Source organism: Brucella sp. RRSP16 (assembly GCF_052246815.1).
Classification (GTDB): domain Bacteria; phylum Pseudomonadota; class Alphaproteobacteria; order Rhizobiales; family Rhizobiaceae; genus Brucella; species Brucella intermedia.
On record NZ_JBQQAM010000014.1, the window covers coordinates 55,911 to 100,347 of the forward strand.

Genomic DNA, 44,437 nt, shown 5'->3' on the forward strand with positions numbered 1-44,437 from the left:
GCTGGAACGCGCTTTTCTGGGGGACAACCGAGGGGAAGCACCATGATGCGCGGACACAATCGTCCACCCTTTCCGCCGACGATACCCGGGACCAACATGAGGTCTTGGGACGTTCCGACCGCGATCATTTACCGGCCGGCTCGTTCCGCGATGACGTCGGCGCCGCGGCCCAACTACTGGATACTGGAATTCGAGCCGTCTCGGCCCCTGCAGGTCGAGCCGCTGATGGGATATACCTCCAGCAACGATCCCTATCGTTCGATCCGGCTGAAGTTTCCCGACCGCGAAAGCGCCGTGGAATTCGCGGAGCGGCAGGACTGGCGCTATTTCGTGCGTGAGGACGTGGCTCACCGGCATGCGCCTGACCGCTGGCGGGGAGAGGAGCGGCATCGCCTCTACAAGGGAGCCGACGCCCCGAACGCCTTTCGCATACCGTCCCGCCAGGATCGGGGTCGCACGGACCACCGACTCTGGCGCGCAGTCGATCAGGAAGGCTCGGTGGACCTGTTGTCGCAAGAACAGGCGGAATTCGATCCAGTTATCGAAGCCAGTCTTGAATCCTTCCCGGCCTCCGATCCCCCAGCCTGGACGGGCGTGACGATCGCCGGGAAAAAATAATGAACGCAATGGCCAGCGCGAGCGAGGATCTGCCGCTTGTTTCCCTACCTTGACAGCGTCGCGCGCCGCTACCCGCCCGTCATCGTATGGGCGGTCATCGGCATGAACGTCCTCGCGTTCCTCTATCAGATCAGCCTGCCTCCGCGCGTGCTGGACCGGTTCCTGTTCGAGTTCGCGCTGATGCCCTCGCGCTTCTTCGGGCAACTGAGCCTCGTCGCCCCGTCCGACTGGACCCCGTTCCTGACCAACATCTTCCTGCACGGGGGCTGGCTGCACCTCATCTTGAACATGTGGACGCTCTGGATCTTCGGCCCCGCCGTCGAAGATCGGCTCGGACCGGGTAGATTCACACTTTTCTATCTGTTCTGTGGTGTGGCGGCCGGACTGGCTCACGCGCTGGCGAACCCCGACTCAGTCGTTCCCGCGCTTGGCGCATCGGGGGCGATCGCGGGCGTGATCGGTTGCTACGCACGCATGTTTCCGGCGGCTCGGCTGGTGGTGATCGTGCCGATTCTGTTCATTCCCCTCTTCTTCGAAGTGCGCGCGGTCATTTTCGCGGTGATCTGGTTCTTCATGCAGGTCGTTCCCGGTTTCCTGTCGCTCGGCAGCGATCCGGCCACGGGCGGGGTTGCCTGGTGGGCGCATATCGGCGGGTTTCTCGCCGGTTGGCTTGTAACGCCACTCCTGCGAAGGCGCGCCGACGTCTATCGCCACTATTATCGCGACGAGGGCATCTATGGCTTTTTGCCGGATGGCCGACGGGAAGGAGGACAAGGTCCATGGACATAATGCAGCTGTTCTGGCTGTTCTTAATCATTTCGGCGCTGCAGCCGGTTCTGCAGCGCAGATATCTTGAGGCGATGCGCGTACGCAAGATCGCCAGTATCGAGAAGACGCGTGCCAGTCGCGTCATCCTGCTGATCCATCGGCAGGAGACGATGAACCTGCTGGGATTCCCCTTGATGCGCTACATCGACGTCAATGATTCGGAGGAAGTCCTGCGCGCGATCCAGATGACCGACGATGAAGTGCCACTCGACATCGTGCTGCATACACCGGGCGGCCTTGTGCTGGCAGCAACCCAGATCGCTCGGGCCATTCAGGGCCACAAGGGCAAGGTCACCGTGTTCGTGCCGCATTACGCGATGTCGGGCGGTACGTTGATTGCGCTTGCCGCCGACGAGATCGTGATGTGCGAGCATTCCGTGCTGGGACCCGTCGATCCGCAACTTGGCCAGTTGCCTGCTGCCTCGCTCCTCAAGGTCGTCGCCGAAAAGCCCATCGCCGAGATCGACGACCAGACCCTGATCATGGCCGATGTCGGTCGCAAGGCCATTGCGCAGATCGAGGCATTCGCGAAACGTCTGCTGTCCGACAAAATGGACGAGAACCGCGCGGCGGCGCTGGCGGCAAAGCTTGCGACAGGCACCTGGACCCACGACTATCCCATCTCTGCCGATGAGGCCCGCGACATGGGCCTGCCCGTTGGAAAGGACATGCCCAAGGAAATACTGGAGCTGATGACGCTCTATCCGCAGCCGGTTCGGCGCCAGGGCGGTAGCGTGGAATACCTGCCCGAGCCGCGGCAGCGAGAGGCCCGCCGCGCCATATCCACGCGCTGAACGCTTGCATCATTCGGCCGCAGAGCCCGGCTCGTCAACGAAAGGATACAGGATGCCCACGGTCGCTTGCCTGCAGTGCAATTCCACCAACAGGGTGCCGCAAGAGCGCCTGAGCAACAACCCCAATTGCGGACGCTGCAGCGCGCCTCTCTTTCAAGGCATGCCCGTCACGTTCACCGCGGCTAATTTTGACCGCCATGCGAATGCCGAACTGCCAATGCTGGTCGATTTCTGGGCCGAGTGGTGCGGGCCATGCAAGATGATGGCGCCCAATTCGAGGCGGCGGCGCGCTCGCTCGAACCCCATGTCCGCCTGAGCAAGCTCGACACCGAGGCCGAACAGCAGATTGCCGGCCGCTACGGGATCCATGGCATTCCCACCATGATCCTGTTCAGGAGCGGCAAGGAAATCGCGAGGACGAGCGCTGCAATGCCTGCCGCGCAGATAGCGCAGTGGGCGCGCTCGCACGTCTAGAGGTTACAGGTGTTGGCCTTCCCTGCGCCATGCCATCAGGAGAAGAACATGCATGGCGTGACCGGATTTGTCGAGAGTGCGGCCTTGTTGGTTGTTGCCGCGTTCGTGCTCGTGACGATATGTTCACGGATCGGCGTGCCCAGCATTGTCGGTTACATTCTTGCCGGTATAGTCATTGGACCCGTCGGCTTCGGCCTGATTGCCGAAAACGCTGCCCTTAGCAGCATTGGCGAGATCGGAGTGGTGCTGCTGCTGTTCGCGCTTGGCCTGGAATTCTCGTTCGAGAAGCTCGTAAAGCTCAGGAAGCATGTCTTCGGTCTTGGAGCCGTGCAGGTTGCAGTCACGACAATAACGGTTTCGTTGATAGCGAGTCTGATCTTCGATCTCGCGGCCGTCCCCGCAATCCTCATCGGCGGGGCCGTTGCAATGTCATCCACGGCCATGTGCCTCAAGGTGCTCGCAAGCGCGAACGCTCTGGGATCGGCCCATGGACGCCTGGCCATTGCGGTGCTTCTGTTTCAAGACTTGGCAGCTGTCGCATTCCTGCTTCTGCACGATTCGATGAGTGGAGCCGCCGAAGGGTTAGGCGTGATAACGGTCGTCGCCAGTGCAACGGCATTGGTTGCAGCCCTGTTCATTGCCCGTGGCCCGTTGCAGTTGCTGGCCCGTTGGGTAGCGTCGCGTGGCGATCCGGAACTTGCCCAGCTTCTCGCGCTCACCATTGTACTAGGGGCTGCGATTGTCGCGGCCACCTCCGGTCTTTCTCCAGCGCTCGCTGCATTCGCGGCCGGGATGATCATCGGCGAGGGTGACGCGCGCCATGCTGTCGAGAACGAGATCCGGCCTTTCCGCGATTTGTTTGTGGGGATTTTCTTTGTCGGCATCGGAACGCAATTGCCACTCTGGATCATCCCGTATGCGTGGCCAGTCGTGCTGAGCTGGCTCGCGATCATTTTCGCGGGCAAGACGCTGATCGTTTTGGTCGTGGCCCGAATATTCGGCGAGTCGCTTCAGACCTCATGGCGGACTGGGATCATCCTGGCCCACGGAGGAGAATTCAGCCTGATGCTGCTGTCGGTTTCCTCGACATCGGGCATTGTTGCAGAGGAATTCGCTGGTCCTTTACTCCTCGCGATTGGCATGAGCATGCTGGCCGGGAGTGTTATGGTCAGATGGGCGGGGCTAAAGGTTTAGTGGGGTCAACATCAATATAACTGCACGTGTTCAACCCCGCAGCAACGCCCAAGGACTTACGCGGTCTGGTCGGTGGCAAAATCCGCGAAGAACTGATTGTGGCAAACTGGCCTGATCTGTCTTTCCGAGACGAATGATAACCAGTCTATCTGGCTTCGGCGCATCGGAGGCTTTTTGTGCTGGACGATCAGATCATCGAGGTATGACTTGATTTTATCGAGTATTTCTTCGGACACATGCGGTCTGACGCGTTTCTCGCAGAATTCAGAGATCATATTGCGAAATTGAAGAGGTGAAGAAGTCTGTTTTTTCATTGCAGCCCAAATTGCTAAATTGACCGGCTTCTTGCCGGGCGTGGGCTGCTAATGCGAATTGATTAATCAATTCTGAAGCTTACAGAAACTAATGGCATGCTGGAGGTTCATATCCCTTTACATCAGGATTTTTGTCAATTCTTCATTGGATTGGCGTCGGTTTTCTCCTTCATAGGCGGATCCAAGGTCTGAGCTCATAGCAATTACCGGCCCGCTTCTCGGGCCTATACAACCTCACATCCGGTCACCGCTCTTAGCGGTTGCACCACTATCGCGCATTCGACGGGCTCGGGAGCACGGGACCAAACTCAAGATCGGCATTTAAAGGCCAAAAGGATACTCGGTCCGTTCACTTGATCCGTCAGGACTGATCAACCTTCAAATTCCCCAGCGGTTGCAGATCTGCTACGCAGATGTCCATTGATAATATCATGGATGATGCATGATATTTGACTCGACGTTCTCAACCTGATACAGCCTTTCGTGGTGGAGAGCTAAGGGAGAGTGAAATGAGTGGCAGGAACGCACTGATTGTTGGCGTCACCGGCATCATTGGTCGAAACTTGGCCGAGGAATTGCTAAGCGATGGCTGGGTGGTTTATGGGCTGGCGCGACGACCGGAATCTGCGCCGGCAGGCGTGATCTCACTGAAAGCAGATCTCAATCATTCGGAAGAAGTCCGCGCCACCCTTGCTAAAGTCCCGATTACTCACTTGTTTCAAGCAACATGGACGCCAGCCGCCACGGAACAAGAAGCTTCAGACGTAAACGCGCGTCATCTAGATGCGGTTCTGGATGCTATTCGCGCCGGCGCTGGACGGCTCCAGCATGTCGTGCTTGTGACTGGTGTTAAGCATTATCTTGGGCCATTCAAGGATTTTGGGCGTTATCTCCCGGAGACGCCTTTTCGGGAAGATGCCCCACGTTTGCCGCTCGAAAATTTCTACTACTCTCAGGAAGATCGATTGTTTTCGGCTGCCGAGCGCGATGGCTTTACGTGGAGCGTGCACCGCCCCAATGCGATTGTCGGGTTTGCAGTCGGTGCGCTCATGAATACGGGTGTGACACTTGCCTGTTACGCCACGATCTGCAGGGAAACAGGAAGGCCATTCGCTTTCACTGGCGCCGAAGAGCAATGGAACATGCTGACCGAAGTCAGTGACGCGCGTCTGATCGCCAAGCAACTTGCGTGGGCGGCGGTTACGCCTGCGGCGCAAAACATGGCCTTTAATACGGGCAATGGTGATGTGTTTCGCTGGCGTCGGATGTGGCGCGTAGTTGCCGATTATTTTGGTCTTCAGGTTGCGCCCTACGAGGGCGTTCAGCAATCCTTGCAAGAATTGATGGCTGATGCAGGACCAATCTGGCGCGATGTCGCCCTACGCAACGGCCTTGTTGAGCCAGATATCAATCGACTGGCGACCTGGTGGCACAGCGATGCCGATTTCGGGCGAAAGGTTGAATGTATTTCCGACATGACCCGCAGCCGCAAGGCAGGTTTTCTGGAATATCAGTCATCCGATGAGACTTTTATTGATCTCTTTCGTCGGCTCCAGGTTGAGCGGATTGTTCCAACCTACTGATGCAGTGAGTATCCAAAGGTAAATAGGAATTATGATCGTCTTCGGTTCTCCATCGAGATATTATCAAGGGCCCGGTTGTCTTGACCGTATCGGTAGTATCGTTCGCGAAATAGGTGAACGCATTATCGTGCTAGCAGATGCGTTTGTGTTGCCAATGTTAGAAAATCGCTTGCTCAAGAGTCTTGAGCAAGCTGAGCTTCAGGTACAAGTTCTGCCATTTTCAGGCGATGTTACATATGCCGCAATCGCAGAGTTGGTCTCGGCGGTTAACAAAGGTCAATTTGGCGGACGAGTGGATGCGGTCGTCGCAGTAGGTGGAGGCAAAGCCATTGATACAGGCAAAGCGCTCAGTGATCGGCTGAGCTGTGCGATTGTCACTGCGCCAACGGCTGCAGCTAATGATGCGCCGACATCAAAAAACTACGTTATTTATGACGAGAACCAGGTGCTTGTTGAAGTCGCACATCTTGCTGCGAACCCGCGCGCGGTGATTGCAGACACCGAGATTATTGCGAGCGCGCCGCGCACTCTTCTCGTTGCCGGGATTGGTGATGCGATCACAAAAGCCTTTGAAGCGAAGCAATGTTACGAGGTTCAAGGCAAGACGATGTTCGGTGAGCGTCCTTCGCTTTCCGCATTGAGACTGGCGGAAGCGGCCTATGAAACGGTGCGCGAATACGCAGTGGACGGACTGGCGATAGCGGGAACCCCGCAGCCTGGTTCGGCGTTCGAAAAGTTGGTGGAAGCACTGTTCGTTATGGGAGGGCTCGGGTTTGAGAGCGGAGGTCTTTCAATCGCTCATGCGATGACGCGCGGCTTATCGCGTGTTCAAGAAGCGGCGAAAGCAATGCATGGACAACAGGTCGCCTATGGACTGCTTGTCCAACTCACACTTGAGGGGCGTTCTGATGATTTTCTGACCGATCTGCGCGCTTTCTATAAAGATGTCGGATTGGCAAAGTCACTATCAGCTTTGGGCGTCGCCGACGTCCGGGACTCTGATTTGCAAGCCATCGCCGGGCCAACGCTTGCTGCACCGCACGCCACGAACTTCATTCGCACTTTAACCGAAGCGGATCTCATTGACGCTATGCGTGAAGTCGAGATCGCCGGTCGGTGCTCTTAGCAATCAAAACCAGGAGTACTATAATAATGGCTTCAATGGCTGGCGCATCGACAGCGCACAAGTCCAACAGCTTCGAACCGTCGGATGAGACAGTTGCAATGCTCAAGGAGCGTGCACAATTTATCCGTCTGGAAACAATTCGATTGATTGATATCGCAAAAACGGGACACTACACGTCGGTATTTTCCGCTGCGGAGATATTCGCCGCGCTTTATTACGATGTGATGCGTATTCGACGTGGAGAACCGGATTGGGCGTCACGTGACCGCTTTACGATTGGTAAGGGCCACGCTGCGGTTGGTCTGTTTCCGATCTATGCGGATCTCGACTTTTTCCCTAAGGACTGGCTCGACAACTATACCCGTCTAGGGAGCCCGCTCGGTGATCATCCTGATATGCGTAAAGTTCCTGGCGTGGACTTTTCATCCGGTTCAATCGGCCATGCGCTTTCCAATGGCCTTGGTATGGTCTTGGCGCAACGCTGGACCGGCGAAGACTATAAAGTCTTCTGCATGATGGGCGATGGAGAAATGCAGGAAGGCCAGGTTTGGGAGGCTGCTATGAGTGCAGCCCAGCACAAGGCTCGTAATCTGATCGCCATCATCGACCGGAACGGCTATCAGCTCGACGGCAAGGTCGATGACGTCATGAACATCGAACCGCTGGACGAGAAATGGCGCGCTTTCGGTTGGGAGGTGCATGTCGTTGACGGGCATGACGTGGCGGCAACGACCGAGCTACTACGGCGCGTGCGTGCCGACGATCAACGTCAGGTTCCTTGCTGCATCATAGCCAAGACCATGAAGGGCAAGGGCGTCTCCTATATGGAAACAGAGCCGGGCTGGCATCTCGGTTATCTCGATCCGTCGGACGCCGAAGCCGCCATTGCTGAAATCAAGTCGCGGGAGATCTGACTATGAGCCACCCCCTTTCCCCCAATTCCTGGCAATATCGCGGTTTGAATGCAGCAAATCCGGGTCTTGATCATCTTTCGAACGGTCTTATTGATCTCGTGAAGGCAGGACACAATGTTGTTGCCGGTTCTGCTGATCTGCAATATTCCAACGGCCTCAATCGTTTTGCATCGGCCTACCCGGATCGATACATTTCCTTCGGCATTTCTGAACAGAATATGGTGAGTGCGGCAGCTGGCATTGCGACCTGCGGTGTTACGCCGTTCGTTGCGACTTTCGCCTCCTTCATCGCATTGCTCGCCTGCGAGCAGATCCGCATGGACGTTGCTTATTCTGCGCAGCCGGTGCGAATGATTGGCCATCACACGGGCATATCGCTGGGCTTCTACGGGACGTCGCATCACGCGACAGAAGATATAGCGACGACACGTTCGATTGCCGATCTTTCCGTCGTCTCACCTGCGGACGGCGCTCAGCTCGAGGCAGCCATTCGCGCGTCGGCCAATCATGATCGACCGATCTATTGTCGTATCGGTCGGGGTCGAGATCCAGTTGTTTACGACAAGGATACGACCTTCGTTTTCGGTAAGGCGCATGAACACATCCAAGGTGAAGAGCTAACGATTATTGCCTGCGGTATGGCCGTTCACGGTGCGCTTGAAGCGGCCCGTGCGATGAATGCCAACGGTCGCTCTGTTGGGGTGATCGATATGGCTTCAATCAAGCCTCTTGATCGCGAAGCTATACTTTCTGCTGCTTCGCGCACGAAGAAAATTATGACGGTTGAAGAGCACAATGTTCTGGGCGGGCTTGGCGCGGCTGTAGCCGAGGTTTTGGCTGACGAAGGCGCTGGCGTCAAACTCAAGCGGCATGGGATCTACGACGAGTACAGTCTCATTGCGCCACCGACTCATCTTTATGCGCACTACAAATTAGATGGTGCCGGCATTCGTTCAGTTGCTGAAGAGTTTTTGAATTCTTGAGATTGAGCGCGAATGTGCGGAAAGGAAACGACATGAAAACGGCTATTATTACGGGCGGTGGCACGGGTATCGGCCTTGCTACGGCAACGCAACTGGTGGCGCATGGCTATCGTGTCATCGCTGGTGGGATGGACCGAGAAGATGTGCTGCCGGAAGGCGTGGAGTTTGTAAAAACTGACGTTACAAGCATTGAAGAACTCGACAGCTTGATGCAACGCACGGATCGTATCGATGCCCTTGTCAATTGCGCCGGTGTACTCCGCCACGACAAGGAATGGGAGATCGACGATTTTCGCTTCGTCATGGATATCAACCTGACAGCCAGTCTTGCAGCGGCCAAAGCGGCGCTTTCTGGATTGGAGGCTGCAGGCGGTTCCATTGTGAACATCGCCTCTATGTGGAGTTTCTTTGGTTCGGCGGGCTCTCCCGCTTATTCCGCGTCGAAAGGTGCGATTGTTTCGCTGACGCGCTCCATGGCTGTCGCTTGGGGCAAGAAAGGCATTCGAGTGAATGCCGTGGCGCCGGGGTGGGTCAATACGCGTATGTCGTCGAAGGCCAAAAACGACCCGGAACGCGGCCCGCGTATCGCCGCGCGTATTCCGCTGGAACGTTGGGCCGAACCTGATGAAATCGGTAAAGTGATCCGTTTCCTCGTGTCATCGGACGCATCTTACGTGCACGGCGTCGTTCTACCCGTCGATGGTGGCTACTCGATCGCCTGATTGAGATGAACATATATCATGCATCATGCCTTGAAAGACGCGTCGGTCTATGGCAATGCTGCAAGTTGGAGCGAGTGCTTAGGGGAGGCAAATGACAAACGGGATCGCAATCATCCGTGAAAGCCGCGTCTGTGAAGTGATGCGGCGAGCGCTATTGGCGATCGTCTCGACGCCCGCTTATCCCGCGCTTGTGTTGTTGTTGGCTTGCGCGGCGGTGCTGCAGCCGCGTTTGCTGTCGATCCCCTTTATGTTGATCGTCTTACGACAAGCTGCTCCGCTGGCTCTAGCGGCAATCGGTCAGAGCTTGCCCATGATCGGTCGATCGATCGATCTTTCAGTTGGGGGTGTTATGGCGCTCTCCAATGTCGTGATCGCATTGCCGATGATATCGAAGGGCGCGCCAGCATGGTCGCTGGCGTTGCCGCTGGCAATTGGCGCCATTGTCGGCTTGGCGAATGGAATTCTGATTGTCGGCATGCGGGCTTCCGCCGTTGTAGTGACTCTTGGAATGTCGATAATTCTCATCGGGACAAGTTATATCGTTAGTGGTGGCGCACCTGGCGGTCAGGTAAACCCGATCATTCGATATGTGGCTACGGGGCGCATTGGCATTTTTCCCTTGGCGGGGCTCCTACTGATTGTGGTGGCTGTTATAGTCGCCATCATACTGCGGCGTTCCGTATTTGGGCATACACTTCGCGCCATCGGTAGTAGTCATTCCGCTGCCAGGCTTGGCGGGTTGTCAGTGGCGCCGGGACTTTATCTTGCTCATGTATTGAGTGGGCTCCTGGCGGGAATCTCGGCTATCATACTGACGGGATATATCGGCACGGGTACGCTCAATCTTGGCTCAGACATTGTTCTGGCTTCCGTTGCGGCGGTCGTACTTGGCGGTACGAGTTTCGGCGGTGGCCAAGGTGGCGTGATCGGCATTCTTGTTGGCGCTTTGACGCTGACATTTCTCGCCAACTTGCTCACCGGTATTGGCATGCCGCAGCCGGTCCAACTCATTATTCAAGGTGTAATCATCGCAAGTGCTGCGGCTATCGCCGTGCGCCGCAAAGGCTGAAATATCCGGACAACCGGAGTAAAGGGCGCAATATGCGCACAGTGGGAGGAAGAAAATGAATCGTCACATATTGGGAATTCTCTCGGCCGCCAGCCTCATGGCGTCTACTGCTATCGCCGGAGCGCAGTCTGGCATTGAGTTAAGTCCCGCTCTTCAGGCGGCGGAAGGCGCGCAAACGCAGACTCTGCAACCGTCCAAGAAGGAGAGTTTTGTCATCGGCCTTAGCAACATCTCCGTCGTCAATACCTGGCGCGTGCAGATGATTGAAGAAGCAAAGTATGAAGCCAAGCAACATTCCGAAATCAAGGAAATGGTGGTTACTGATGCTGGGGGTGATACTAACAAGCAGGTTGCCGATATCGAGGATCTTCTAGCGCGCGGGGTCGATGCGCTTCTCGTCGCGCCGGGTTCTGAAGTGGCCTTAAACGGTGTTCTCGATAAAGCCTATGCTTCAGGAATTCCCGTGGTGATTTTTTCGTCCGATGCCGGTTCAAAAGATTACACCGTGAAGATTCTGGGTGATGATGTTGATTTCGGTCGCGCTGGTGCAGAGTTTCTTGCCAAGACATTGGGTGGAAAAGGCAACATTATCGGGATCCGTGGCATTTCCGGAAATTCGATCGATAATGATCGATGGAAGGGGGTCGAAGAAGTTCTGAAGAACTATCCAGATATCAAGATCATTGATACGGCCTTTGGAGATTGGGCTTATGACAAGGGCAAGAGAGTTTGTGAATCACTTCTGACTGCACATCCTGACCTGAATGGCATCTGGTCTTCCGGCGGCGCCATGACTCAAGCTTGTGCGGAAGTGCTCAATGAGAACGGTTTGCCGCTGGTTCCGATGACGGGCGAGGGTAATAATGGTTTCTTGCGCATTTGGCAGGAAATGGACCTAACCAGTGTTGCACCACAATATCCCACTTGGTTCGGCCAGCAGGCCGTCATCGCGGCACTTCGCGTGCTGAAGGGCGAACCAGTTGCAAAGGACTATTTGTTGCGCCCGGCGCCGATCACCAAGGATGAAATATCCAAATATTATAACGCTGATCTGACCGATGCATATTGGGTCGGTTCAAGCCTCCCAGAGGAGACGCTGAAAACCATTTATGCGAAATGATGTGGGTAGCGGATTAAACGCAATGCTACTGGAAGCAATAGACATAAAGAAGTCGTTTGGACGAGTGGAGGCGCTCAAGGGCGTCTCGCTCCGCCTGCGCCCATCCACCGTTCATGCGGTGCTCGGCGAGAACGGTGCGGGAAAGTCGACTTTGATGAAGATATTCTCAGGTGTCTTTAAGCCGTCATCAGGTATTCTGCGGATAAAGGGAGAAGACGTTTCCTTGGCGCATGCTGAGCAGGCGCGCGTGGCCGGAGTGTCAACGATCTTCCAGGAGTTTATCCTGCTGCCCAATCTGTCCGTGGCTGAGAATTTGTTTCTCGGCCGCGAATATCGAACACGGTTTGGCGGCCTTGATCGCCGCAAAATGGAAGACGAAAGTGGGCGCGTGCTTGAAGGTTTGGGGTTGTCGATCGATCCGGCGATCGTAACATCACGGCTGCGCGTTGCGGATCAACAGATGGTGGAAATCGCCAAGGGGGTAATGCGAGATGCAGACATCTTTGTTTTCGACGAGCCTACGGCAGCTCTGGGAGACCGCGAAGCTGAGCAATTCTTTGGGTTGGTGCGAACTCTAAAGGCAAAGGGCAAGGGTATTCTCTATATCTCGCACCGATTGCCTGAGCTATTTGACCTCTGCGACGAGGTTACAGTACTGAAAGACGGACAATTCGCCGGGCATTTCCATATCGCTGATACTAATCCTGACCAATTGATTGCGACGATGGTTGGGCGAGATCTGGGTCAGCTCTATCCATTACGCTCTGAAGAATCGTCTGCGAATGTGGCGCCAGCATTGGAGTTTATAGATGTGGCTACAGAGGGCCTCCAGGGCCCGGTAGACTTTTCGGTGAGGGCGAACGAAATTATTGGACTGGCGGGGCTGGAAGGGCAAGGACAGATCGAAATTACGCGAGCTCTATTCGAGGGGTGGCCAACAACTTCCGGTGAAATCCGGCTATTTGGCGATGCTATCCGCCACTCAGATCCGAGGGGAGGCATTCGCGCCGGGGTTGGGCTAATCCCGGAAGACCGGAAGGGAGACGGCATCTATCCAACGCTGGGCGTTGATCGCAATATTGCCGCCAGTCTGCTCCCAGGACGCCGATTGTTCCATCTGGCGCCAGCTCCCAAGGATGAAATCCTTAAACAGATCGGCAAGCTTAATATTCGCCTTGGTTCACCGTCGCAGCCTATCGGGGAGCTTTCGGGCGGTAATCAGCAAAAAGCGCTACTTGCAAGGTGGCTTCTGCGTGGCGTGAAGTTGCTGATATGCGAAGAGCCGACACGCGGCGTCGATATCGGAGCAAAGTCGGAAATTTATGCGCTGCTCCGTAATCTTGCAGACCGCGGTGTACCCGTACTTGTCACTTCCCGGGAACTTCCCGAGCTGATCGGCCTCTGTGATCGTATCATCGTTGTTCGCGAAGGCGCGACGGTTGCCGAGTTCGACGGAAAATCGGTGACAGAAGAATTGATTATGCAAGCAGCCGTAGGAGGACGAACGCAATGAGCCCGCTGACATCTCATTCGGCGATTGCTTTGCGGCGGCGGTCCGCTTGGCCTGTTTTGGCATTGCTCTTCCTCCTGGCCATTGTTCTCGGAGTTATGTCTCCGGGAATATTGTCGCCCCTGAACCTCACCAACATTTTGAATCAGCAGGCTAGCCTCATTTTCGTCACCATAGGGCAGGCGATCGTTGTGCTGACCGGAGGGCTGGATCTCTCCGTCGGGTCTGTTGTTAGTTTGACAACTGCAATCGTCAGCATGAATAGCCCTTGGGCGGTGCCGCTTGCCATTCTTGCCGCGCTCGTCGCCGGGGCAGTCAACGCTTATGGTGTGGTGTGGTTGCGTGTTCATCCGATCCTAATGACGTTGAGTACGATGACCGCGCTTCAGGGCATAGCGCTTCTGCTTCGTCCCATCCCCGGCGGAGCGGTTCCTGGTTGGTTGGCCGCCTATTCGAATGGTAATCTCTACGGCGCACCGTACCCGGTCTGCCTTGCGGTTCTCACCGTATTCATTGCTGGATTGTTGCTGGCGCGTAGCCGGTACGGTCTGCATCTGATTGCCAGTGGCTCTAATCCCGACAATGCCCGCCTCGGCGGTGTAAATTCCAACAGGGTTGTAGCGACCGCCTATGTCTTCTCCTCGTTGTTGGCTTGCGTCGGCGGAATTAACGTGGCCGGCCGCCTTGCCAGCGGCGACCCGCTTGTCGGTTCGCAATTTGCTATTGATTCTGTTGCTGCAACAGCGCTCGGTGGAACATTATTATCAGGCGGACTGGGAGGGATTTCTGGCCCTATCGGTGGCGTCCTCTTTCTGGCATTGCTCGCTAATGGGCTGAATTTTTTGAATATATCGACTTACTATCAAATGATCATAAAGGGTATTCTCCTGATCGTCGCGGTCAGCGCGCACCGACGCAAGAGCCCCGGACTTTGACATGGAAGGAATTACAACGATGGAAATCAAGGCGATCGTCGATTGCGAAACCATTTTGGGCGAGGGGCCGTTGTGGGATGTTCGCGAACAGAAGCTCTACTGGATCGACTCTTACGGCGCTAAAATCTTCCGTAGCGACGAAAACGGTAATGGCGTGGAAAGCTGGGACGTGCCACAGAAAATTGGTTCGCTGGCGTTGCGGCAACAAGGCGGAGCGATCCTTTCGCTCGCCGATGGCTTCTACACGTTTGATTTCTCAACGGGAGCGATCAGCCTTCTTCAAAACGTGAAGCACAAAGCATCAACAGTTCGAATGAATGACGGCAAGGTCGATGCTTGTGGGCGCTTCGTTTCCGGCAGCATCGAAATCACAGAAGAGGGCGCCGATGCGGAACTTTACAGCGTTGGCGCTGATCGAACAGTTCGGATGATTGATGATAACATTGTGGTCTCCAACGGCCCATGCTGGAGCCCGGATGGCCGTATTTTCTATTTTGCCGATAGTCGTTCACGCGCGATTTGGGCGTATGACTACGATCTTGAAAGCGGAAATGTCAGCAATAAGCGAAGGTTCTGCGAATTTGGCCCGGAGGACGGCTTGCCGGACGGCGCTACTGTGGATGCGGAAGGGCATGTCTGGAGCGCAGGCGTCTATAAAAGCAAGATCCACCGGTTCGACCCTGCGGGTAAAAAAGTGTTAAGTATTGATATGCCCGTTGTTTGCGTAACCAGTGTTATGTTTGGCGGGCGTAATCTTGATCGCCTCTATGTTACTTCGATGAAAGAAGCACCTGTTCCAGGTATCAAAGAAACCGGTCCATTGGCTGGCTCTCTTTTTGTCATTGATGGCTTGGGCGTCATGGGTGTACCTGAGTATCGATACGGTGGATAGTGGATATCGCAGGGGGTTTCCATGCTGGTCGGAACGCGTTGGAAGCATTATAACCTTCCCAAATTAGTTAAGAGGGCGAGATGCAGACCAAATCATTGTCCCGAGCAAGCCTTTCAACGCAGCTCTATCAAGAGCTGCGGCAGGGATTGATGGACGGATACTTCAGGCCAGGCCAGCGATTGACGATCGCGGCCTTGGCCGAGCAGTATGGGACGAGCATTACCCCCGTACGCGAGGCGATCTTTCGCCTCGTCAGCGAAAAGGCGCTGGAAATGAGAGCGGCGACATCAATCGTCGTTCCCAAGCTGACCTCCCGTGATTTGCGGGAGATCATTTCAATTCGCGTCGAGCTGGAAGGTATCGCAGCGCAGCGTGTTGCGGAGATCGTAACCGAGAAGCAGATCGAAGATTTCGTTAGTTTGAACGAAAGCTTCATTCAAGCCGCTGCGACTGATCCAGAGCTCGCCAGCCGCATCAATCGTGACTTCCATTTTCGAATATTAACGCTGGCAGGACTGCCCTACATTGAATCCATATGTGAAAGTATGTGGGCGTTGATGGGCCCGTTCCTCCGAACATTTCACGAGGAGATACCTGTTCGTGAACTCTCCGGACGCGACCACAAGCACTTTAATCTCATAGATGCATTGAAGGACCATGATCCTGAAGCCGCCAAACTTGCCATGCAGCAAGATGTGCGATGGAGCTACGAGCTCGTTGCTGAGCAGGAGAGAGCTGAAAGCCGAAATTGAATATGGCTACTGCATTTCTGTTACTCGATAAAAATGTGCTGACCATTTATCGATTGCGGTGGTATTCAACCGACTAGTGCTCGTTCCTAAATAGGGAACAGGGACTCTCATCCTGGCAGAAGTTTTGAACGCGCCCCATCTTATCGCCGTCTGACACGCGCAAACGCATCGCTGTGCTGGTCATCGGAAATCAGCACGTCGTCCAATGACAAGGGTCAATGGTTCATATCCTTTCAAGGCGGCGGATGGAATGATGTACGGTTTACTCGGTGGTGCATCGCCAGCTTATCTCGCGCCGAAGATCCAGCAATTGGTCGCCGATTTCGCTGATGAATGGCTCAGCGACGTCCCCGCCGCATTGAGACTTAAACCCGGAAGCTTTCAGTTCCCTGTGGCCCAAAATAGGACGCGCACCTCGAAGCCTGAACAGAGCCAACTTATAATTGCGGCATCACCGGAAGCATGTCACTGCAAATGCATCAAGCGGTTGATGTGCTGAGATTTCACGCCTGACGCAAATTGAACAGGGTTGTTCAGGTCGCAGTTTATCGTCGTGAGATCATAGCGTTTCACGTTTTCGCAGTAAACAAACGGGTTGTATTGTTTGTTAGTTGACACCCAGTCGACATCAAGTCATCTTCTGCTGCGGTGGACAATAACGTCCACGCAGGGGAACAGGTGATCAATCCGTTTAGCTCGTCGATAATTTTCGACATAGGTGAGTTAGAAGCACCTTTCTTCCTAATTCAAAATCAGAAAGGAAGTATCGTGTTACGCGATGAATATGAATCTGCTGGCTATGGCGAGGTTGCGGTCGGATATGGGAAACGTCCCGCAATTCTGGTTATCGATTTTCAAAAATCTCACACATCGCAAGAATATCCCTTTGGCGGCAAGCCACTCGCAGTAAGAGCGCTTGAGAATACCCGCAAACTTCTCGATGTAGCGCGACCACTTTCGATCCCGGTGGCAGTCTGTTTCACAGCATATCAGAGTGAGCGCGACATGCCGTTCTGGAAAATCAAGCCAGTACGCGATAACTACATTATGCCCAACGATGCGATCCAACTCGAAGATAACCTCGTAGACTCGTCATATGATTTGGTTATTCGTAAGACGGGGCCATCGATGTTCTATGAAACAAAGGTTGAGCCATTTCTTACAAAGGCATCCGTAGATACCGTTATCGTAACTGGCGTGAATACGAGCGGTTGTATCAGAGCTACTGTTATTGATAGTTTCCAGCGCGGCTATCGCACGATTGTTCCTGAAGACTGCGTCGGTGATGTTGAAGAAGGTCCGCATCGAGACAATCTACGGGATGTAGGACGGCGTTACGCTGACGTCGTCGATTTGGAAAGTGTCCTCGCATACTTCAAAACACTTTAGAAACTGACACGTCTCCCCTCTCGTGTGTTAAATTCATGAGAGGGGATAGGATGGATAAACACCTAACGAATGTTGGAAATTCATTCCTCTTTGGTATCAGCCGGATCAACTCTACTCTCGACCAAAGAACTGTATAATTCGATAAGCTTTTGACCAGCCTGCACATCTCTATCGAATAGTTGATAGAGTGCAACTCCTCTCATTGTGGACATCATTAAATGTAAATGTTGAACATTCAGGCCCATCTTTCGGTCGGTGAAGTTTAAGCTTCGAAGAAATTCATCTCTAACATTGACCCATCTTGACATTTCATCCCTTAAACGAATGCCTAGATCGTTATCCAAACGTGCCGCAACCATAAGTTCAAGTGACGCTATATACCGTTTGTCTGAAAACAGATTCTCCCACAACTCGGTTATAAGTTGCGCTACAGTATACTCTTCGGTGGTTGGATTGGCGGTGAATGGCCTAACTTGCGACCAATCATTATGAAGTCGCTGCAAAGCTGCAACAAGAAGATCATTTCTCGAAGCGTATTGATGAGTCAGTGCCCCGCGAGAGACCTTCGCTTTCTTTGCAATGAATGCAGTTGTTATACAGTGGTAACCAACTTCAGCCAAGGCCTCCAGCGTTGCGTTGCAAATTTTCGCTTGCGTATTTGATGAACGCTCCGCTTGGGTTTGTCGCTTGCCTTTTTTTCCTGCTCTGCCATCCATTTCAGCTGACTTTTCAATCATAGCACTGCTCCGCCACTGGTAACGAACGTCATCTTCGCTTGATCCTCCTAATCCCATATCTTTTCAATGTTGTTAAAAAAGACAGTCGTTTCAATGCCGTATACCACTGAGTGTAACAAAAAAACAAGTCAGCCCGTTTTTAACTGGACACTCATGCCATGGCGTGTAAGATTGGTGGGAATATACTTCGTGTATGCACGACAAAAACAAATGGGGAAATAATTATGACGAGTTATGTCCTTTGCGGTGGCCAGGTTCTGGATGTTGATCAAGGTGTTCTGAAATCCGGTGTTGAGGTATTGGTCGAAAACGACCGGATCGTGAAAGTCAGTGAACAGCCAATCACGGAAGCAGGAGCAGAAAGGATCAATCTGGGCGGACGTACGCTTATGCCTGGACTTGTTGATGCCCATGTTCACGTCGCGGCCACCCTCGTGGATCTGGCGGAAAACGCGGCGCTACCCAGCTCGCTCATTGCGTTACGAAGCGCAAAAATTATGCGGGACATGCTGATGCGAGGTTTTACGACCCTGCGTGATCTGGCGGGAGCGGATCTCGGTTTGAAGCTCGCGGTCGATGAAGGCGCCATAGAAGCCCCAAGACTGGTAATTTGCGGCAAGGCATTAAGTCAAACTGTTGGGCATGGCGATTATCGAGCTCGTTATGACAATCGTCCATTGCATGAAGCGCGACTTGGTAGTCTTGGTCGGATCGCTGACGGTGTAGATGAAGTGCGCCGCGCGTCTCGTGAAGAAATCAAGAACGGCGCTCAGTTCATCAAGATTATGGCGAATGGCGGGGTTGCTTCCCCCAACGACCCAATCCACGTGCTGCAGTATTCCAACGACGAAATCCGCGCAATCGTGGAAGAAGCCGAGAATTATGGGCTATATGTTGCCGCACACACCTATTCAGATGCTTCCATTCGCAGGGCGGTTGAATGCGGTGTGAAGTCACTGGAACACTGCAATCTCATCACTCTCGAGACCGCCCGAATGGCCGCTGAGGCAGGTGCCATTGCCTGCCCCACACTTGTTGCCTATGAGGGACTGGCACTGGAAGGCGCAAATTTCGGTCTCAACGAAGACTCCCAGGCAAAGATCGATACTGTACGCCGTGGTGGACTGGAATCGCTTGCAATCATGCGGGACGCAGGTCTACCGATGGCCTTTGGATCTGACCTTTTAGGTCAGCTTCACAAATACCAGTCTATGGAGTTCTCTATACGTGCAAGTGTACTCACAAACCGCGAAGTCCTCCATTCTGCAACAAGGGTTTCAGCGAAGCTGTGCGGTATGGAGAATGAGATCGGCGTTATCGCACCAGGAGCTTACGCAGATCTTCTGATTGTTGATGGCAATCCTCTCGAAGACATCACCACGCTGGAACGCCACGATGAATGTCTCACTGCCATCATGAAAGGCGGTAAATTTCACAAAAACAACCTGCCGGAGTAAGCCGTATGGTCCGAGGCAAATCTCTAACGGAGCGCCTGGGACGGTTGGGAGCGGCGACAATGATTGCATTCAGTCTTGTACTGATGCTTCTGCCCCTGGTGCTTGTTTTTTGGCTATCGATCATCTCGAACGAGATACTGTCGTTACCGGTGGAGGGATATTCACTGCACTGGTTTTCTGAGGCCTTTCGACAACCCCAGTTTCTGAGTGGCTTTCTGCTTTCTATCGCAGTTGCAACTTTCGCCATGTTGGCTGGCCTTTTGGTTTCGGTACCAGCAGCAATTGTAATTGTAAGACGTGATTTTCGAGGGCGAAGCGCCTTGATTCAGCTTCTTATGTCGCCCTTAACAGTCCCAGCAATTGTGATTGGCGCAGCGCTCTATATCGCCGTTGTGGAAATTGAGATTGCATCCGGAATGCCACTCGTCGGCTCGACAGGTGTCTTTGTAGCGGGTCATGTTCTTCTCACAATCCCGTGGTGTCTTCGACTACTTCTTGCTTCACTTGAAGGTGCCAATCTGTCTGTGGAAGAAGCGGCGGCATCACTGGGTGCAAAGCCAGCAACGGTCATTCGTTTGGTAACGTTACCCCTTATCAAGCCAGGCATCTTTGCGGCCGCTGTATTTTCGTTCGTCGTTAGTTTCGGAAATCTGGAAGTGTCGATTTTCTTATCGGGACCGGGACAGGTCACGCTTCCCGTGGCCGTGATGCAATATCTTGAGTGGAAGATTGACCCAACCATTGCGGCTGTTTCCGTCCTGCAAGTACTCTTTGTGGCACTGATGCTGGTGATTTCAAACCGCTTTGTAAATATTTCGAGGATGGTTTAATGGCTGATGTTCAAATTAAGGGCCTGACCAAAACCTATGGGGCATTCACTGCAGTGTCAGACATGACACTTGATGTCCAGGAAGGCGAATTTCTTATATTTCTTGGCCCGTCGGGTTGTGGAAAAACAACGACCTTGCGCATGCTGGCCGGATTTATTGAACCGGACGCAGGTTCCATACGCCTCGGAAATAGAGAGATTAGCCAGGAGCCACCACATCGTCGTAACATCGGACTAGTCTTCCAAAATTATGCGCTTTTCCCCCATCTCACTATATTTGAGAATGTGGCTTTCGGTTTACGTCGCCGAAAAGTGCGGGAACCCGAACTGAAAAGCCGTGTAACGCACGCACTAGAGCTGGTCGACCTTTCACACTTAATGGATCGGTTGCCCAAGCAACTTTCAGGCGGCCAACAGCAGCGTGTGGCCATAGCTCGGGCCATCGCTATCCGTCCGGACATCCTCCTTTTCGATGAACCTTTGTCCAATCTTGATGCCCGACTGCGCCTTCAGGTTCGCGACGAACTGCGCAACCTGCAAAAATCGCTCGGTATCACCACAATCATGGTGACCCACGACCAAGAGGAGGCGATGTCAGTCGGTGATAGACTTGTTCTGATGCGGGCAGGTCTTATTGAGCAAATCGGATCAGCCGAGCGATTATATCAAAAGCCCGCCAGCCGTTTCGTAGCTGACTTTATTGGGCGAGCCAATTTCCTAACCGGAACCTCATCAGATGATGGAACTTTCACCACAAACGGTGGGATTCGACTGCTTACGGCGGCTCCATCTACGACGGCAAAGGAAGTACTTATTCGTCCTGAGGCGTTCCGGTTGAGCCGTTCATCGGCTCCTTCTCTCAAGAACACTCAGACAGCTCGTATTAAAAAACACGTCTTTCTTGGAGGGATGATTGAAATCGACATCGAACTTGATGACGGACAACACCTGACGGCCATCGCTTCACCTCGTGAAGTAAACGAGGCTGGTATCGATCTTATCCCTGAAAGCGCCATCACTATTAGCGTCGCGCCGGAGGACGTCGTGCCACTTTAGCCTTTCACCATAAGCGAGACGATAGATCTCGATCATTTCTTACTCATGATAAAAGGGGAAATTGCAATGATTAAAATGACTAGAAGAACTTTTGGCATTCTGTCTGGCGGCCTTCTAGCATCAGGAATGATGCCATCCCTTGCCTCCGCCGCAGGGCGGATTGTAGTCGGAACATGGGGCGGTGATTATCAAAATCTACAACAGATACACATTACGGATGCTGTTCTGAAGGAAAGCGGTACTCAAGTTATTTATGATCCCGCCGCAGATACAGTACGCCGATCAAAAATGCTTGCCGAGCGGCGGTTGCCACGTGGGTCGATGGACATATCCTGCCTTACCCGACAAGGCAGCTACGAAATGTATACAAACGGACTGATTGAAGAATTAGACGAAACCAAGATTCCCAATCTGAGCAAAGTTCAATCGTTCATTCGCGCTCCCTATGCCGTCCCTCATATCTACACTGGTCGCGTAATCCTTTATAACCCTAAACAGGTAAGTCCTGCTCCAACGTCGTATGCTGACCTGTGGGATCCCAAGTATGCGGGACGTATCGGCGTAATCGATCTGCAATACCAGACAACAATTGAGTCCGCAGCGATGATTGCGGGTGGCGGCGCGTCGAACTACGAACCTGGAAAAGCAAAGCTCATGGAGCTGAAGAAGCAGGGTGTGAAAATCTATCCTACCAATGAGGCCCTCGCACAGGCGCTGAAATCTGGTGAAATCGTTATGTGCATCATGTGGAATGCGCGTGGTTACATGTGGAAGAAGGCCGGGATCGATATCGAGATAGCTATTCCGAAGGAAGGTATTTCTCTTTATCTGTCGGATATGGTCGTTCCTAAAAACGCGCGAAACAAGGAAGCTGCCTACCAGTATATGAATGCGATGTTGGAAGATCAGCCGCAGGCAGCCTTTGCTGAGCAGATGGGATATGCGCCGACCAACTCTGAAGTAACGCTACCTGCTGAGCTGGCGGCAGCTGTCGACTATTCTGAAAAACAGCGGGATCAGTTTCTCCTGCCTGATCTGGAATATGTCGCCAAAGCTGATGCCGATCTTCAGAATTGGTGGAATAAAGAATTCCGAGCCTGAACCATCGCACACAATCCTGTCCGATGTTGTCGGACAGGACCAGCTCGAACTATTCCGGTAGCGCCATGAAAAAAAGTTCATTATCCGCAGCAGCACTTCTTATGCCATCGACTTTGCTGGTCGTAGTGTTTATGGCTATGCCCCTTCTATATTTGTTGCGATACAGCTTCAATGATTTCGTTCCCGGCGAATTCATGGTGAACGGCTTCACATTTGCGAACTTCATCACATTCTTTTCGGACGCCTATTACCTCAAGGGTATGGCTACGACGTTGATTATGGCGAGCCTGGTGACGGTTGTCTGTATTCTGCTTAGCTTGCCACTTGCAAACTGGATGTCGCGCCAGAGAGGGAACTTGAAGACCTTGTTGCTTATGGCCGTGATCCTCCCGTTGTTTATATCGAATGCCGTGCGCGCTGCAGGCTGGATGGTGGCTTTCGGACAAACAGGCGTGCTGAATTACTTGCTGTTGAAGATTGGATTAATAGCGCAACCTCTGACCATCATGCAAACACCGCTTGCGGTGTTCATAGGCATTACTGCCGTCAATGTTCCTTATGTCGTTTTAACGCTGCAGAGTGTATTCGAAGGGCTGGACGAAAATATCGATTATGCATCTGCAAGCCTCGGAGCAACGCCGCTGCAAACGTTTATGCTTGTCCGCATGCCTCAAATTATGCCGGGTCTTCTCGCAGCCTCGGTTCTGTCCTTTATCCTTACGATGAATGCTTATGCGACCCCAGTTCTTCTGGGCGGCTCATCATTCCGGATGATGTCGCCTATGATCGTTACCGAAATTCTGAACCAGTCGAACTGGCCACTCGGGGCGGCTTTGGCTTTCATCTTGTTGACAGTCACGGTGACGATATCTGTGCTCGCGGGGCTTTTCATTCGTCGGCGATATTGAAGAAAGTCTTCGTTTCGGAAGTACGGGTTGTTATTCTCCAGTAACTATCGAGCGAATAGTTCAATGCTGGCGGAGGAGACAAAAAAGTAACCTGGTGCCCAATTTTTTTGGTAAGGTTGGAATGAAGACACCTGATCAGAAAAGCAAACGACTTTGCTCCTAACAGATCGAGAACCGCTTGCGTTTCGCTTTCTTGACTGGCAATCAAAGCAGCGAGGCGCTTCTCAATGGTCAGTGGTGCACCGGTTCGGCATTCATGCAATGGAAGAAAACCTCGCTTCGAAGCCGTCTTTCTTGCCAGATGCCGGGGAGGAAAACTCCAACCGACCGCCTGCTCCAGTAGCAATTGTTTTGGCAATGGCAAGACCAAGTCCTGCACCGCGCACAAGAGCCTGACCGCGCTCGAACGGCTCACTCAGCCGAGCAAGCGTTTCGGGCGGCACGACTGGGCCGCCATTAACAACACGCAGTTCCCCGTCGCTTTTAAGACTTACGAGAACAGGCATGTCCTGTGCACCGTGTTTGAGTGCGTTTTCGATCAGGTTCCGCGCTAGTATGGCAAACGCATCCGCATCAATGCTCTTAAGCACTGGGCAATCAGGGAGAGTCAACTCAATGCGACCGACAGCATCGGTAGATCCGTTGAACTCGCCTACAACTAATCGAAGGATTGCAGCAATATTTACTGGCTTTTCGGCAAGGAGCCGTCCGCCCTCGGCTCTTGCCAACTGCATTAGTTTTTCTGTCAAGCGGGCGAGGCGGCGCAGCGCCGTTTCCATGTCCTGCGCACGTTCGCGCGTGGTAGCATCGGGCGCCTCGACGATCAGTCTTTGCGACTGTGCGAGCGCCGCTGCCACCGGGGTGCGCAATTCGTGGGCTGATTTGGCTGCAAGACTGCGTTCGGCTTCCAGGGTCAGTTTCAAACGGTCCAACAACCGATTTACCGCTATGGCAACAGTGTCAATTTCGGAGGGAAGCCCATTTACGGCGACTGGATCAAGATCTCCACTGCCACGCGCCTCAATCTGATTGCGAAAACTGCGAACCGGTGCCATGGAAAGACGTACGATGAACCAGACACCGATCAAGCCGAGGAGGACGGCCAGGGAGAGAGGTACAGCAAGCGTGTATAATATGTGTTTAGCCGTATCGCGCCGGTGGGAGAGGGGTTCAGCGACAGTAATTGTGAGACTACCCTGCATTGCGGCGTCAGAGTAGAGCCTGTGGGTTGGTGTGCTGCTGAAACCCATTCTTGAATAGGGCGGAAAAATGGTCACATCCGCACTATGGGAACGCATCTGCACGGTTCCGGCTGCGTCACGCACCACATAGGTGAAATATTCGTCGTGTTGGCGCAGGGTCGCCACCCTCTGCTCGGTGTCGTCGGCATCGCGCCCCAGAATCTCGAGCGCCGCGACCGGCAGAATGCGTTGCGCCGTTTCTTCGAGGGCGCTGTCAAAGGCCTTATTCAGTTCCTGGCGCAGAAGGTGTGCTGTCACAATCGTTGTAACAACCCACAACAGGGCCGCGCCGAGCCCGAGCCAGAGCGAAAGTCTCCATTGCAGGCTCTTCGGTTGCATCATTTTGCGTTTCCAAGCCGGTATCCGATGCCGCGAACCGTCTCGATGATCGCATGTCCAAGCTTTTTGCGGAGACGGCTGACATGGACCTCAATTGTATTGCTCTCGACTTCTGAGCCAAAGGCATAGAGCCGGTCCTCGAGTTGCGACTTGGTCAATGCAATACCAGGTCGCTGCAGGAAGTTTTCTAGCAGTGCCCATTCGCGACCGGTCAGTTCAACGGGGCGCCCGTCCTGCCTCACGATCTTGGCGGCCAGATCGATCTGGAGGTCGCCTATTTTGATCAATGGGTTGGGATTGCCGCTGTAACGTCGCGCAACGGCATTCAGTCGTGACGACAGTTCCGCCAGATCGAACGGTTTGATCATGTAATCGTCTGCCCCGGCATCGAGTCCTTCGATCCGGTCGGAAATCTGGTCCAGTGCCGTGAGGATAATGACAGGCGTGGCACTGCCTTTGGCGCGAAGATTGCGTAAAAAATTGACACCTAGCCCGTCGGGAAGCATCAGGTCCAACAGCATTAGGTCGTAGACTGCAGAGTTGACATGCTCTGTTGCGTCGTCGAGCCGGGTCACCCAATCCACGGAATGGTTGACGGCGATATGGTCGCGAACGGCCTTGCCCAGAATTGTATCGTCTTCGATCAACAGAACCCGCATACAACAGCACCCTTTATTCAATAAGAAGCGGCCCCGTGTCGACCCGATTCAGTCAGATGTGAACATATTCTAACTGAAGCTGTAACCTGTCATTCCTCTGACGTCATATCCTTGCCAGCTTCAGCTGTTCGTCAGAAATGGCTGGCATTATTCTCTTCAAAGCGCATTGATCAGGAACAATGATATGATGGTAAATTACCTTGCTGCAATCTCCCTTTTATTGATTACAGCAGGAAGCGGCGTGGCGCGAGCCGATGATGACTGCCATGTGTCGATGGACAAGTGGCAATCCAGGGACGCGGTTCAGGCCATGGCTACTTCTCGCGGCTGGACCGTAGCGCGGATCAAAATCGACGACGGCTGTTATGAAGTCCGCGGCTCCGACAAAACCGGAATTGCTTTCAGGGCCAAAGTTGATCCGGCGACGCTTGCTATAGTCAAGATAAAACACAAGGTCGGCGAATCCGACCACGACGATGATCGCCGTCGCAAATCAAGAGATAACTAGGGATAGGTGTCAAGCGCTGCGTCGGCATGCTTTCCAGCCGCTTGCTCGAGAAAACTCCCTGCCAAATAAGCACCCGGCGCTCCGCTAATAGAGCGCCTTCAGTCAAGGAAAGACTTGTCATGCCTCGCAGTCCTGATCGTTATTCAAAAAGCATGGTTGTGATTCACTGGTTCACCGCAGCGTTGATCCTCGGAGCATGGTTGACGTCGGTGGGTGGACGCCGTATGGCGGAAAATCCGCCTATGTTGCATTTTTCTCTAGGGCTTGCCGTGCTTGTGCTTGTTGTCCCACGCATTCTCTTGCGTCTTTCTGGCGCTGCGCCGTCAGCATCTCCGATGCAAGGGATGCTTGCGCTTGCGGCCAAGGCAGGTCATGCAATCCTCTATCTGTTTCTGCTCGCCTTGCCGCTCAGCGGCTGGTATGCCGCCTCGCGGATTGGCGTTCCCATATCATTCTTCGGCCTTTCCGTTCCAGCCATTACGGCCCCAGTGCAAGGCTCCCCCGGATTGATCGCCGACTTCCACGAGAATGCCGGCACCATCATTCTTTATCTGGCCGGTCTTCATGCGCTGATGGCGATATGGCACCAGTTCGTTTTGCGCGACGGCACGCTCAAGCGCATGTCGCTGCATTGATAACAGCCCGCATCGTCGGTTCTTAAAACGGTGGACCTGCTGGCAGGTCCACCGTTTTCGTTATGTCTTTCCTGACAAAGCGCTGAAGCAGAAATTACATCAGTGTCAGGCGGCGTTCAGCTCATCTTGCGAGAGTGGCTGGCATGAACACGGATCCGGTTCAGGTCCGTGCGCCCGTTTCTTTGAAAGAGGTAGTCTGACATGAAAGTACTTCTCGCAGTATTGTCAATGACCACGGCACTTACGCTTCCGGGTATCGCCATGGCGCGACCCGTAACTCTGACCACGACGCTGAACAGCTATGGCGGGGACGGCGCTTATCTTGCCTATTACGTCACCGATGCTCAGGGCAAATATGCTGGTAGTCTTTGGATGGCTGGTGGCAAATCCAAGTATTACGAACACCTGTCTGGGTGGTATCGCGCAACGGGTGGCAACACGAGCGAAATAAATGGTATCACTGGCGCGAGCGTCGGGACGGGCAAGACGCTTAAAATCACAGTTGATCTGGCCGATGCGTTTTTTGATGCGGGCTACACATTGCACGTCGACGCTGCGGTGGAAGACATGCGCGACAGTCCCAATGAGGTGGTTATACCGCTGACATCCGGCGGTGTGAAAGCTCCAGTCAAAGGACGCCGTTACATCGCAACAGCCGATTATTCACTATAAACGGTGATTGCTATGTTCCGCGTTATCCATCGTTGGCCGGGACTTCTCGCCGCGTTGCTCCTGATTGTGCTCAGTATCAGCGGTGCAGCACTGTCGATTTTTCCCGCTGTCGAAAGTATCTCGTCTCCACAGGCAGATGTGACACTTACGATCGCCGATCTGGCGGCGCGTGTTCAAGCGGTCTATCCGCAGGTGGAGCAAATCCGGCGGGCGCCGTCTGGCCGGATGACGGCCTATTGGTTCGATAATGGTGCGCCTCAGGCGGCGGTCATCGATCCCGCCACCGGTCAGGCTATCGCTTCTGCCGATCCGAATCCAGTCGAACGCTGGCTGACAGGTCTGCATCGTTCGCTCTTTCTTGATGATAGCGGTCGCGTGGTCATGGCTGCGGGCGCTGCCGCCATGCTGGTGCTGAGCCTGTCCGGGGTGGCGCTTGTCGCACGTCGGGCCGGGGGTTGGCAGCACTGGTTCTCGCGCCTGCGCGGCCCGCTCTCCGGGCGTCTGCATGTCGAGGTCGCCCGACTGGCCGTCGTAGGCCTGCTGCTTTCCTCGGCCACGGCTTTGTGGATGACGGCCTCCACCTTCGATCTATTGCCTGATAGTGCGGTTTCGCCGGTCATGCAGACTGAGGCAAGCGGCCAGACTGGAGCGCTTCAGGCGACGATGGAACCGCTGCGGCAGATACCGGTTGCGGAAATGCGCAGCCTGTCATTCGCCGATCCATCCAACCCGATGGACATTCTCACCCTTAAGACCGACCGGGGCACCGGCTATATCGATCAGGGCACGGGCGCTCTTCTCGGCTGGAGCGGCCTGACCGGATGGCAATGTCTGTCGGAAACCATCTATATGCTGCATACAGGACGGGGGGCTTCCGTTCTGGGGCTGCTCCTTGGCCTGATGGCTTTTGGCGTTCCGGTCATGGCGGGTACGGGCGCTTTTCTCTGGTCCGACGGGCGTCGTGGAAGGCCGCGCATTCGCGAAAATGTTGCCGCGGGACGGGCGGAGACGATCATTCTCGTCGGCAGTGAAGGCGGTAGCACATGGGGTTTTGCCGCAACATTGCATGCGGCGCTGTCCAATTCTGGCCAGACGGTTCACGCTGCGCCAATGTCAGCCTTTGATTCAGGCCGTTATCGGCAGGCCCGGCGCATTATCATTTTGGCCGCTACCTATGGCGATGGCGATGGGCCCGCTTCGGCCAAGGGGTTCCTTGAACGGCTCTCACCTCAGGTAGCGGATCCGACAATTCCGCTGGTTGTGCTCGGGTTCGGCGACAGTAGCTTTCCTGCCTACTGCGCTTTCGCGCGGGCGGTAACGGAGACAGCTCAGGCCGCCAGGTGGAAAATGCTCATTCCCTTTGAGACGGTCGACCGCCAGTCGCCGCAGGCTTTTGCCCGATGGGGGAAGACACTCGGTACTGCGATGACCATAAATCTTGAACTCACGCATCAGGTCGTTCAACCCACCGCCGTCCCGCTCACGCTTGTGTCGCGCCGTGATTATGGCGCGGCAGTACAGGCACCCGCAGCAATCTTGCGCTTTGCCTTGCCAAAGCTTTCCTTCTGGCGGCAAGTGCTTGGCCACGGACTCGGGCGCTTTGTGGCCGGCGATCTGATCGCCATCGTTCCTTCGGGATCGACCGTGCCCCGATTCTACTCGCTGGCTACTGGACGCAACGACGGCTTTGTCGAGATCGTCGTGAGAAAACATCCGGGTGGGCTATGCTCTTGCCAGCTCCTGGAACTGGAGCCCGGGGATACGATCAGCGCTTTCCTGCGCCGCAATCCCGGTTTCCATGCAGACGATCGGACACACATGCCCCTGATTTTGATCGGCGCGGGAACCGGAATCGCACCTTTGGCGGGTTTTATCCGTGCCAATACGCGACATCGCCCGATCCATTTGTTCTTTGGAATGCGCCGGACAAATAGCGATTTTTTCTTTGGCGACGAACTCCGTGAATGGAAGCAGAAGGGGCAAGTTGCGCACATTAGCTCCTGTTGTTCACGCGGGAAAATGCCGCGCTATGTGCAGCATGCTCTTCGGGAAGAAGCCGATGACGTCACTCGGCTGATTCAGGAGGGGGCGCGGATCATGGTATGTGGCGGACGCGATATGGCCAACGGAGTCTCGTTGGTTCTCGCCGATATTCTGGGTTCCACGGGGCTGACATTGGCCAAACTCAGGGCGGAGGGACGTTATGTCGAAGACGTCTACTGAGATGCAACGTCACGCTTTGAGCGGGCCTACCATGGGTACACGTTGGTCAGCGTTGTTTTACCAAGCAGCGGGGTTCGATCCACAATCCGTTCGGGCCGCACTTCAGGCGGCAGTGGACGCGGTGGACATGCAGATGTCAACATGGAAGCCGGAAAGTAATCTAATGCAGGTGAACGCCGCGCCGGTGGGACACTGGATAAAGGTGCCGCAGCAACTGCTGGACGTTTTGCGCCTTGCGCTCGACATTGGCCGTGCATCGGGCGGCGCGTTTGATATCGGCATGGGGGATGCCGTAAGCGCCTGGGGTTTCGGGGCGTCAGAGGCGGTCCCTGAGCAGATGCGAGCAGCGCTCGAGCGCGAGCGCCGACCAGCCCATGACGTTCTGGAACTGGACGTCGAGCTGGGAATGGTGCGAAAGTCGGCTCCCATCACGCTTGATCTCAATGGAATTGCCAAGGGATATGGCGTGGATCGTCTGGCGGAGACATTACTGTCTTTCGGGATTTCGTCCAGCCTCGTCGGAATCGATGGGGAGATGCGGGCGCTCGGGTTGCGGCCAGATGGGCGTCCTTGGTCGATTGCAGTTGAGGCTCCTGACTATGATCGTCGCGCAGCCCACTCGGTTTTGGCTCTTCAGGATGCGTCGGTCGCCACGTCGGGCGATTATCGGCATTGGATTAATGTCAACGATTACCGCCTGTCGCACACCATGGACCCGCTTCGCGGTGCTCCCGTGATGGAGCCTCCGGCGTCAGTCACCATCGTGACACGTACCTGTGCCGAAGCGGATGCATGGGCAACAGCGCTAATGGTGCTTGGTTCGAAGACCGGCGCGGTACTGGCAAGGCGGTTAAGCTTCAATGTTCTGTTCTTATTGCGTGCTGAAGGAACGACAATTCGGTGCGAAGCTGTAGGTGACTTATTCACCAGTTTAAATTCTGGTGTCCCACGACGCCCTTTAGCCGATCTTGGGGGAGATTCTCAACGCCCGAAGCGCATTGAGGATGACAGCGACGTCAATCAGCTCCTGGAGTAATGCACCCTGAACAGGTTTTAGATAACCGAACGCGGCTGCGATCATGGCGATTACAGAAAGACCAATCCCAACCACTACACTTTCGACAGCAATGCGCCTTGACCTCTTGGCAATTTCAATCCCGGCGCGAAGTCTATCTATTCTATCTACGAGGAAAACGACATCGGCAGCTTCTGCCGAGGCTGCCGCTCCCCTCGCACCCATGGCAACGCCAACATCAGCCGCTGCAAGTGCGGGCGCGTCGTTGACGCCGTCTCCGACCATCATCACGGGGCCGTTCTTACGCTCGCTGAGCACGGTCAGCACCTTTTGATCGGGCGAAAGCTCCGAGTAGACGGCATCGAGCCCCAAACCCTTGGCGATACGTTTGGCCACTGCAGTACGATCACCTGTCGCCAGCACTATTCGCTTTACGCCGTCCTTGCGCAATCCCCGTAACGTATCGACAACTTCGCCGCGCAAGGGATCGGCCATGATGATATAGCCCGCAATCCTGGCGTCTATTGCGACTGCAACCAGGGCCGCTCCAGCTTCTCTATGGGGGATTTCACTCAGTTTTGCATTGACCTGTCTCTCAACGAAGCTATGTCCACCGACAACGACGCTTTTGCGATCGACCCAGCCCGCCACGCCATCTCCGGCCAGTTCGCTTACATCGGTCGGCAATACAAGATCTATACCGCGCCGCTGAGCGGCCAGTACAAGAGCCTGCGCCATCGGATGTTTGGACACTTGGTCAAGGGAGGCGGCGAAACGCAGTAGATCATTTTCGCTCAATCCTGGCTGCGCATTGATTGAAGTAATTTGTGGGCGGCCATCTGTCAGTGTTCCAGTCTTGTCCAGTACCAGCGTATTGATACGGGCCATGTTCTCTAATGGACGAGCACCCTTTACCAGCACGCCGAAATGAGCGGCGCGCGATAGTCCCGCAACAAGAGCGACTGGCACCGCCAAGATGAGAGGACATGGTGTCGCCACGACGAGAACGGCGACCGACCTAATCGGGTCTCCCGTGAAAACCCACGCGCCGAAGGCGATTAAGACGGTCACTATCAGAAAGCCGATAGACCATTGGTCTGCTAGCCTAGACATCGGGGCTTTCGAATGCTGGGCCTCTTCCACGAGCCGAACAATGCCAGCGTAGGTGCTATCTTTTGCTTCGTGTCTGGCAACAATATCGAAGGCATCGCCAGCATTTACTGATCCGCTCAAAGCATCGGCTCCGGATGTAAGCGAAATCGGAAGTGACTCTCCCGTCAAAGCAGACATGTTTACGAAAGCTTTTACGGAAGTGATACTTCCGTCGACGGGGATGACGTCTCCCTGACGGATCAGAAGGCGGTCACCCGGACGAATAGTTTCGACGGCAATCTCTTCGAGATGGTCATCGACATATCGCATTGTTGTTCGCGGTGCGCGGGACAGCAAAGCGTGCATCTCACGGCGTGCTCGTCCCTCGGCAAAGCTTTCAAGAAAGGCTCCCCCAGTATACATGAGAGCGACAATCGAAGCCGCCAGCATTTCCCCAAATGCCAGCGCGGCCGTCATCGACATCGCCGCGACGATATCCAGCCCAAACTCCTTTCGCCATAAACTCCGGAGAATCTCGACGAGCAAAGATCCCAGCACAGGCAAAGTGGCAATGGCCCAGATTATCCGTGCTCCCGAGAAGTAGCCGGAAAAGTGCAAGCCGAGCCCCATCACAAGTCCGCACAAGGCAAAAATCAGCAGGATTGTTTTTGATCGATCTTCAACCGAGAACCGCATCTTCATAGTCTCCCCGACCTATAGAATGAGCAAATTATAGAGCCCTGCCTCTGACCGACTACAGTAATTCTTCTTTACATATGTATTCCCTATAAACTCAGATCGACGGTCAGACCGCTGTGCCGACTAGGGCGCCAATACCAGCCGTGATTGCCATGGCCAATGCGCCCCAAAAAGTGACGCGAACGGTTGCCTTAAGCATATTAGCTCCTCCCGCCTTGGCGCCGATTGCGCCTAGTAAAGCTAGAAACAGCAAGGAAGAGATAGCAACCGCATAAAGCAAGATCGAGGGAGGCGCGATGAACGCCATCAGCAAGGGTAGGGCGGCCCCAATCGAGAACGTGGCCGCTGAGGTCAGTGCTGCTTGCACAGGCCGTGCTTCCATGTGTTCGACAATTCCCAGTTCGTCACGGGCATGTGCCTCCAGAGCATCGCGTGAGGTCAGCTGTATTGCCACCTCCCGCGCCAATTCCGAAGTTAGGCCGCGATCAATATAGGCTTGCATCAATTCATCGAGCTCTGCTTCGGGCTGAGATTCGAGTTCCCTGCGCTCTCTGGCAAGATCTGCCAACTCGGTATCGGATTGAGAGCTGACGGAAACATACTCACCCGCCGCCATGGACATCGCGCCTGCGACAAGGCCCGCGATGCCAGCGACCATTATCTGTGTTGTTCCCGTTGAAGCAGATGCGACGCCCATAATGAGGCTCGCCGTTGAGACAATGCCATCATTGGCGCCGAGTACCGCTGCGCGAAGCCATCCGATCCGAGATACGAGGTGGTTTTCTGTATGCAATCGGCTCATTGAGCTACCTCCGGACGTTGGATTCATATCATCATACCGCTATCGAGACCCTTTGCCAGTGGACTGAAAATTTGAAGTTATAGAATTCTTCTCCGGTGATTGGGGTTTTACCTTTTTCGTTAGAGTTTATGCGCAGGTTTTGAGGATCTGCCTGTTCGAGGGAGGCTTGAAAAGTTTAACATTATACATTATAGTAGATTATATAATGTTAACGTCGGAGGCAACGATGCCCGTCACCAGAATATCTGAAAAGCTGTCGGTATCTTCGCAGCCAAACGCGCAAAAACTCAATGTACTCGATCGAAGCGGCTTCAAAACGCTGATCAACAACCGTCCCGATAATGAAAGCGCAGACCAGCCTGGAAACCAGGCTGAATGCGATGCAGCCCACCAATCCGATCTCTCTTATGCGTATATTCCGGTCACAATGAATACGATCACTGAAGCTGATGTGCGTGCGTTTCAGGCGGCGGTCAGAAAATCCGATGGCCCAGTGCTTGCGCATTGCAAGACGGGTATGCGCTCGCTCAGCCTTTATCTGATCGGCGAGGTATTGGACGGACGCATGTCTGTTGAAGACGTCGTACCATTCGGACATCAGCTCGGCTTTGATACCAGTGTCGCAGTATCGTGGCTTAAACGCTTTGCTGACCATCAACCGCGGGTAAAAGGCTTTTTCGATAAGCGAACCTCCAGTGTTCAGTACGTGGTGTCCGATCCGGCAACCGGTATTTGCGCCATTGTAGATCCCGTTCTCGACTTTGATGAAAAGTCGGGGGCCACGGCGACGATCAATGCAGACGCAATTCTCGATTACGTCCGCAATAGTGGCCTGACGGTCGAATGGATTCTCGACACTCATCCACACGCCGACCACTTTTCCGCAGCTCAGTATCTCAGGGAGAAAACGGGCGCAAAGACGGCGATAGGCGAGCATGTAATCAGAGTCCAGAAGCTGTGGAAGGAGATCTACAACTGGCCCGAACTAGCTACAGATGGCTCGCAATGGGATCGGCTCTTTGCCGATGGTGAGGCGTTTAAGGTTGGTTCCATCGATGCCAGAGTTATGTTCTCGCCGGGACATACGCTCGCTTCAATCACTTACGTGGTCGGCGACGCGGCATTTGTCCACGACACAATTTTTATGCCCGACAGCGGTACGGCACGCGCCGATTTTCCCGGCGGTGATGCGAGAGCTTTGTGGAAGTCGATCCAGGACATCCTCGCACTTCCTGACGAGACGCGGATATTCACCGGGCATGATTATCAGCCCGGCGGCCGTATGCCACGCTGGGAAAGCACTGTGGCGGACCAGAAAAAGCTCAACCCGCACCTTGCTGGCGTGACGGAAGAGGCCTTCGTTACCTTACGAACCAGGCGAGACAATACGCTGCCAATGCCAAAGCTCATCCTGCATGCGCTACAGGTAAACATACGCGGCGGGCGACTGCCTGAGCCGGAAGCCAACGGCAAGCGCTACCTGAAATTTCCGCTGGATGCTCTGGAAGGGGCTGCATGGGAATGACCGTGAACAGCATAACGATGATGAAAGCTGGACTATCTTCAGTTGAATTATCTCTGCGCGCGAACGAAGTCGCAGACCTGCTCAAGACGCTGTCCCATCCAGCGCGTCTGATGATCGTTTGTACCTTGGTGGAAGGCGAGTATTCCGTTGGTAGGATGGAAGAAAAGATCGGGGTTCATCAACCGCACCTGTCGCAGCATCTAACGGTGTTGCGCAGTTCCGGAATAGTCGAGACGCGACGGGAGGGGAAACAGATTTTTTATCGCCTCACAGAAGAAAAGGCAGCGCAACTGGTCGCCTCCCTTTACGACATCTTCTGCGTAGAGAAGGCAAAATGAGCGCTGACAGTGCGTGAGAGAGTTAGGATCCTATGGTGCTGAGTAATTCCATCCTTGCGGCGGTGGGTTCCGGAAGTGTTGTTGGCTTTATGCTGGGGTTGCTTGGCGGCGGCGGCTCCATCCTCGCTACACCGTTGCTCCTCTATGTCGTCGGTGTGAGCCAGCCCCATGTCGCCATCGGTACGGGTGCACTTGCTGTTTCAGTCAACGCGTTCGCGAATTTTACGAGCCATGCCCTGAAGGGGCACATCTGGTGGCGTTGTGGTGTTGTCTTCTCCGCACTAGGCACTATCGGGGCACTTATCGGTTCCAGTCTTGGAAAAGCTCTAGACGGTGATCGTCTCATCTTTCTGTTCGGCATCCTCATGATCGTCGTCGGGCTGTTCATGCTGAAGCCCAAAAAGAGATTGGACGTCGAACGCCGCCCGATCGACTTAAGAATGTGTCTCGTAACAGCAGCAGTAGCTCTCGCTTCGGGTATGGCATCCGGATTCTTCGGTATCGGCGGCGGCTTCCTGATTGTGCCCGGTTTGATGTTGGCAACAGGTATGCCGATGATCAACGCAATCGGCACGTCCCTTCTCTCCGTGGGGGCTTTCGGACTGGCCACGGCTCTGAATTATGCCAGTTCCGGTCTTGTCGACTGGTGGCTTGCTGGTGAGTTCATCGGAGGGGTATCATAGGAGGGGTACTCGGAATGATGCTCGCCACGCGATTGAGTGCATACAAGAACATCTTAAACCGTATATTCGCTGCGATAATCTTCATGGTTGCGTCATATATCCTGTATCGCAACTCTATTGGCGTCAGATAACTAACCAATGGCAGCCTCCCACAGCTGTGACCAAGTGAAAACTGAATGGTCGCCCATCCGACAGCCTCCGCAATTCGGGCGTATTCAATGAACCGGCAGTCTCTAAACAGAACTTGATACCATTCTCACAAAAGAAAAAAGGCTATTGTTGCCGATGACATAACTAAAACTGCTAACCACCCCAGACTAACCATCCATATAGGCGCTGTCAGTCGCCCCATGATACGTCTGTTGCTCGCCATTGCCAGCAGGACTATCATCAGAGGTGTAGCCAGCACACCATTGAGAAATGCCGACCAGTATAAGACGCGTATCGGGTCTATTGCGCTGAAACTGAGAATGACCCCACCAATCGTTGAAATAGCGATCGTGCCATAGAACGCCTTGGCCTCGCGAGGACGCCGATCAAGGCCTTCAGGCCATCGAAACATCTCCGCGACGGCGTAAGCCGCGGAGCCAGCCAATACCGGAACCGCGAGCAATCCGGTGCCAATAATGCCGGTGCCAAAGGCAACGAATGCAAACTCTCCAGCAATCGGTCTCAGGGCCTCCGCAGCCTGGGCCGATGTTTTGATGTCGATAATGCCGTTCGCATTGAGTGTGGACGCAGTTGCTATAATAATAAGCAATGCGATTACATTGGAGATCGCCATTCCGATCAAAGTATCGATCTTGATTCTATTCAGTTCCGTGTGGGCTTTTTTGGGAGATGCGATTAAACGCCGGAGATGCCGGCGATGCAACTCTTCAACTTCTTCTCCTGCCTGCCAAAAAAACAGGTAGGGGCTGATCGTTGTGCCAAATACTGCGACCAAAGCCATAGCATGCTCCTTGTCGAAGACAAGACGGGGTATGAGTGCACCTCGCAAGGCTACATCCCAAGGTACATGCACAGTCATTACCACTGCAGCATATGTTAAAAGCGAAAGAGTTAGCCATTTGAGAACTGAGGCGTAGCGCCTATAGCTCACCATAACTTCAAGCGTCACGCATAGAACTGCAAAAGCTAAAGTGTAGAGGATTTCGGGCCCGCCTGCAAAGAGCCGCACTGCAGCCCCCATTGCTGCAAGATCCACCCCGATATTGATAAAATTTGCGAGGAATAGCAATACAACCGTCCCACGCAGTAACCACGGCGAATAATGTCGGCGCAAGTTTTGCGCAATTCCTTGTCCTGTTACAACGCCGATACCCGCACTCACGCCTTGCATTGCAGCCATTAGAGGATAGCTGAACAACATGGTCCATCCGAGCGAATAGCCAAACTGCGCTCCCACCTGGCTATAAGTTACGATCCCGCTCGGGTCATCATCCGCAGCACCTGTAACAAGTCCCGGCCCCAGAACGCGCAGGAAAGTCTGAGGCCGGTGTAGATGTCCATCGTGGCAAGGCGGCGAGTTGTGCTGTTCCATGGGGGCTCTGAGTGATGAACAGGTACTTCTGGGACATGAACAGTGGCTGTGTGGTTCTAGCAAATATCCTGCGTCTCTTGAATGCTTAGAAATTCTCTATTCAGTAGAGCTCACACGCATCTTCTACTGAAAAGCCATTTTACGCTTTGCTTTATACGTTTATTATTTTGTGGTCTATCTTACAATGAGCACGGACTTTTTCCCCAACGTGACAATCTCATTTGCCTGGCTTCCAAGAAGCAGGCGCTGCGCCCCTGAGTACCCGTGGGTTGCAACAACAATGAGATCGCATCCGATCGAGTCCGCTGCTTTTAGAATGGCATCTGATGGTATTGGATTGACCAGGTGCAGAACGTTGACCTCAAGATCGATTTTCCGCGCTCTGTCCTGGGCATTATGAAGAATTTTATCCGCACGCTTCTTCCAGCTTTGATCATATTTAACTACGATGGCCTCATCATCAAACATTCCACCAAAGATACCGCCGCTGCTGTAAGGTGCAGTCACTGTTGCTACTGTCGCATCACAATCTAACGCTTTTGCCAGAGCCAGCCCTTGCTCAACACAGCGATCAGCAAGATTGGAACCATCGGTTGCGATAAGGATATGTTTGTACATACTGAACTCCTCTTTCCCAGCAAGAAGTCGCCACCAACCACTGCCTAGTAGAGTAACCCACCTAGTATACTCATGAGCAACTGTTCAAAATCAGGGCTTCTTCCAATACTTCCGTATAAATTGTATCAAAATCTGTGATCATACAACAGATACGCCGTTGTTGGTGACGGAAACCGAATCTGGCTAGGGGGCTACCGTCAGTTCGTGTCCTCTGAGAGGGCTGGCATATGGACGATAAAGGCGCGTATAGCCTATTCTTGACTGGCAATCAAGCCGGTGAACTGACCTGACGAAAGCTTCATGCTTGTGCTGTAGTATCTGTAATGTTGTGGGATAGCGCCAAATCAAGCACCGGAACGCTGACATGCGTTTTACCCCAGTCAATCAGTGCGCTTCGGACAAGTTGGTGCCGTTGCCTGTAAGCGGTTTCGGGGGGGGGGGGGTAATGTCTGCCGTCTTCATATAATAAGTTTTCCAAGCCGTTCAGGTAGTCTTCACGACGGCAGATTAACGAGCAGCTATAGAGACTTGGAGTATCATGTCCGTGGTTTGCGGATGGCTCTGACTAAGCGAAACACGGCAAAAGCAGCGGAAGCGAGACACAAAACCCCGCCGATGAATATGATGCCGTATACGCCGGCGAACAATTCGCGGTCTTCTCTGAACCTGTCAGGCGTCCCGGTTACAGGATAGACAAAAGCCGCGATGATTTCGCCTATCCCATATCCGACGAAGAGGCAGACCGGCACCAGCAGCAGAAGGCTGATGAGGAAAACGAAGATCGGTTTCAGCATTGTAGTTTACCTCCCGACATCAATCAGCTTGTCTAGGGAAAAGCGTTCGGAACTTGCGTCGCAGCGGTGCCAATCCATCTGTGCGTTCGGTTCATCGCGGTGCCCGTAGCACCAGTCCCTTTCATTCAGCGCTACGCCATAAATCCTCATTGATGCGCAGGCGACGACGATCTGGACATCATGGCTTATGCTATGCAGGCAGATGTCACCAGTCTGGTTGAAGAGCTGTTTGAGCTCCTCGTCAGTCTCGGTGGCTTGTGCAAACAGCCTGTCGGCAGCCGCGGCGGGACATGCCATCTGCGATCCGATGAAGAACAGTGAAAGTCCGAGCAGCGGCCGGTTCATCGTATTGTCCTTTCATCATGGCGATCAGAAGGCAGGGGTTGCAATCCGTCGTCGATGCCTCGACCGGTCGGCTTGAAGCATTGGGCCAGCCGCGCAGCTACCGCGTTATAGGTTTTTACCTCGTTGGCAGGATAGATGAGGCGAAAGACACGAACTATGTCGACGCCGTCCGCCGCATTTCGTTCCAGCAGGAGCTTGGCGTAGAAAACATTGCCCTTCCAGCGAGCGGAGACGACGGCCCAGTCCAATGTAGCGCGGCGGTAGATGACGGTGGCGCCAGCGTCGGCAAGGCCGCTAATGAGGGTATCCATGTCCTGCTCGAGGGCATTGTAGTTGCCCCAGACCGTCAACTCTGCGCCCGACTTGCCGGTGAACTTGCGGCCGTCGCCATTATCGGCCTCGGGCTGAGCAGTCAGAAGATCTGCCGGGTAGCAGATGGAATAACCGAAGTGCACATTTTCATAGACATCCCATTGATGGTCCGATGCCACAGCTGGCATGCACAGGATTGAAATGGTTAGGGCTCCGGCAAAGGATCGTTTCAAAATACTCATCCTTCTCTCCATTCGATAATCGCCCTCGGGAGTTGGAGTTCCGTTCAAATGAAATGCATCATGATCGCGGCGCTTAGCCCGACAAGGACGCCACCGCTAACCCTCGGAATCCAGTCAGCGAAACCGGAGGAGGAAATGCGTGGCGATGCGAAGGAGGCGATTGCCACAGATGCAAGATCGCCGAGCGAAAAAGCGCCGTTCACGATGATACCAAGCAGCAGAAACTGAAGCCAACTGGGCATCGCTCCTTGCGGATCGACGAATTGGGGCAGGAACGTCAAAAAAAACAACGCAGTCTTCGGGTTGAGGATCTCGACTACAATGCTGTCGCGTAGAACGCGTCTGTGCCGCGAGGGGATTTCGGTTGCGTCGTGTGCGACGGAGGCAAACATCATCCTTCCACCCAGCCACAACATGTAGAAGGCTCCCGCCAGCCGCAGGAATGAATAGAGTACGGGGGCATGGTGCAGGAGTGCAGCCAGCCCCGCAGAGCGGCCGCGATATGAACGTAGCAACCCAGATGAATACCGAGGGCTGCCATCAAGCCAGCTCTTTGCCCGTAAGCCAGGGTTTGCGCTGACATATATAAAATGGCCGGACCCGGCATGAAAGCAAACACCAGTGTGGCAACGACGAACGGTATCCAGGTTTCCAGCAACATGCTGCCGACCTCCTATCTCCCGCCGAGAAAGAATGAACCAAACTTTATTCATCATGAGAAACGATTTATCATCATGCTATTCATGACGATCTGAGGTGAAACAGTGTTCGATATTGTACTGTTGCGGACCTTCGAGGCAGTCGCCAGCCTATCGAGTTTTACAAAGGCAGGGCAGCAACTCAACTTGACGCAATCCGCCGTAAGCGCCCATATCCGGCGGCTGGAGGAACAGGCAGGAAACGTTCTTCTCGAACGCAATACCCGCACGGTGGCACTGACCCCACAAGGACAGGCGCTGCTTGGTTACGCAAAGGCGATCCTGCGCCTGAGCGAGGAAGCACGGACACTAATGAAAGGCAGCGCCAACGCAGTTCATTTGCGGATCGGTGCATCCGATGATTTGACGAGCACCTGGCTGCCATCTGTATTGAAGAGGTTTCAGGATTTCCGTTCAGAACGAACTTTGGAAATCCAGATTTCGAATACGAGCACTTTGCTGGAAACTATGGATAAGGGCGAGCTGGACCTGATTATCGGTTGTCGATGCCGGGGCGACCCATCCGGTACCCATCTGTGGAGTGAGCCGCTTAGATGGGTAATCGGAAAGACTCCGCTCGAAGCTGGAGCAACCGTCCCGCTCGCAGTTTTTCCTGAACCGTGTCCCTATCGGGACGCTGCTCTTGTCGCCCTGGCTGCAAAAAACTGTAAATGGACGATAGTTAGTGTCAGCCCCAGCCTCGGCAGTTTGACGGCTATGGCCGCGGCTGGCCTGGCGGTCACGCCGCTGAATTCCAGTTCCATTCCGGCAAAATTACAAACGGTAGGCGTCGATCAATCATTGCCGCCCCTGCCAAAAGTTGAGTTCGTAGCACATATCAGACCCGGCCTGTCCGAAGAAAATACGCTACTCACGCGCTCAATCATTGACTGGATCACTGTTAACAGGCCGAAGTCGACTTCATAGCTGGCGCACAAATCCAGCCTAAGCCGGGCTTTTGCGTCCAATTTCATCTAAGCGAGCAGTCCGGGCAGGTTTCAGTCCCGACCTGAACGCGAGGAGGAAATGCCTGAAACAAGGGGTTCATTCAAGCCGACGTTGATGGGCCACCGCCTGAAATCCGGCAATAAGCGTTGTTTCTGGGACAGGCCGCAAGCGATCATATTTAGTGAGGGGGAGCTTTCAGCAGGAAAGGAGGACCAAACGATGAATCTGGGCGAATTGGCCAGAAGGATATTTCTAAGTCAGCCCTTCAGTCAGTATCTGGGCGCGGAACTGGTTGCTGTCGGTGATGGTAGTGCAAATATCTCTCTGATTATCCGCGAGCATCATACCCAGCAACATGGCTTTGTTCATGGTGGCGTGATCAGCTATCTGGCAGATAATGCGCTGACATTTGCAGGCGGGCTCGCTCTAGGCGGTGACGCGCTTACCTCTGAATTCAAGATCAACTTTGTTCGACCTGCCAAGGGCGGTATATTGCTTGCAAATGCCTGGACATTAAGCAAAGGGAAGCGGCAATCTGTGTGTCAATGCAAGATTGTTTGCGATGAGATACTGGTGGCGGTCGCTCAAGGAACGATTGTTGCAGCTTAAGCGTCCTTCAGGGCTATTTTGCATGTAGGCTCATAAGTCAGTAAATCGCCCGCAACAATGCGAAATGTGGCTATTTGAAGATAGTCTATTATATCGAATGCGCTCGGTTTCATCTATGTCGGGCTCTTGTTTCAACAAGAGCTGGTGCAATGAGCCTTGATAATTAAAAGGCGATCTGGACTGGCAATTTGGAAGTGGAGCTGCCTGAACCCGTTGAATAGGCCGAACGGTTAATAGCTCCTAGTCAGCGTGTAGCAATGGCCAGTGATCCTAGGCTCCTTGGTCGATCGTGCGCGGGCACTTTTTACTCACGCTCGCGGCCTATCTCTCCCTCATTATAGTTATCGGGCCTATTCTTGTTGTCGTGGGTACCGCACTGAACGCGGAAGGAATGTTCTTTCCTCCGAAGGCACTAACCCTTCATTGGATGGTCGCGGCTTTAACGGATAACAATTTTGTCTCCGCAGCCGCGATCAGCTTTGTGGTAGCTACGGTATCCGCTACGATTTCCACGATTTTTGCGATACCCGTAGCTTTGAGAATGCGGAAACTGAGGCCTGGCATTGCAAAATTGCTCAGCCTGTCGTTCATGGGGCCATTGCTGGTCCCGTCCGTCATTTTTGCCTTATCACTCTATTCGGTTATCTTATTTTTCTTCGGAACGACCAATCTGTTCGCGCTCGTGATCGGTCACGTCATTATTACTATGCCGTATCCGGTACGCACGATATCGGCGGTAACGGAGAACCTTGATCCTGCGCTCGAAGACGCCGCTTCGAGCGTTGGTGCCACGCCTTGGAAAACCTTCCTGACGATCACTGCGCCGCTTATCAAGTCAGGAGTTATTGCGGGTTTCCTATTTGCGTTTATTACCTCGTGGAACGACTTTTCTATTTCAATTTTCCTGACGCCCCGTGATTATCAGCCCCTGCCTATCAGAATTTACGAGTATCTGCTTTACGACTACAAGCCATTGATCGCCGCAGTTTCCACATGGTCGGTAATAGGCTCTGCTGCAGTCGTCATGGCCATCGATCGATTGGTAGGGCTGAACGTCTTCACTGGGCGGCGTGGCTAAAGACGTCGAACATAGGCTTATTTAACAACGAAAGGGCGCCTTCAATAGCGCCCTTCATGCCTTGGCCAAACCGGCGTTGTCGCGTTAAGTTTGCGCGTATGAGAAGAGCCGGAGGTTTTGGAGTTTTCAGACAATGCATGCCGCAATATTCCAAGCATCGAAAGCTTCGAGGCGCTCTGCTACATTCACTTAGTTAGCAATGCGCCGTGACGCGCTTAATTCACCCTCAACGAAGGTATGTTCCATAATACATATTATCTGATTTACGCTGAGACCCTCAGGTACATTCTATTTTAAACTGCAACATGCCAATGAATTCATGTGGTTAGCCATGGAGGAAATTGGATGTCGAATTGCTATTCACAGATCACTTTGCGTGAACGTCGCCGTCTTTTCGAACTTAAACAGCTCAAAGTCCCGCTCGGCGATATAGCGCGGCTGATGGGTCGTCATCGCTCGACGATCTATCGCGAGATTAAGCGCAACAGCTTTCGGGACACGGAGATACCAGACTATAATGGCTATCATAGCGTTGTTGCCGACAACATCAGTAAGGAACGCAGAACGCGGTTGCGCAAGCTCAGACGTTACCCAGAACTGCGCAAGTTTGTCATTGAACAATTGGAAGCCCATTGGTCGCCGGAACAGATTTGCGGCCGACTGATTAGCCATGGCCTGAGCGCGATACGTCTGTGTGCAGAAACCATCTATCGCTTCATCTATTCAAAGGAAGAATACGCGCTGAAACTGTATGAACATCTGGCCGAGATGCGAACAAAACGCTGCCCACGCGGCACCAGACGATCGCGCAGTTCCCGCATCCCAGAAGCGTTTCGCATTCATCAACGCCCTGATTTTATTGGCAGTCGTCTGCAATTCGGGAATTGGGAAGGCGACTTGATTATCTTTGAACGAGACCTTGGAGAAGCCAATGTCATGACGCTTGTCGAACGCAAAAGTCGTTATTGCGTCATCATCAAAAACAACACCCGGCACTCAAAGCCGATCATGAACAAAATCATTCAGACCTTTGCTGCACTGCCTTATCACGCACGCCGCAGTTTTACCTTTGATCGTGGTTCCGAGTTCATGGGGTATAGGGCTTTGGAGGATGGTATGGGGGCCAGAAGCTGGTTTTGTGATCCAAACTCGCCTTGGCAAAAAGGTGCTATTGAGAACATCAACAAGCGCATCCGACGTTACTTACCCAGCAACACTGACCTGACGCAGGTCAACCAGGCGCAGTTGACTGCCCTCGCCCATGATCTTAACGCAACCCCGCGCAAGTGTCTTGGATTCAAGACACCCGCTGAAGTGTTCGCCTCCCTTTTGCAGGAAGCAGCATAATCAGATAGCCTAATCAACGGCATGATGCACTTGGGATAGCTTCTCCACAGCAATATACAGATGCGACAGATGGGCAAGATAGAGATGCGACATTTTTAGGTCGCGTGCTCTGTTCAGATCGAACGAGGAAAGGAAGACTGGCTCTCTATTGATGTGTATCAGTTTAG

43 protein-coding genes and 3 pseudogenes (1 of these 46 running past the window's edge) are annotated in these 44,437 nt (G+C 53.8%); 35 read left to right on the top strand and 11 right to left on the bottom strand.

Annotation, left to right across the window (positions count from 1 at the left end):
• The 18 genes and pseudogenes from ACS5UA_RS19590 to ACS5UA_RS19675 form a co-directional block, all read left to right on the top strand.
• Positions 1 to 46, top strand: partial view of an RNA polymerase sigma factor gene (locus ACS5UA_RS19590; RefSeq protein WP_443101689.1) — the 3' end only. Its footprint begins 1,064 nt before the window's first position; 46 of the gene's 1,110 nt are visible here — the last part of the coding sequence; the start codon falls outside the window, past its left edge; it ends in the stop codon at positions 44 to 46.
• A gap of 50 nt (positions 47 to 96) precedes the next feature.
• Positions 97 to 618, top strand: a complete 522-nt coding sequence (locus tag ACS5UA_RS19595; RefSeq protein WP_443101690.1) for an NADH dehydrogenase ubiquinone Fe-S protein 4 — start codon at positions 97 to 99, stop codon at positions 616 to 618.
• 36 nt (positions 619 to 654) lie between these two features.
• The gene (locus tag ACS5UA_RS19600) at positions 655 to 1,407 is read left to right on the top strand and encodes a rhomboid family intramembrane serine protease (protein ID WP_443101691.1); all 753 of its coding nucleotides are present in this window, start codon (positions 655 to 657) and stop codon (positions 1,405 to 1,407) included.
• The gene (locus tag ACS5UA_RS19605) at positions 1,398 to 2,240 is read left to right on the top strand and encodes an SDH family Clp fold serine proteinase (RefSeq protein ID WP_443101692.1); all 843 of its coding nucleotides are present in this window, start codon (positions 1,398 to 1,400) and stop codon (positions 2,238 to 2,240) included. The genes ACS5UA_RS19600 and ACS5UA_RS19605 overlap by 10 nt, the downstream gene beginning before the upstream one ends.
• 52 nt (positions 2,241 to 2,292) lie before the next feature.
• A pseudogene (trxC, locus tag ACS5UA_RS19610) lies at positions 2,293 to 2,714 on the top strand (thioredoxin TrxC).
• Between the two features lie 48 nt (positions 2,715 to 2,762).
• A complete protein-coding gene (locus tag ACS5UA_RS19615) occupies positions 2,763 to 3,908 on the top strand; it encodes a cation:proton antiporter domain-containing protein (RefSeq protein WP_443101693.1) in 1,146 nt (381 codons plus the stop codon).
• Between the two features lie 823 nt (positions 3,909 to 4,731).
• Positions 4,732 to 5,805: an SDR family oxidoreductase gene (locus tag ACS5UA_RS19620; protein ID WP_443101694.1), complete on the top strand. Its 1,074-nt coding sequence runs from the start codon at positions 4,732 to 4,734 to the stop codon at positions 5,803 to 5,805.
• A gap of 31 nt (positions 5,806 to 5,836) precedes the next feature.
• Positions 5,837 to 6,931 (top strand): glycerol dehydrogenase, encoded by a 1,095-nt coding sequence (locus tag ACS5UA_RS19625; protein WP_443101695.1) that lies wholly within the window; start codon positions 5,837 to 5,839, stop codon positions 6,929 to 6,931.
• Between the two features lie 26 nt (positions 6,932 to 6,957).
• Positions 6,958 to 7,845, top strand: coding sequence for a transketolase (locus ACS5UA_RS19630; RefSeq protein WP_443101696.1), 888 nt, complete (start codon positions 6,958 to 6,960; stop codon positions 7,843 to 7,845).
• A gap of 2 nt (positions 7,846 to 7,847) precedes the next feature.
• Positions 7,848 to 8,828 (top strand): transketolase family protein, encoded by a 981-nt coding sequence (locus ACS5UA_RS19635; RefSeq protein ID WP_443101697.1) that lies wholly within the window; start codon positions 7,848 to 7,850, stop codon positions 8,826 to 8,828.
• Between the two features lie 32 nt (positions 8,829 to 8,860).
• Positions 8,861 to 9,550 (top strand): SDR family NAD(P)-dependent oxidoreductase, encoded by a 690-nt coding sequence (locus ACS5UA_RS19640; RefSeq protein WP_443101698.1) that lies wholly within the window; start codon positions 8,861 to 8,863, stop codon positions 9,548 to 9,550.
• A gap of 91 nt (positions 9,551 to 9,641) precedes the next feature.
• The gene (locus ACS5UA_RS19645; protein ID WP_443101699.1) at positions 9,642 to 10,619 is read left to right on the top strand and encodes an ABC transporter permease; all 978 of its coding nucleotides are present in this window, start codon (positions 9,642 to 9,644) and stop codon (positions 10,617 to 10,619) included.
• A 55-nt stretch (positions 10,620 to 10,674) separates the two neighbouring features.
• The gene (locus tag ACS5UA_RS19650; protein WP_443101700.1) at positions 10,675 to 11,739 is read left to right on the top strand and encodes an ABC transporter substrate-binding protein; all 1,065 of its coding nucleotides are present in this window, start codon (positions 10,675 to 10,677) and stop codon (positions 11,737 to 11,739) included.
• A gap of 22 nt (positions 11,740 to 11,761) precedes the next feature.
• The gene (locus tag ACS5UA_RS19655; RefSeq protein ID WP_443101701.1) at positions 11,762 to 13,252 is read left to right on the top strand and encodes a sugar ABC transporter ATP-binding protein; all 1,491 of its coding nucleotides are present in this window, start codon (positions 11,762 to 11,764) and stop codon (positions 13,250 to 13,252) included.
• Positions 13,249 to 14,184: an ABC transporter permease gene (locus tag ACS5UA_RS19660; protein WP_443101702.1), complete on the top strand. Its 936-nt coding sequence runs from the start codon at positions 13,249 to 13,251 to the stop codon at positions 14,182 to 14,184. The genes ACS5UA_RS19655 and ACS5UA_RS19660 overlap by 4 nt, the downstream gene beginning before the upstream one ends.
• Before the next feature lies 1 nt (position 14,185).
• Positions 14,186 to 15,076, top strand: a complete 891-nt coding sequence (locus ACS5UA_RS19665; protein WP_443101703.1) for an SMP-30/gluconolactonase/LRE family protein — start codon at positions 14,186 to 14,188, stop codon at positions 15,074 to 15,076.
• 80 nt (positions 15,077 to 15,156) lie between these two features.
• On the top strand, positions 15,157 to 15,828 hold the full coding sequence (locus tag ACS5UA_RS19670; protein ID WP_443101704.1) for a GntR family transcriptional regulator: 672 nt from the start codon (positions 15,157 to 15,159) through the stop codon (positions 15,826 to 15,828).
• Positions 15,829 to 16,506: 678 nt separating this feature from the next.
• Positions 16,507 to 17,217: an isochorismatase family protein gene (locus tag ACS5UA_RS19675; protein ID WP_235824472.1), complete on the top strand. Its 711-nt coding sequence runs from the start codon at positions 16,507 to 16,509 to the stop codon at positions 17,215 to 17,217.
• An 80-nt stretch (positions 17,218 to 17,297) separates the two neighbouring features.
• Here the strand turns inward: ACS5UA_RS19675 and ACS5UA_RS19680 are convergent, their stop codons facing one another.
• Positions 17,298 to 17,954 carry a TetR/AcrR family transcriptional regulator gene (locus tag ACS5UA_RS19680; protein ID WP_176056135.1) on the bottom strand — a complete coding sequence of 219 codons (657 nt, stop codon included), beginning with the start codon at positions 17,952 to 17,954 and terminating at the stop codon, positions 17,298 to 17,300.
• A gap of 224 nt (positions 17,955 to 18,178) precedes the next feature.
• On the opposite strand from ACS5UA_RS19680, the gene ACS5UA_RS19685 reads away from it, so the two are divergent.
• The 5 genes from ACS5UA_RS19685 to ACS5UA_RS19705 all read left to right on the top strand — a co-directional run bounded on the left by ACS5UA_RS19685 (position 18,179) and on the right by ACS5UA_RS19705 (position 23,305).
• Complete coding sequence (locus ACS5UA_RS19685; protein WP_443101705.1) at positions 18,179 to 19,411, top strand: amidohydrolase family protein; 1,233 nt, start codon at positions 18,179 to 18,181, stop codon at positions 19,409 to 19,411.
• A gap of 59 nt (positions 19,412 to 19,470) precedes the next feature.
• Complete coding sequence (locus tag ACS5UA_RS19690) at positions 19,471 to 20,241, top strand: ABC transporter permease (protein WP_125302431.1); 771 nt, start codon at positions 19,471 to 19,473, stop codon at positions 20,239 to 20,241.
• Positions 20,241 to 21,296, top strand: a complete 1,056-nt coding sequence (locus ACS5UA_RS19695; protein ID WP_443101706.1) for an ABC transporter ATP-binding protein — start codon at positions 20,241 to 20,243, stop codon at positions 21,294 to 21,296. The genes ACS5UA_RS19690 and ACS5UA_RS19695 overlap by 1 nt, the downstream gene beginning before the upstream one ends.
• Before the next feature lie 66 nt (positions 21,297 to 21,362).
• On the top strand, positions 21,363 to 22,397 hold the full coding sequence (locus tag ACS5UA_RS19700) for an ABC transporter substrate-binding protein (protein WP_443101707.1): 1,035 nt from the start codon (positions 21,363 to 21,365) through the stop codon (positions 22,395 to 22,397).
• A gap of 65 nt (positions 22,398 to 22,462) precedes the next feature.
• On the top strand, positions 22,463 to 23,305 hold the full coding sequence (locus ACS5UA_RS19705; RefSeq protein ID WP_279722130.1) for an ABC transporter permease: 843 nt from the start codon (positions 22,463 to 22,465) through the stop codon (positions 23,303 to 23,305).
• A gap of 254 nt (positions 23,306 to 23,559) precedes the next feature.
• Here the strand turns inward: ACS5UA_RS19705 and ACS5UA_RS19710 are convergent, their stop codons facing one another.
• Positions 23,560 to 24,888 (bottom strand): sensor histidine kinase, encoded by a 1,329-nt coding sequence (locus ACS5UA_RS19710; RefSeq protein WP_151610511.1) that lies wholly within the window; start codon positions 24,886 to 24,888, stop codon positions 23,560 to 23,562.
• Positions 24,885 to 25,544, bottom strand: a complete 660-nt coding sequence (locus tag ACS5UA_RS19715; protein WP_443101708.1) for a response regulator — start codon at positions 25,542 to 25,544, stop codon at positions 24,885 to 24,887. The genes ACS5UA_RS19710 and ACS5UA_RS19715 overlap by 4 nt, the downstream gene beginning before the upstream one ends.
• Before the next feature lie 184 nt (positions 25,545 to 25,728).
• On the opposite strand from ACS5UA_RS19715, the gene ACS5UA_RS19720 reads away from it, so the two are divergent.
• From ACS5UA_RS19720 to ACS5UA_RS19740, 5 genes and pseudogenes are all read left to right on the top strand, one after another.
• On the top strand, positions 25,729 to 26,052 hold the full coding sequence (locus ACS5UA_RS19720) for a PepSY domain-containing protein (RefSeq protein WP_439710577.1): 324 nt from the start codon (positions 25,729 to 25,731) through the stop codon (positions 26,050 to 26,052).
• Between the two features lie 119 nt (positions 26,053 to 26,171).
• Positions 26,172 to 26,687 (top strand): cytochrome b, encoded by a 516-nt coding sequence (locus ACS5UA_RS19725; RefSeq protein WP_151610512.1) that lies wholly within the window; start codon positions 26,172 to 26,174, stop codon positions 26,685 to 26,687.
• Between the two features lie 201 nt (positions 26,688 to 26,888).
• Positions 26,889 to 27,359, top strand: coding sequence for a DUF2271 domain-containing protein (locus ACS5UA_RS19730; RefSeq protein WP_151610513.1), 471 nt, complete (start codon positions 26,889 to 26,891; stop codon positions 27,357 to 27,359).
• 12 nt (positions 27,360 to 27,371) lie between these two features.
• Positions 27,372 to 29,582 (top strand): PepSY domain-containing protein, encoded by a 2,211-nt coding sequence (locus ACS5UA_RS19735; RefSeq protein ID WP_443101709.1) that lies wholly within the window; start codon positions 27,372 to 27,374, stop codon positions 29,580 to 29,582.
• Positions 29,563 to 30,555, top strand: a pseudogene (locus ACS5UA_RS19740) (FAD:protein FMN transferase); the annotation flags it as partial. The gene ACS5UA_RS19735 and the pseudogene ACS5UA_RS19740, both read left to right, overlap by 20 nt.
• On the opposite strand, the gene ACS5UA_RS19745 reads toward ACS5UA_RS19740, so the two are convergent.
• Together ACS5UA_RS19745 and ACS5UA_RS19750 are read right to left on the bottom strand one after the other, a co-directional pair.
• Entirely contained in the window at positions 30,541 to 32,385 is a 1,845-nt protein-coding gene (locus ACS5UA_RS19745) for a heavy metal translocating P-type ATPase (RefSeq protein ID WP_443101710.1), read from the bottom strand. The pseudogene ACS5UA_RS19740 and the gene ACS5UA_RS19745 overlap by 15 nt on opposite strands.
• Before the next feature lie 109 nt (positions 32,386 to 32,494).
• Positions 32,495 to 33,190, bottom strand: a complete 696-nt coding sequence (locus tag ACS5UA_RS19750; RefSeq protein ID WP_011983041.1) for a VIT1/CCC1 transporter family protein — start codon at positions 33,188 to 33,190, stop codon at positions 32,495 to 32,497.
• A 226-nt stretch (positions 33,191 to 33,416) separates the two neighbouring features.
• On the opposite strand from ACS5UA_RS19750, the gene blh reads away from it, so the two are divergent.
• The 3 genes and pseudogenes from blh (at position 33,417) to ACS5UA_RS19765 (ending at position 35,867) form a co-directional block, all read left to right on the top strand.
• Positions 33,417 to 34,715 (top strand): bifunctional sulfur transferase/dioxygenase Blh, encoded by a 1,299-nt coding sequence (blh, locus tag ACS5UA_RS19755; RefSeq protein WP_443101711.1) that lies wholly within the window; start codon positions 33,417 to 33,419, stop codon positions 34,713 to 34,715.
• Positions 34,706 to 35,053 (top strand): sulfite-sensing transcriptional repressor BigR, encoded by a 348-nt coding sequence (gene bigR / locus ACS5UA_RS19760; protein WP_443101712.1) that lies wholly within the window; start codon positions 34,706 to 34,708, stop codon positions 35,051 to 35,053. The genes blh and bigR overlap by 10 nt, the downstream gene beginning before the upstream one ends.
• A 32-nt stretch (positions 35,054 to 35,085) precedes the next feature.
• Positions 35,086 to 35,867, top strand: a pseudogene (locus tag ACS5UA_RS19765) (sulfite exporter TauE/SafE family protein).
• A 125-nt stretch (positions 35,868 to 35,992) separates the two neighbouring features.
• Here the strand turns inward: ACS5UA_RS19765 and ACS5UA_RS19770 are convergent.
• The 6 genes from ACS5UA_RS19770 to ACS5UA_RS19795 all read right to left on the bottom strand — a co-directional run bounded on the left by ACS5UA_RS19770 (position 35,993) and on the right by ACS5UA_RS19795 (position 40,306).
• Entirely contained in the window at positions 35,993 to 37,279 is a 1,287-nt protein-coding gene (locus ACS5UA_RS19770) for an NRAMP family divalent metal transporter (protein ID WP_443101713.1), read from the bottom strand.
• Between the two features lie 174 nt (positions 37,280 to 37,453).
• Positions 37,454 to 37,897, bottom strand: a complete 444-nt coding sequence (locus ACS5UA_RS19775; RefSeq protein ID WP_443101714.1) for a universal stress protein — start codon at positions 37,895 to 37,897, stop codon at positions 37,454 to 37,456.
• Positions 37,898 to 38,433: 536 nt separating this feature from the next.
• The gene (locus ACS5UA_RS19780; RefSeq protein ID WP_443101715.1) at positions 38,434 to 38,691 is read right to left on the bottom strand and encodes a hypothetical protein; all 258 of its coding nucleotides are present in this window, start codon (positions 38,689 to 38,691) and stop codon (positions 38,434 to 38,436) included.
• Positions 38,692 to 38,697: 6 nt separating this feature from the next.
• Positions 38,698 to 39,036: a hypothetical protein gene (locus tag ACS5UA_RS19785; RefSeq protein ID WP_061348162.1), complete on the bottom strand. Its 339-nt coding sequence runs from the start codon at positions 39,034 to 39,036 to the stop codon at positions 38,698 to 38,700.
• The gene (locus ACS5UA_RS19790; RefSeq protein ID WP_443101716.1) at positions 39,033 to 39,590 is read right to left on the bottom strand and encodes a hypothetical protein; all 558 of its coding nucleotides are present in this window, start codon (positions 39,588 to 39,590) and stop codon (positions 39,033 to 39,035) included. The genes ACS5UA_RS19785 and ACS5UA_RS19790 overlap by 4 nt, the downstream gene beginning before the upstream one ends.
• 44 nt (positions 39,591 to 39,634) lie before the next feature.
• On the bottom strand, positions 39,635 to 40,306 hold the full coding sequence (locus ACS5UA_RS19795) for a LysE family translocator (protein ID WP_443101717.1): 672 nt from the start codon (positions 40,304 to 40,306) through the stop codon (positions 39,635 to 39,637).
• Between the two features lie 48 nt (positions 40,307 to 40,354).
• Between ACS5UA_RS19795 and ACS5UA_RS19800 the strand changes: the two genes are divergently transcribed.
• The 4 genes from ACS5UA_RS19800 (at position 40,355) to ACS5UA_RS19815 (ending at position 44,270) form a co-directional block, all read left to right on the top strand.
• Positions 40,355 to 41,215: a LysR substrate-binding domain-containing protein gene (locus tag ACS5UA_RS19800; RefSeq protein ID WP_061348165.1), complete on the top strand. Its 861-nt coding sequence runs from the start codon at positions 40,355 to 40,357 to the stop codon at positions 41,213 to 41,215.
• Between the two features lie 99 nt (positions 41,216 to 41,314).
• The gene (locus ACS5UA_RS19805; RefSeq protein WP_443101718.1) at positions 41,315 to 41,845 is read left to right on the top strand and encodes a PaaI family thioesterase; all 531 of its coding nucleotides are present in this window, start codon (positions 41,315 to 41,317) and stop codon (positions 41,843 to 41,845) included.
• Positions 41,846 to 42,209: 364 nt separating this feature from the next.
• Positions 42,210 to 42,923: an ABC transporter permease gene (locus tag ACS5UA_RS19810; protein WP_443101719.1), complete on the top strand. Its 714-nt coding sequence runs from the start codon at positions 42,210 to 42,212 to the stop codon at positions 42,921 to 42,923.
• A gap of 345 nt (positions 42,924 to 43,268) precedes the next feature.
• Complete coding sequence (locus ACS5UA_RS19815) at positions 43,269 to 44,270, top strand: IS30 family transposase (RefSeq protein WP_443101720.1); 1,002 nt, start codon at positions 43,269 to 43,271, stop codon at positions 44,268 to 44,270.
• Positions 44,271 to 44,437 lie beyond the last annotated feature (167 nt).

Excerpts from the sequence above, each read along its gene's own strand:
- ACS5UA_RS19595 (WP_443101690.1), top strand. The coding sequence starts at position 97 with ATGAGGTCTTGGGACGTTCCGACCGCGATCATTTACCGGCCGGCTCGT.
- ACS5UA_RS19605 (WP_443101692.1), top strand. The coding sequence starts at position 1,398 with ATGGACATAATGCAGCTGTTCTGGCTGTTCTTAATCATTTCGGCGCTG.
- ACS5UA_RS19615 (WP_443101693.1), top strand. The coding sequence starts at position 2,763 with ATGCATGGCGTGACCGGATTTGTCGAGAGTGCGGCCTTGTTGGTTGTT.
- ACS5UA_RS19620 (WP_443101694.1), top strand. The coding sequence starts at position 4,732 with ATGAGTGGCAGGAACGCACTGATTGTTGGCGTCACCGGCATCATTGGT.
- ACS5UA_RS19625 (WP_443101695.1), top strand. The coding sequence starts at position 5,837 with ATGATCGTCTTCGGTTCTCCATCGAGATATTATCAAGGGCCCGGTTGT.
- ACS5UA_RS19630 (WP_443101696.1), top strand. The coding sequence starts at position 6,958 with ATGGCTTCAATGGCTGGCGCATCGACAGCGCACAAGTCCAACAGCTTC.
- ACS5UA_RS19635 (WP_443101697.1), top strand. The coding sequence starts at position 7,848 with ATGAGCCACCCCCTTTCCCCCAATTCCTGGCAATATCGCGGTTTGAAT.
- ACS5UA_RS19640 (WP_443101698.1), top strand. The coding sequence starts at position 8,861 with ATGAAAACGGCTATTATTACGGGCGGTGGCACGGGTATCGGCCTTGCT.
- ACS5UA_RS19645 (WP_443101699.1), top strand. The coding sequence starts at position 9,642 with ATGACAAACGGGATCGCAATCATCCGTGAAAGCCGCGTCTGTGAAGTG.
- ACS5UA_RS19650 (WP_443101700.1), top strand. The coding sequence starts at position 10,675 with ATGAATCGTCACATATTGGGAATTCTCTCGGCCGCCAGCCTCATGGCG.
- ACS5UA_RS19655 (WP_443101701.1), top strand. The coding sequence starts at position 11,762 with ATGCTACTGGAAGCAATAGACATAAAGAAGTCGTTTGGACGAGTGGAG.
- ACS5UA_RS19660 (WP_443101702.1), top strand. The coding sequence starts at position 13,249 with ATGAGCCCGCTGACATCTCATTCGGCGATTGCTTTGCGGCGGCGGTCC.
- ACS5UA_RS19665 (WP_443101703.1), top strand. The coding sequence starts at position 14,186 with ATGGAAGGAATTACAACGATGGAAATCAAGGCGATCGTCGATTGCGAA.
- ACS5UA_RS19670 (WP_443101704.1), top strand. The coding sequence starts at position 15,157 with ATGCAGACCAAATCATTGTCCCGAGCAAGCCTTTCAACGCAGCTCTAT.
- ACS5UA_RS19680 (WP_176056135.1), bottom strand. The coding sequence starts at position 17,954 with ATGATTGAAAAGTCAGCTGAAATGGATGGCAGAGCAGGAAAAAAAGGC.
- ACS5UA_RS19685 (WP_443101705.1), top strand. The coding sequence starts at position 18,179 with ATGACGAGTTATGTCCTTTGCGGTGGCCAGGTTCTGGATGTTGATCAA.
- ACS5UA_RS19690 (WP_125302431.1), top strand. The coding sequence starts at position 19,471 with ATGATTGCATTCAGTCTTGTACTGATGCTTCTGCCCCTGGTGCTTGTT.
- ACS5UA_RS19695 (WP_443101706.1), top strand. The coding sequence starts at position 20,241 with ATGGCTGATGTTCAAATTAAGGGCCTGACCAAAACCTATGGGGCATTC.
- ACS5UA_RS19700 (WP_443101707.1), top strand. The coding sequence starts at position 21,363 with ATGATTAAAATGACTAGAAGAACTTTTGGCATTCTGTCTGGCGGCCTT.
- ACS5UA_RS19705 (WP_279722130.1), top strand. The coding sequence starts at position 22,463 with ATGAAAAAAAGTTCATTATCCGCAGCAGCACTTCTTATGCCATCGACT.
- ACS5UA_RS19710 (WP_151610511.1), bottom strand. The coding sequence starts at position 24,888 with ATGATGCAACCGAAGAGCCTGCAATGGAGACTTTCGCTCTGGCTCGGG.
- ACS5UA_RS19715 (WP_443101708.1), bottom strand. The coding sequence starts at position 25,544 with ATGCGGGTTCTGTTGATCGAAGACGATACAATTCTGGGCAAGGCCGTT.
- ACS5UA_RS19720 (WP_439710577.1), top strand. The coding sequence starts at position 25,729 with ATGATGGTAAATTACCTTGCTGCAATCTCCCTTTTATTGATTACAGCA.
- ACS5UA_RS19725 (WP_151610512.1), top strand. The coding sequence starts at position 26,172 with ATGCCTCGCAGTCCTGATCGTTATTCAAAAAGCATGGTTGTGATTCAC.
- ACS5UA_RS19730 (WP_151610513.1), top strand. The coding sequence starts at position 26,889 with ATGAAAGTACTTCTCGCAGTATTGTCAATGACCACGGCACTTACGCTT.
- ACS5UA_RS19735 (WP_443101709.1), top strand. The coding sequence starts at position 27,372 with ATGTTCCGCGTTATCCATCGTTGGCCGGGACTTCTCGCCGCGTTGCTC.
- ACS5UA_RS19745 (WP_443101710.1), bottom strand. The coding sequence starts at position 32,385 with ATGCGGTTCTCGGTTGAAGATCGATCAAAAACAATCCTGCTGATTTTT.
- ACS5UA_RS19750 (WP_011983041.1), bottom strand. The coding sequence starts at position 33,190 with ATGAGCCGATTGCATACAGAAAACCACCTCGTATCTCGGATCGGATGG.
- blh (WP_443101711.1), top strand. The coding sequence starts at position 33,417 with ATGCCCGTCACCAGAATATCTGAAAAGCTGTCGGTATCTTCGCAGCCA.
- bigR (WP_443101712.1), top strand. The coding sequence starts at position 34,706 with ATGGGAATGACCGTGAACAGCATAACGATGATGAAAGCTGGACTATCT.
- ACS5UA_RS19770 (WP_443101713.1), bottom strand. The coding sequence starts at position 37,279 with ATGGAACAGCACAACTCGCCGCCTTGCCACGATGGACATCTACACCGG.
- ACS5UA_RS19775 (WP_443101714.1), bottom strand. The coding sequence starts at position 37,897 with ATGTACAAACATATCCTTATCGCAACCGATGGTTCCAATCTTGCTGAT.
- ACS5UA_RS19780 (WP_443101715.1), bottom strand. The coding sequence starts at position 38,691 with ATGCTGAAACCGATCTTCGTTTTCCTCATCAGCCTTCTGCTGCTGGTG.
- ACS5UA_RS19785 (WP_061348162.1), bottom strand. The coding sequence starts at position 39,036 with ATGAACCGGCCGCTGCTCGGACTTTCACTGTTCTTCATCGGATCGCAG.
- ACS5UA_RS19790 (WP_443101716.1), bottom strand. The coding sequence starts at position 39,590 with ATGAGTATTTTGAAACGATCCTTTGCCGGAGCCCTAACCATTTCAATC.
- ACS5UA_RS19795 (WP_443101717.1), bottom strand. The coding sequence starts at position 40,306 with ATGATGAATAAAGTTTGGTTCATTCTTTCTCGGCGGGAGATAGGAGGT.
- ACS5UA_RS19805 (WP_443101718.1), top strand. The coding sequence starts at position 41,315 with ATGCCTGAAACAAGGGGTTCATTCAAGCCGACGTTGATGGGCCACCGC.
- ACS5UA_RS19815 (WP_443101720.1), top strand. The coding sequence starts at position 43,269 with ATGTCGAATTGCTATTCACAGATCACTTTGCGTGAACGTCGCCGTCTT.